The sequence below is a fragment of the Apibacter sp. B2912 genome (assembly GCF_009827835.1).
Lineage (GTDB): Bacteria > Bacteroidota > Bacteroidia > Flavobacteriales > Weeksellaceae > Apibacter.
Map to the genome: position 1 here is coordinate 1 of NZ_WINV01000005.1, position 57,671 is coordinate 57,671.

52 protein-coding genes (1 of these 52 running past the window's edge) are annotated in these 57,671 nt (G+C 29.7%); 24 read left to right on the forward strand and 28 right to left on the reverse strand.

Annotation, left to right across the window (positions count from 1 at the left end; genetic code table 11):
• Positions 1-196 precede the first annotated feature (196 nt).
• The 3 genes from radA to GFV01_RS08345 all read left to right on the forward strand — a co-directional run bounded on the left by radA (position 197) and on the right by GFV01_RS08345 (position 3,133).
• Positions 197-1,552, forward strand: a complete 1,356-nt coding sequence (radA, locus tag GFV01_RS08335; protein WP_160542591.1) for a DNA repair protein RadA — start codon at positions 197-199, stop codon at positions 1,550-1,552.
• A gap of 266 nt (positions 1,553-1,818) precedes the next feature.
• A complete protein-coding gene (locus tag GFV01_RS10255; RefSeq protein ID WP_160566427.1) occupies positions 1,819-2,685 on the forward strand; it encodes a M23 family metallopeptidase in 867 nt (288 codons plus the stop codon).
• Positions 2,686-2,725: 40 nt separating this feature from the next.
• Positions 2,726-3,133, forward strand: coding sequence for a polymer-forming cytoskeletal protein (locus tag GFV01_RS08345; protein ID WP_160557314.1), 408 nt, complete (start codon positions 2,726-2,728; stop codon positions 3,131-3,133).
• Positions 3,134-3,169: 36 nt separating this feature from the next.
• Here GFV01_RS08345 and GFV01_RS08350 read toward each other — a convergent pair whose 3' ends face one another.
• Positions 3,170-4,438: an NAD(P)/FAD-dependent oxidoreductase gene (locus tag GFV01_RS08350; RefSeq protein ID WP_160566430.1), complete on the reverse strand. Its 1,269-nt coding sequence runs from the start codon at positions 4,436-4,438 to the stop codon at positions 3,170-3,172.
• A 165-nt stretch (positions 4,439-4,603) separates the two neighbouring features.
• Here GFV01_RS08350 and GFV01_RS08355 point away from each other — a divergent pair, with 165 nt between their 5' ends.
• Positions 4,604-5,179 carry a DUF3109 family protein gene (locus GFV01_RS08355; RefSeq protein ID WP_160542595.1) on the forward strand — a complete coding sequence of 192 codons (576 nt, stop codon included), beginning with the start codon at positions 4,604-4,606 and terminating at the stop codon, positions 5,177-5,179.
• 7 nt (positions 5,180-5,186) lie between these two features.
• On the opposite strand, the gene GFV01_RS08360 is transcribed toward GFV01_RS08355, so the two are convergent.
• Genes GFV01_RS08360 through GFV01_RS08380 form a run of 5 tightly spaced genes read right to left on the reverse strand, consistent with a single transcriptional unit; the run spans position 5,187 to position 10,563 of the window.
• Positions 5,187-5,480 carry a thioredoxin-like domain-containing protein gene (locus GFV01_RS08360; RefSeq protein WP_255448969.1) on the reverse strand — a complete coding sequence of 98 codons (294 nt, stop codon included), beginning with the start codon at positions 5,478-5,480 and terminating at the stop codon, positions 5,187-5,189.
• A 38-nt stretch (positions 5,481-5,518) separates the two neighbouring features.
• Entirely contained in the window at positions 5,519-5,710 is a 192-nt protein-coding gene (locus GFV01_RS08365; protein ID WP_160566433.1) for a hypothetical protein, read from the reverse strand.
• 2 nt (positions 5,711-5,712) lie between these two features.
• Positions 5,713-6,441 (reverse strand): LPS export ABC transporter ATP-binding protein, encoded by a 729-nt coding sequence (gene lptB / locus GFV01_RS08370; protein ID WP_105297198.1) that lies wholly within the window; start codon positions 6,439-6,441, stop codon positions 5,713-5,715.
• A 60-nt stretch (positions 6,442-6,501) separates the two neighbouring features.
• The gene (locus GFV01_RS08375) at positions 6,502-7,650 is read right to left on the reverse strand and encodes a PAS domain-containing sensor histidine kinase (RefSeq protein ID WP_160566436.1); all 1,149 of its coding nucleotides are present in this window, start codon (positions 7,648-7,650) and stop codon (positions 6,502-6,504) included.
• Positions 7,651-7,707: 57 nt separating this feature from the next.
• Positions 7,708-10,563 (reverse strand): BamA/TamA family outer membrane protein, encoded by a 2,856-nt coding sequence (locus GFV01_RS08380; protein WP_160566440.1) that lies wholly within the window; start codon positions 10,561-10,563, stop codon positions 7,708-7,710.
• Positions 10,564-10,566: 3 nt separating this feature from the next.
• Here GFV01_RS08380 and GFV01_RS08385 point away from each other — a divergent pair, with 3 nt between their 5' ends.
• From GFV01_RS08385 to GFV01_RS08400, 4 genes are all read left to right on the forward strand, one after another.
• Positions 10,567-11,316: an RNA methyltransferase gene (locus GFV01_RS08385; protein ID WP_160566443.1), complete on the forward strand. Its 750-nt coding sequence runs from the start codon at positions 10,567-10,569 to the stop codon at positions 11,314-11,316.
• Positions 11,313-12,083, forward strand: coding sequence for a Kdo domain containing protein (locus GFV01_RS08390; protein ID WP_160566446.1), 771 nt, complete (start codon positions 11,313-11,315; stop codon positions 12,081-12,083). Before GFV01_RS08385 ends, GFV01_RS08390 begins: the two co-directional genes overlap by 4 nt.
• A 104-nt stretch (positions 12,084-12,187) precedes the next feature.
• Positions 12,188-12,754, forward strand: a complete 567-nt coding sequence (locus tag GFV01_RS08395) for a cob(I)yrinic acid a,c-diamide adenosyltransferase (RefSeq protein ID WP_160566450.1) — start codon at positions 12,188-12,190, stop codon at positions 12,752-12,754.
• The gene (locus GFV01_RS08400; protein ID WP_160566727.1) at positions 12,747-13,358 is read left to right on the forward strand and encodes a thiamine diphosphokinase; all 612 of its coding nucleotides are present in this window, start codon (positions 12,747-12,749) and stop codon (positions 13,356-13,358) included. The genes GFV01_RS08395 and GFV01_RS08400 overlap by 8 nt, the downstream gene beginning before the upstream one ends.
• Positions 13,359-13,528: 170 nt before the next feature.
• Here the strand turns inward: GFV01_RS08400 and ffh are convergent, their stop codons facing one another.
• Complete coding sequence (gene ffh / locus GFV01_RS08405) at positions 13,529-14,875, reverse strand: signal recognition particle protein (RefSeq protein WP_160566453.1); 1,347 nt, start codon at positions 14,873-14,875, stop codon at positions 13,529-13,531.
• Between the two features lie 208 nt (positions 14,876-15,083).
• Here ffh and GFV01_RS08410 point away from each other — a divergent pair, with 208 nt between their 5' ends.
• A complete protein-coding gene (locus tag GFV01_RS08410; RefSeq protein ID WP_160566456.1) occupies positions 15,084-16,010 on the forward strand; it encodes a manganese-dependent inorganic pyrophosphatase in 927 nt (308 codons plus the stop codon).
• A gap of 111 nt (positions 16,011-16,121) precedes the next feature.
• Here the strand turns inward: GFV01_RS08410 and GFV01_RS08415 are convergent, their stop codons facing one another.
• Together GFV01_RS08415 and GFV01_RS08420 are read right to left on the reverse strand one after the other, a co-directional pair.
• Positions 16,122-16,577, reverse strand: a complete 456-nt coding sequence (locus GFV01_RS08415) for a DinB family protein (protein ID WP_160566459.1) — start codon at positions 16,575-16,577, stop codon at positions 16,122-16,124.
• A gap of 31 nt (positions 16,578-16,608) precedes the next feature.
• Entirely contained in the window at positions 16,609-17,274 is a 666-nt protein-coding gene (locus tag GFV01_RS08420) for an HAD family phosphatase (RefSeq protein ID WP_160566462.1), read from the reverse strand.
• 298 nt (positions 17,275-17,572) lie between these two features.
• On the opposite strand from GFV01_RS08420, the gene GFV01_RS08425 reads away from it, so the two are divergent.
• The 10 genes from GFV01_RS08425 (at position 17,573) to GFV01_RS08470 (ending at position 27,597) form a co-directional block, all read left to right on the forward strand.
• The gene (locus GFV01_RS08425) at positions 17,573-18,823 is read left to right on the forward strand and encodes a CinA family nicotinamide mononucleotide deamidase-related protein (protein ID WP_160566465.1); all 1,251 of its coding nucleotides are present in this window, start codon (positions 17,573-17,575) and stop codon (positions 18,821-18,823) included.
• Between the two features lie 62 nt (positions 18,824-18,885).
• Complete coding sequence (locus GFV01_RS08430; RefSeq protein ID WP_160566468.1) at positions 18,886-19,839, forward strand: aldo/keto reductase; 954 nt, start codon at positions 18,886-18,888, stop codon at positions 19,837-19,839.
• Positions 19,840-20,040: 201 nt separating this feature from the next.
• Positions 20,041-21,303 carry a sodium:proton antiporter gene (locus GFV01_RS08435; RefSeq protein WP_105297211.1) on the forward strand — a complete coding sequence of 421 codons (1,263 nt, stop codon included), beginning with the start codon at positions 20,041-20,043 and terminating at the stop codon, positions 21,301-21,303.
• 329 nt (positions 21,304-21,632) lie between these two features.
• Positions 21,633-21,893, forward strand: a complete 261-nt coding sequence (locus tag GFV01_RS08440; RefSeq protein ID WP_220234011.1) for a GlsB/YeaQ/YmgE family stress response membrane protein — start codon at positions 21,633-21,635, stop codon at positions 21,891-21,893.
• 13 nt (positions 21,894-21,906) lie between these two features.
• Complete coding sequence (locus GFV01_RS08445) at positions 21,907-22,140, forward strand: hypothetical protein (RefSeq protein WP_105297212.1); 234 nt, start codon at positions 21,907-21,909, stop codon at positions 22,138-22,140.
• Between the two features lie 196 nt (positions 22,141-22,336).
• On the forward strand, positions 22,337-23,695 hold the full coding sequence (locus tag GFV01_RS08450; RefSeq protein ID WP_160542610.1) for an MATE family efflux transporter: 1,359 nt from the start codon (positions 22,337-22,339) through the stop codon (positions 23,693-23,695).
• Between the two features lie 12 nt (positions 23,696-23,707).
• On the forward strand, positions 23,708-24,310 hold the full coding sequence (locus GFV01_RS08455; RefSeq protein WP_160542611.1) for an AAA family ATPase: 603 nt from the start codon (positions 23,708-23,710) through the stop codon (positions 24,308-24,310).
• Positions 24,311-24,546: 236 nt separating this feature from the next.
• Positions 24,547-25,293 carry a 3-oxoacyl-[acyl-carrier-protein] reductase gene (gene fabG, locus GFV01_RS08460; protein WP_160557330.1) on the forward strand — a complete coding sequence of 249 codons (747 nt, stop codon included), beginning with the start codon at positions 24,547-24,549 and terminating at the stop codon, positions 25,291-25,293.
• A gap of 74 nt (positions 25,294-25,367) precedes the next feature.
• Positions 25,368-27,035, forward strand: coding sequence for a 2-succinyl-5-enolpyruvyl-6-hydroxy-3-cyclohexene-1-carboxylic-acid synthase (menD, locus tag GFV01_RS08465; RefSeq protein WP_160566471.1), 1,668 nt, complete (start codon positions 25,368-25,370; stop codon positions 27,033-27,035).
• Between the two features lie 4 nt (positions 27,036-27,039).
• Positions 27,040-27,597, forward strand: coding sequence for a hypothetical protein (locus GFV01_RS08470; RefSeq protein ID WP_255448970.1), 558 nt, complete (start codon positions 27,040-27,042; stop codon positions 27,595-27,597).
• A gap of 7 nt (positions 27,598-27,604) precedes the next feature.
• On the opposite strand, the gene GFV01_RS08475 is transcribed toward GFV01_RS08470, so the two are convergent.
• From GFV01_RS08475 to GFV01_RS08515, 9 genes are all read right to left on the reverse strand, one after another.
• Positions 27,605-29,812, reverse strand: coding sequence for a peptidase domain-containing ABC transporter (locus tag GFV01_RS08475; protein WP_160566474.1), 2,208 nt, complete (start codon positions 29,810-29,812; stop codon positions 27,605-27,607).
• A 12-nt stretch (positions 29,813-29,824) separates the two neighbouring features.
• Entirely contained in the window at positions 29,825-30,817 is a 993-nt protein-coding gene (locus GFV01_RS08480; protein WP_160566477.1) for a hypothetical protein, read from the reverse strand.
• On the reverse strand, positions 30,792-32,159 hold the full coding sequence (locus tag GFV01_RS08485) for a radical SAM/SPASM domain-containing protein (RefSeq protein WP_160566480.1): 1,368 nt from the start codon (positions 32,157-32,159) through the stop codon (positions 30,792-30,794). The genes GFV01_RS08480 and GFV01_RS08485 overlap by 26 nt, the downstream gene beginning before the upstream one ends.
• A gap of 58 nt (positions 32,160-32,217) precedes the next feature.
• Positions 32,218-32,367, reverse strand: a complete 150-nt coding sequence (locus GFV01_RS08490; RefSeq protein WP_160566483.1) for a hypothetical protein — start codon at positions 32,365-32,367, stop codon at positions 32,218-32,220.
• 82 nt (positions 32,368-32,449) lie between these two features.
• Positions 32,450-34,840 carry an outer membrane beta-barrel family protein gene (locus tag GFV01_RS08495; protein WP_160566486.1) on the reverse strand — a complete coding sequence of 797 codons (2,391 nt, stop codon included), beginning with the start codon at positions 34,838-34,840 and terminating at the stop codon, positions 32,450-32,452.
• Positions 34,841-35,254: 414 nt separating this feature from the next.
• Complete coding sequence (locus GFV01_RS08500; RefSeq protein WP_160566489.1) at positions 35,255-37,471, reverse strand: peptidase domain-containing ABC transporter; 2,217 nt, start codon at positions 37,469-37,471, stop codon at positions 35,255-35,257.
• Entirely contained in the window at positions 37,458-38,783 is a 1,326-nt protein-coding gene (locus GFV01_RS08505) for a radical SAM/SPASM domain-containing protein (protein WP_160566492.1), read from the reverse strand. The genes GFV01_RS08500 and GFV01_RS08505 overlap by 14 nt, the downstream gene beginning before the upstream one ends.
• A gap of 428 nt (positions 38,784-39,211) precedes the next feature.
• Positions 39,212-39,394: a hypothetical protein gene (locus GFV01_RS08510; protein ID WP_160557336.1), complete on the reverse strand. Its 183-nt coding sequence runs from the start codon at positions 39,392-39,394 to the stop codon at positions 39,212-39,214.
• An 81-nt stretch (positions 39,395-39,475) separates the two neighbouring features.
• Entirely contained in the window at positions 39,476-41,857 is a 2,382-nt protein-coding gene (locus GFV01_RS08515) for an outer membrane beta-barrel family protein (RefSeq protein ID WP_160566496.1), read from the reverse strand.
• Between the two features lie 479 nt (positions 41,858-42,336).
• Here GFV01_RS08515 and GFV01_RS08520 point away from each other — a divergent pair, with 479 nt between their 5' ends.
• From GFV01_RS08520 to dtd, 3 genes are read left to right on the forward strand one after another with little or no spacing between them, the layout of a single operon-like run.
• On the forward strand, positions 42,337-43,122 hold the full coding sequence (locus GFV01_RS08520) for an exodeoxyribonuclease III (protein ID WP_160566499.1): 786 nt from the start codon (positions 42,337-42,339) through the stop codon (positions 43,120-43,122).
• 15 nt (positions 43,123-43,137) lie between these two features.
• Positions 43,138-44,058, forward strand: a complete 921-nt coding sequence (locus tag GFV01_RS08525) for an OmpA family protein (protein WP_160557339.1) — start codon at positions 43,138-43,140, stop codon at positions 44,056-44,058.
• A gap of 17 nt (positions 44,059-44,075) precedes the next feature.
• A complete protein-coding gene (gene dtd, locus GFV01_RS08530) occupies positions 44,076-44,528 on the forward strand; it encodes a D-aminoacyl-tRNA deacylase (RefSeq protein ID WP_105297229.1) in 453 nt (150 codons plus the stop codon).
• A gap of 158 nt (positions 44,529-44,686) precedes the next feature.
• On the opposite strand, the gene GFV01_RS08535 is transcribed toward dtd, so the two are convergent.
• The 6 genes from GFV01_RS08535 to GFV01_RS08560 all read right to left on the reverse strand — a co-directional run bounded on the left by GFV01_RS08535 (position 44,687) and on the right by GFV01_RS08560 (position 54,894).
• Positions 44,687-45,937 (reverse strand): pyridoxal phosphate-dependent aminotransferase family protein, encoded by a 1,251-nt coding sequence (locus GFV01_RS08535; RefSeq protein WP_105297230.1) that lies wholly within the window; start codon positions 45,935-45,937, stop codon positions 44,687-44,689.
• A 23-nt stretch (positions 45,938-45,960) separates the two neighbouring features.
• Complete coding sequence (locus GFV01_RS08540; protein WP_160566502.1) at positions 45,961-46,989, reverse strand: PLP-dependent cysteine synthase family protein; 1,029 nt, start codon at positions 46,987-46,989, stop codon at positions 45,961-45,963.
• Positions 46,990-47,133: 144 nt separating this feature from the next.
• The gene (locus GFV01_RS08545; RefSeq protein WP_160566505.1) at positions 47,134-48,297 is read right to left on the reverse strand and encodes a GlmU family protein; all 1,164 of its coding nucleotides are present in this window, start codon (positions 48,295-48,297) and stop codon (positions 47,134-47,136) included.
• Positions 48,298-48,441: 144 nt separating this feature from the next.
• Positions 48,442-49,131, reverse strand: a complete 690-nt coding sequence (locus tag GFV01_RS08550; RefSeq protein WP_160566507.1) for a Sir2 family NAD-dependent protein deacetylase — start codon at positions 49,129-49,131, stop codon at positions 48,442-48,444.
• Positions 49,132-49,194: 63 nt separating this feature from the next.
• Positions 49,195-51,258 (reverse strand): cytochrome c biogenesis protein CcdA, encoded by a 2,064-nt coding sequence (locus GFV01_RS08555; protein WP_160566510.1) that lies wholly within the window; start codon positions 51,256-51,258, stop codon positions 49,195-49,197.
• 273 nt (positions 51,259-51,531) lie between these two features.
• Entirely contained in the window at positions 51,532-54,894 is a 3,363-nt protein-coding gene (locus GFV01_RS08560; RefSeq protein ID WP_160566513.1) for a hypothetical protein, read from the reverse strand.
• Positions 54,895-55,184: 290 nt separating this feature from the next.
• Here GFV01_RS08560 and trxA point away from each other — a divergent pair, with 290 nt between their 5' ends.
• The gene (gene trxA / locus GFV01_RS08565) at positions 55,185-55,481 is read left to right on the forward strand and encodes a thioredoxin (protein ID WP_160566516.1); all 297 of its coding nucleotides are present in this window, start codon (positions 55,185-55,187) and stop codon (positions 55,479-55,481) included.
• On the opposite strand, the gene GFV01_RS08570 is transcribed toward trxA, so the two are convergent.
• Positions 55,478-55,933 (reverse strand): regulatory protein RecX, encoded by a 456-nt coding sequence (locus tag GFV01_RS08570; protein ID WP_370513740.1) that lies wholly within the window; start codon positions 55,931-55,933, stop codon positions 55,478-55,480. The genes trxA and GFV01_RS08570 overlap by 4 nt on opposite strands.
• A gap of 104 nt (positions 55,934-56,037) precedes the next feature.
• Here GFV01_RS08570 and GFV01_RS08575 point away from each other — a divergent pair, with 104 nt between their 5' ends.
• Positions 56,038-56,427, forward strand: a complete 390-nt coding sequence (locus GFV01_RS08575) for a hypothetical protein (protein ID WP_160566519.1) — start codon at positions 56,038-56,040, stop codon at positions 56,425-56,427.
• Positions 56,428-56,593: 166 nt separating this feature from the next.
• Here GFV01_RS08575 and tssD (GFV01_RS08580) read toward each other — a convergent pair whose 3' ends face one another.
• The 3 genes from tssD (GFV01_RS08580) to tssO all read right to left on the reverse strand — a co-directional run.
• Positions 56,594-56,989 carry a type VI secretion system tube protein TssD gene (gene tssD, locus GFV01_RS08580; protein WP_160566522.1) on the reverse strand — a complete coding sequence of 132 codons (396 nt, stop codon included), beginning with the start codon at positions 56,987-56,989 and terminating at the stop codon, positions 56,594-56,596.
• A gap of 105 nt (positions 56,990-57,094) precedes the next feature.
• Positions 57,095-57,481: a type VI secretion system tube protein TssD gene (gene tssD / locus GFV01_RS08585; RefSeq protein WP_160557349.1), complete on the reverse strand. Its 387-nt coding sequence runs from the start codon at positions 57,479-57,481 to the stop codon at positions 57,095-57,097.
• 109 nt (positions 57,482-57,590) lie between these two features.
• On the reverse strand, positions 57,591-57,671 hold the 3' portion of the coding sequence (gene tssO, locus GFV01_RS08590; RefSeq protein ID WP_160557350.1) for a type VI secretion system TssO. 435 nt of this gene lie beyond the right edge of the window; only the last 81 of its 516 coding nucleotides appear in the window; its start codon lies off the right edge, out of view; it ends in the stop codon at positions 57,591-57,593.

Genomic DNA, 57,671 nt, shown 5'->3' on the forward strand with positions numbered 1-57,671 from the left:
TCTTTTTTTAATCTTTTTTGCTAATTTATTACTAATATACTGAATACGAACCACTTAACCTCAAAAAAAATTTTTAATTTTTTTTAATTCTTTTTTAATCCTCCAGATACTTGTTATTATATAGTCATTAACAAAGATTATTATAGACTATCTTTGTACTAACTAATAAATGTAAATAACTATATATATATTAAATATGGCTAAGGCTAAAACTACTTTTTTTTGTCAAAATTGCGGAACTCAATATTCTCAATGGCTGGGTCAATGCAAAGTATGCGGAGAATGGAACACTATTGTTGAAGAAGTTATTGAAAAAAGTTCTGCAAATTCTATTTCTTCCCTTAATTCCTCTTCTTCTAGAAATAAAATATATAAGATTCACGAAATTGAAACTACGGATGAATATCGTATTCTTTCTAATGACTCTGAACTGGATCATTTATTAGGTGGCGGTATTGTTCCCGGTAGTGTTATTTTGATTGGAGGCGAACCCGGCATCGGTAAATCTACTTTGTTGTTGCAAATTTCTTTACAAATACCCAGAAAAGTATTATATGTTTCGGGAGAGGAAAGCAGTAATCAAATTAAAATGAGATCTGACCGTTTGGATATTTCTAATTCTGAATGCTATATTTTAACGGAAACTTCAACTCAAAAGATTTTGAAGAAAGCTCATGAACTTCAACCGGAGTTGTTAGTGATTGATTCCATTCAAACTCTACATTCTTCTTATATAGAATCTTCTCCGGGAAGTATATCTCAAATTAGAGAATGCGCTTCCGAATTAATTAAATATGCTAAGGAAACTTCTACTCCTGTATTTTTAATTGGACATATTACTAAGGAGGGTTCTATAGCCGGTCCTAAAATTTTGGAGCATATGGTAGATGTCGTTCTTCAGTTTGAAGGGGACAGAAATTATGTTTACCGACTTTTACGTGCAAATAAAAATAGATATGGATCTACTTCCGAACTTGGAATTTATGAAATGTTCTCTTCCGGATTGAAACAGGTAAAAAATCCGTCTGAAATTTTAGTATCTAAAAAAGATGAAAGTTTATCGGGAAATGCTATTGCGGTTACTTTGGAAGGATTACGCCCTATGTTGGTTGAAATTCAAGCATTGGTATCAACGGCTGTTTATGGAACACCTCAACGGGTGACAACGGGTTTTGACGTCAAACGATTAAATATGTTATTAGCTGTTTTGGAAAAGCGTGCGGGTTTTCATTTGGGAACTAAGGATGTGTTTTTAAATGTTACCGGAGGTATTCGTGTTGATGATCCTGCTATTGACTTAGCTGTTATTTGTGCTATTTTGTCTTCTAATGAGGATATTTCTTTACCGGATAATTGTTTATTCGCCGGTGAAATTGGTTTAAGTGGTGAAATCAGGCCTGTAAATCGTATTGAACAGCGAATCATTGAGGCTGAAAAATTAGGTTATGATGTCATTTTCATTTCTAAGTATAATAAAATTGATCGCAAGAAATATAATATAAGGGTTGAAATGGTTTCTAAGGTTGAAGATGTCTATAAGTTATTATTCTAATTAATTGTATGTAAATTTCTCTTTCTTCGTATGATGTAAACTTTTGCAGTCAATATATTTTTATTATACTAATAAGTGATATTTGGCATTTACTATTTATTACACATTGTATTTTTATTTTTTTATATTAACGAAAATTGTGGACAGTTTTGTGCTTACAAATAATGTCTAAATTTTTGCTAATTTATTGTTAAACGTAATGTTTAAATTATACTTTTAGTTTTAATTTTTTTATATTTGTTCCACTACCTTCAGAATATTATACTATGAAAAATAACAAATCTAAATATTCCACTATAATTATTACTGATAAAAATTCACTGGAAACAAAAATTTTTTCTGTTAAGAATAAGCATATAAGAAATATTTTTCTGTACAAAAAGATTTTACTTTTATCATTTTTTACTATATTTTGTTTAGTTGCGGGATTGCTTAGTTATATAAGTTATGTGTATTACCAAAAACAAGATTTACATGTTAAGATTGCCGATCTTGAAAGCAAGTTGGATACTAAAAAATTAAATGATATGATTATCAATCTTAATGAAGCTGAAAAATCTTTATTAAAGATTGAGAGATACCTTAAAGATCGTCAAGTTAAAACCCTCCCTACTAACTCCACTAATTATAATGTTGATAATGTGGGGGGAGAGTATTATCCTGTTAATGATTCTAACTTAAATTTAATTGAAAATAAAAAAAAGAGAATTTCCGATATATATAAAAAGATTCAATTCATTCCTATCGGCTTACCTCACGTTGGAAGGATTACTTCTAATTTTGGTGTGAGAGGAAATCCGATGAAAAAAGGTAAAGGATCCGAGTTTCATCCGGGTTTGGATATAGCGGGAACTATAGGTGATCCTATTCATGCAACTGCGAATGGTGTTGTTACCTTTGCCAGTGTTAGAGGTGGATATGGCAATTGTGTAATGATAAAGCACCATTTCGGTTATGAAACATTATACGGTCACATGTCTAAAATATTGGTTAAAGAAGGACAGGTTGTCAATGCCGGAGATGTTATTGGTGAATTAGGAAGTACCGGCCGTTCTACCGGACCTCATGTTCATTATGAAATTATTTTAAATAAAGAAAAAGAAAATCCAAATAATTATTTGCATGTAAACTAAATATGAAATAAATTTAACTACTATATAAAATAAACTAACTATGTTCAATAAAAAAAAAGGAGCTGCTCTTAATTTATCTACAGAAAACATTACTACTATTATTGCGGAGGATTGTAAAATCGAAGGAAATATAGAATGTAAAGAATTTATTAGAATTGATGGTCAAACATTAGGAAATGTCAATAGCACTTGTGGGCTTGTTGTTGGTCAGAAAGGAAGTGTTAAAGGAGATATAAGGACTAAAGAACTTATTGTATATGGCCAAATTGACGGCGATATTTTTGTTGATAATCTTAGTTTGAAAAACTCGGGGTCTATTATAGGAAATATGCAGGTAAAAAGTTTTCAAGTTGAAAATGGTGCCTTATATAAAGGCACCGTTAGTATGGATCAAAATAATTCTACTCCTGTTAATAAAAAAGAAAATAATTCTCAAATTGTAGTGTAAATTCTATTACTGAAATTTATACAATATTTTAGATATTCAGGGTCTTGGATCTCCAATTTTATAAGCACTTCCTAAGGAAGAATTTTTAGATATGTATATGGTTAACCAACGATATAAAGTATTTAATCTATTACCTATGGAAACTAAAGAAATTAAGTGGATGGACGACCAAATAATCCATGCCGGTAATCCTTTTAAAAATAAGGTAGGATGAATCAGATCGGCTACGGCTTTATTTCTTCCGATAACTGCCATAGACCCTCTATCTTTATAACTGAATGGTACAGGTTGATAGTTGTCTTGGGTAAGTTGTTTTTTTAAATTATTTGCCAAATTTTTTCCTTGTTGTATTGCTACTTGGGCTAATTGCGGATGTCCTGCAGGAAAATTAGGATCGGTAGTCATTATACAGGTATCTCCTATTGCATATATATTTGAAAATCCTTGAATTTTATTATACGCGTCAACTTGCATACGTCTACCTCTTCCATACACTTCTTTGGGTATTCCTTCAAAAATTCTTGAAGTAACTCCCGCTGTCCAGATTATAGTTTTTGTTTCAATTTTATCTCCGTTTGAAAAATATATGGTGTTTTCATCACAATCTTTTACTTGTGTATTTACGAGTATTTTAACTCCTAATTTATCTAAGGCGTGATAAGCTTCTTTGTGAGATTTTTCGCTCATAGGTCCCAATAATACAGGGCTTCCTTCTACCAAATAGACTTGAATTTGGTCTTTTAAATCTTTATAATCAACATTTTCAATATAATTGATAATTTCGCGAATAACTCCGGCTATTTCAACTCCGGCAGGTCCTCCTCCGGTGATGACGATGGATAATAATCTTTTCTTTTCTACTAAATCAGTTTCTCTACTGGCGGCTTCTAACCTTTCTAAAAGTATATTTCTAAGTAACAAAGCATCATTTAAGGTTTTCATTGGAAAGGCATATTTCTCTAAATTTTCCATTCCGAAATAGTTACTTTGCGTTCCCGTTGCTAAAATCAAAATATCATAATCTAATTCTCCATTAGATAAGACTACTTTGTTTTCATCGGATTTGATTTCAATTAATTCTCCTAATCTGAATTTAACATTTTTTTTATGTCTTATAAATCTACGGAAAGGATAGCTGATAGCTGCGGGATCTAAAATACTTGAACTTACTTGATATATTAATGGTGGAAAAAAATTATAGTTGTTTTTGTCGACTAAGGTAATTTCAAAATTAGGATCATTGGACAATCTGGTGATTATATTAATCCCAGCAAAACCTCCACCTATTAATACGATTTTTTTCATAATTTGCACTAAAAAATTAATTTAACATATTGATGCAAACACATTTATTTCTTAAGAACACAAAAATGTATAGCATACATTTTATCAAAGTTACTGTTTTTTTGTAAAGTTATATAAACTTTTAATAAAAATTTAATGCTATCTTTGAATTTATTTTCAAAAATCATGATTCAAATAGAAGATACAATAATTTCTTTAGATGTATTACAGAAACAATTTGTTTGTAATCTTAGTAAATGCAAAGGGATATGTTGTGTGGAAGGAGATTCGGGAGCTCCACTCGATGAAGAAGAATTACCGATTCTTGAAGACATATATGAGCAGGTATCGCCTTATCTTAGAGAGGAAGGAAGAAGGGCTATTGAATTGGAAGGTAAATATACAACCGACCTTGATGATGATTATGTTACTCCGTTAATAGAGGGTAGAGAATGTGCTTATGTAATCTATGATGAAAATCAAGCTGCGAAATGCGCCATTGAAAAGGCTTACGAAGACGGTAAAATTGATTTTAAAAAACCTATTTCCTGTCATCTGTATCCGGTTCGTCTTCAAAAATTACGAAAATATGTTGCGGTAAATTATGATGAATGGTATATATGCAAGGATGCGTGTACTTTAGGTAAAGAACTTAATGTTAAAGTTTTCGAATTTTTAAAAGAACCTTTAATTAGAAAATTCGGTGAAAATTGGTACCATCAGCTGATAGAAGCTGAGAAACTTTTAGAAATAAGTAAATAATTTAGCTTTATTTTTCCTGCAATGCATCTATGGTTTTTTGTATTTCTGTGTCATTTGCCGTAATTGCATAATAGTAAGCAATTTTTCCTTGTTGATCTATTACCATATAGCGTGGAATCCAATTTAATTCAATATATTCTGTAAAAGGATTTTTCCAACCAGTTGAAATCCAATAATTATCACCCGTATTTAATTCATACTTAGTGATACCGTTTTTCCAAGAATCGTAATTTTTGTCTAATGACAGATAGATAAAATCTACATTGTTATTTTTTTGCTTAAGAGCCCGTGAATCGGACATTCCCACTATGCAATCTTTACACCAAGATGCCCAAAATTTCAGGATGGTAACTTTACCTTTGTGTTTTTATTTAGTACGGATTGCATCGTTGTTTCTTTATTATCCGTATCAACTACAAGTTGCTTTAAGGCTTCTTCGGAAAATTCAGTTTTGGAAATTAATGGAACTTGTTGACTATAACTTAATGTAGCTATTAAAGTGATATATAGTCCTGTTAAAATTTTTTTCATTATTATATTTTTTCAAATCTGAAATTTTCTCCTAAATATACTTGACGAACTATCGGATCATTTGCTAATTCTTCGGGATATCCTTCCTTTAATATATTTCCTTCGAACATAACATAAGTTCTATGAGTGATAGCCAGAGTTTGCTGAACGTTATGGTCTGTTATTAAAATTCCTATGTTTTTATTTACCAAAGAACGCACGACTTTTTGAATATCTTCAACGGCAATAGGGTCAACTCCTGCAAAGGGTTCATCCAGTAAAATAAATTTAGGATCGGTAGCCAGACATCGGGCAATTTCGCAACGACGTCTTTCTCCTCCCGACAATAAATCTCCTCGGTTCTTACGAACGTGTTCTAAACCAAATTCTTCTATTAAAGAATCTGCTTTTATTTTTCTTTCTTTCTTCGAAAGTTTAGTCATCTCCAACACTCCCACAATATTATCCTCAACTGATAATTTCCTGAATATGGAAGCTTCTTGAGCCAAATACCCGATTCCTTTTTGTGCTCTTTTATACATAGCATCTTTGGTTATGTTAATCTTATCCAAAAATACATTTCCTTGAGTAGGCTTGATTAAGCCTACAATCATATAAAAAGAAGTGGTTTTTCCGGCTCCATTAGGCCCTAACAATCCTACTATTTCTCCTTGTTTTACATTTAATGAAACATCTTTAACTACTCGTTTGTTTCCGTATGTTTTTATTAAATGTTCTCCTCGTAATATCATAATATCAAAAGTAATTAAATTACTACGTTTTTTTCTATTACTCAATAAAATTTTTACAAATTATTTTTTTAAAGTTATTCTAAAAGTAGTCCCTTTATTAATTTCGGTATTTTGAACGAAAATTTTACCGTAATGATAATCTTCAATAATTCGCCTGGCCAGAGACAAGCCTAGCCCCCATCCTCTTTTTTTAGTTGTAAATCCGGGTTTGAATATTTTTTTCACATTTTTTGATTCAATGCCTGATCCTTCATCGGAAATATCTATAAAAATATTTTTTTTGTTATCGTGGATTTGCAATTTTATTTTTCCTTCTCCTTTCATGGCATCTGCCGAATTTTTAATGAGATTTTCGATAACCCAACTATATAAGATGTTATTTAAGGAAACATATACAGGATACTCCGGTGCTTGAAATTCAAACCCGATTTGTTTGGACATTCTTCTTTTCAAATACATAAATGCTTGTTCCGATATTTCCACGATATCTTCTTTTTTTAGTGAAGGAGTTGATCCTATTTTAGAAAATCTGTCGGTAATATTTTGCAGTCTGTGTACATCTTTTTCAATATTTATTATCGGTTTCTGATCAATTTCTTCTGTTTTTAATATTTCCAGCCATCCCATGATGGATGAAAGCGGCGTACCGATTTGATGTGCGGTTTCCTTAGCCATTCCAGCCCATAGTAAACTTTGCTCTGTTTTTTTTACGGTTTTAAAATACCAATAGGTAAACCAGACAAACAATGTTACTAGTATAATTAGCACAAAGGGATAATAACCTAATTGTGTCAGTAGAACCGAGTTTTTATAATATACGTATTGATTTCCAAAAGGAAGTTTAATAAGAATGGGATAGTAGGATTCTGCCATTTCGTGCAATTCTTCCTTTAATTTTAAAGAATCTGAAATAATTTTTTTACTTACATTTTTAGAATCAATGTAATTTCCTTTTTCATCTACTAAAATTACGGGTATGGTAGTGTTTTGCTCGATAAGCTGCACTAAAAAAAATTGAGTTTTAGGAGGAATGTCTGTTTCCGTGTTTAATAATTCCAACGTTTTGGCATAATTTGAAATTTTTACGGATTCTTCTTCTTTTAATTCTTCAACTTTACTGTTAGAAAAGATTATAATAAAAAGAGCTACTATAAGCGCCAATATATACCCAAACCAATTCCGTAATCTAACATTTTTAAAAAAGCTCATTTTCCGAATTTTATGAATTCATATATCAACGTATTTATGCAAACAAAAATTATTTGATTAAAACGGATAGTCGATAGCAAAATTAACTTGAGGTTTCAACAGATTGATATATTTAAAATACCATCGGTCATTTTCATCTCTTCTTGGATCATGAAATCGATAAGCAAAATCAAAGCGAATGATAAAGTTACTTATATCCCAACGGATCCCCCATCCCCCTCCAATTCCCAGTTCTTTATAGAAGGAATTAAATTCAAATTTATTCAGTGAATTATTATTAATTCCCCAAACATTTCCTGCATCTACAAATAAAGCTCCTTCAAACCCTTTACTTGGTAAAGGAAACCTGTATTCTACCTGAGTCAACAATTTAAAATTATCGATCGCTATTAGTTCATAGCCGTCTTTTCCTCCTAATTTTGATGATCCCGGACCAAAACCAAAGGATTTCCAGGCTCGAACATCACTCGGTCCACCCACAGAGTAGCTTCGGTCAAAAGGCATACTAAAGGAATTTCCATAAGGTATTCCTATTCCGGTAAAAAGTCTCGCATTAAACGATTTTTTTCCGGAAAAAATCCAAAATTTCCTTAGATCTAAATCGAATTTCACATATTGTGAATAGGGAACTCCAAATATTTGTTTTATAGTTTTATTATTGGAAGTTGTAAAATCTTTGAGTGTTTTGTTAAATAAAGATTCCAGATTACCTGCTAATTCCACTTGTGCTTTTAAATAAAAAGGATGTTTACCCGGAAAATATCCTAATCGTTGATCGTAGGTAAAATCATATTTAAAAGAGGAGATTAATACATTCTGTGTGAAACGATAACGACGAAATTCCATTAAGTCGTAATCGTTAGCTAAACTTAAATGCGTAGTTCTTAAATAATCTTGAAAGTCTATATTATTCTGAATTTGAAACAGCAAATCATTATCGTTATGGTTTTTGTCGTACTCCTCTTTGGCGGAAGGATACTGTTGAAAATATAAATCGTAAACACTATTTCTTACTTTACTGTCTTGTGTATATATGTTGAAATAATTATTAGGATTTAAAAACTGCGTATATTGTAGATTCCATAATGTAATTTGGTGAACGGTAGTTCGGGTGGGATTGAAATTATAAAGTAATCCGGCATTATAACTTCTTTTATCCAAACCTATGTTATATTGTGCATTATATCCTAAAGAAATTGCCGATGAAGGCCCCCAGGCTTTAGGAATAATTCTTTTTGCGTTGAAAGGCAAAATAAGCTTAGGAAAGGATAAACTGGCCTGCGCTGATAGTTCCGATGCATTAAAAATTTTACTGTTATTTTTTTTGGTTTTAATATTTCCTAAGGATCCTCCAAAACTGACACTTAAATTTTCTGCTCCTCCAAAAAGATTTTTTACCGTAAAAGTAAGGTTGGGAGTTATTCCGAAATTGACAACACCTGAATTAAACGCTTCAAATCCTAATTCATAAGAATATTTATCCATGGGAGAAAGAATGATATTGGATATTAAGGTAGAATCTGAGTCTTTTTCAGGAACTGTATTAAACCCGAGGATGTTAAAATTATTTACTTTATATATATTCCTTCGAGTACGAGTCTCAGAGCTTAAATTATATGAATGCCCTTTTTCAATGGCTAACATATCTGCCAATACTCTGTTTTTATATTTATTTCCTAAATGGTTAACAATGAAAGCTATGGTATCGTTAACCATGATTTTTGTTTTCTTTCCGTCAACCCGTCTTACTATTTTTTTGGTAGTTACATAGAAACTTGAGTCTATAGTATTTTTACTTGTATCTCTATTTTCGTTATCTAAAAGTGAAATGTTTATTTTATTGTATTTAAATCTTTTGAATTTATGTACTAAAGTATCTTTCTTAAGAGTATCCGATCTAGTAGAATCGGTAACAGCTGCGGTAGTGGTAGAACCTCCTATTTGGCTTTTCTTGATTGATAATCTGACCGAAACATCATATACATTATTAGCCGTATCTACATAGTAAATAACTTCATCTTTAAGATCATTAAAACGATAATATCCCATATTTTTAAAACGGTTTTCCAAACGGGATATCTCATTCTCAATTACATAAGCATCTAATCGATCTCCTTTTTTAACATAGGAACCTCTACTGAATAGGTTGTATATAAATTCGTCTTTTGAAAGTTCATAAGTTTGAGACTTTTTTTTCTTCGCCTGTCTTGTTCGTTTTAAATAATGAGCATATAAATCATCTTTTATTTCATCGGCAATATCATACGTAATTGTATCCATAATCATAGGACGCCCTAATTTTATGGAATATTGCACATGAGCTTTTTTACCGGAAGTAATTACACTGTCTCTTACAATGGACTTACGCCACCCTCTATTTTTAAAATATTGTTGTATGTTTTTTGAAGAAGTTTTAGATAGTAAGGTATCAACTAATACAGGGGCTTCTCCATTATTATAAAAAAAGCGATCGAACCATCTGGATTTGCCAACATAATTTTTTAAGTTATATTTTACATATAGAGAATCCAGTAATTTTTGATTTCTTTGTTTTTGACTTACTGAATAGTATTCTGCGTAGACGGAATCGAATGTAGGATTTGAGAAATCATACAGCCACAACCCTAATGGAATTATGAATAGTATTTTTTTATTAGATTTTTGCTTTACATAACTGTCCAATTCATCCTCAAATGGTTTCTTGTATTCGTTGATAATTTCTTTGCCTTTTTTATTCAAAAAGGGATTACCGTATGCATCCAAATAGGGTTTTCCTTTTTTATCTACATATTTATATTTATTATCAATAAATAAATGTCCATTTTTAGGTACTTTATTTGTTCTACATGAAAAAATGAGAAACAGTTGAACAAAAATCAATATTTTTACTATAATATTGTATCCTAATTTCATTTTATGTTGTCTGCAAGTAAAATTAAACTTATTCAGTCGCTTTCAAAAAAAAAGTATAGACAAAAATATAACTTATTTGTTGTTGAGGGTATAAAAAGCATTAAAGAATTCAGCTTTTCGCAGTTTTCTGTAAAAAACATTTACAGTACGGTTCCCATTTCTTTTTTGGATGAAAATCAATATCAGATGATCAGTTCCGAAGAATTAAAAAAGATTAGTTTTTTAACCACCCCTCACGATGCATTAGCAGTATTGGAAATACCTCAAAACTCAAATAATTCATATAGTGGAATACAATTAGTATTGGATGAAATACAAGATCCGGGAAATCTGGGAACTATAATACGTCTTGCAGACTGGTATGGGATTAAACAGATTTTGTGCAGTAAAGGAACTACTGATGCCTATAATCCCAAAGCTGTTCAATCTGCAATGGGATCGTTAAGCAGAGTTAACGTTGTATATACAGACATCGCTGAAATATTGACAAATTCCAACATACCGGTTATGGGTACAGATATGAAAGGTGAAAATTTATATACAACGGATTTACCCGAAAATTTTTATGTGGTTATGGGTAATGAAGGAAATGGCGTTTCAGATGAAATAAAATCTCTGTGTACACATACTCTAACAATCCCCAGATTCGGCTTAGAACAAAAAACAGAAAGTTTAAATGTCGCCATGTCTACCGGAATAATTTTAAGTGAATTCTACTCGAGAGCTGCAAAATTAAAAGGGAATATAAAATGAAATGGAATTCGTATATATCTAAAAAATATCGTAACAATACGGACATATTAAATGAAATAATCGAAAATTTTGATTCTTTAGGTGAGATTATATTTCAAGAACGGAACACTTTACGTAAAATACCTCATCCTGTACTGGGAAACGTAGCGGTAAAATCTTTTAAAAAGCCTCATCTTCTCAATCAACTTGTTTATGCTAATTTTAGAAAATCTAAAGCCCATCGTTCTTATTTTCATGCTGAAATTTTAACTTCTAAGGGTATAAACACACCGGAACCGATTGGTTTTTTTGAAGAGATTCATAATTTTAAAATTAAAAGATCTTTTTATTTTTCAAAGTATTCTGAGTATGATTTTACTTTTAGGGAACTCATTGAAAAAAGAAATAGTTTTGATGATTGGGAATTAATACTGAAAGAATTTGTTTCATTTGTTTTTTCTATTCATGAAAATCATATCTTATTTAAAGACCTTTCACCGGGAAATGTACTCATAAAAAATGATCACGAAAAAAACGCATATTCTTTTTCATTAATCGATTTAAATCGGATGAGTTTTAAATCTTTATCTTTAGATCAAAGGCTTCAAAATTTTATTAGATTATCCTTAACGGATGAAATGATCCCTATCATTGCAAAAGAATATGCCAAATACAGCCATGAAAATGTTAATTTTATCAGGGAACAATTGCATAAAAAAAATAATAAATTCATAGAAAAGAAGGAAAGAAAGAAAAAGATAAAGAAACTGTTGGGTAAAAATGTTTAGCATCTTTTAGTCCCGTTTTTATTTAAATTAACTTTACTATTAAAAATTTCAAAGATTCAATTTTTAAATTTTTTCATATTTACAAGTAACAAAAAGATATTTTAATGAAAATATATACGAAAAGAGGTGATGACGGAACTACGGGTTTGTATGGCGGAAAACGTGTATCTAAGAATTCCATTCGCGTTCAATCCTATGGCGAAATAGATGAATTAAATTCTTATATCGGTTTGCTAAGAAGCTATGGTTCTCTTAAAAATATTGATGAACAATTAAAAATTATACAAAATTTACTATTTACTATCGGTGCTGAATTAGCTACTCCTTCAGATAAAATATATTCTCCAAATGGAAAACCTAAAATATCTTGTTTACTTTCTGAAGAAAAAATAATTTTATTGGAGCAATGGATTGATGAAATAAGCGAAACCCTCCCTCCTTTAAAGCAATTTATTCTTCCGGCAGGAAATGTATCTTCTTCTACTGCACATGTTGCAAGAACCGTATGCAGAAGATCAGAAAGAACTATAGTCACCTTAGGTGAAATTGAAGATATAAGACCCATTATTCAAAAATTTATAAATCGTTTGTCTGATTATTTGTTTGTTCTTGCGCGATATTTTGCACATTTAGCAAATGAAATTGAAGAACCTTGGAATCCCAATGAATAAAGCATTACTTTTTTTAAACGGAAAAAAACCTACAATTTTACCTGAAAATTTAGATTCATATTCCATTATTACGTGTACAGACGGAGCGTACAGCAGATATGTAAAAAATTTACCTTTTACAATTAATTATATTTCAGGAGATCTGGATAGTGTACAAGTATCGACTATCCCGACGTCTATTCCAATTATTGAAACACCGGATCAAAACAAAACTGATTTTCATAAGGCTTTAGAATTATTGCTGGATAAAGGTATACATAATGTGGATGTTTACGGTGGCAGCGGAAGAGAAAGCGATCATTTCATTGGAAACTTATCTACAGCACTATTTTTTAAAAATAAACTCCGCATTACATTTTACGATGATTATTCAAAATTCTTTTTCTCGGGTAAATCAACGAAAATTAATGACGCAAAAGGTAAAACCATTTCCTTAATCCCTTTTTATGAGGCAAAAAATATTTGTACGAAAGGTTTACAATATCCCTTATCTAATGAAAGTCTTATATTTCCGCAACGATTAGGTACGCGTAATGTGGCTGTAGAAAATGAAGTTGTTGTAACCTACGGTGAGGGCGAACTGTTGATCTATATCAGCCGATAAACTTTTTTTAGCTAATAGAATTAGTTAAGTCTTGAGGTTTTTAACGATATAGACGCTAGAAATAACATCTAATAACTAAATAGTTCACGATTAACTAGTTAACGATTATAATCGTTATTAATGATTCTTTAAAAAGTTTGCCTTTTATTTAAATAATAGGGATATCTAATTTAAAAAGGCTTTCCTCCCGACATTTGTTTTGCCATTGCTTGCATCATCATCCTTCCTTGCGGTGTTTGCATCATCTTCATCATTTTGCTCATCTGTTCAAATTGTTTTAACAGCTGATTGATATCCTGTATGGATCTACCGCTTCCTTTAGCTATTCTATTCTTTCGAGATGTAGTTATAATAGCCGGATTTCTTCTTTCTTCAGGAGTCATGGAATAAATTAAAGCTTCAATATGCTTGAAAGCATCGTCATCAATATTAATATCTTTTAATGCTTTACCTGCACCCGGTATCATTCCAAGCAAATCTTTCATATTTCCCATTTTCTTAATCTGCTTAATTTGATTAAGGAAATCGTCAAATCCGAACTGATTTTTCGCTATCTTTTTCTGTAATTTACGAGCTTCTTCTTCGTCAAATTGTTCTTGGGCTCTTTCTACTAGTGATACCACATCTCCCATTCCTAAGATACGATCAGCCATACGCGAAGGATAGAAAATATCCAGCGCTTCCATTTTTTCTCCGGTGGAAATAAATTTAATTGGTTTTTCAACCACAGTACGTATAGTTAAAGCAGCACCTCCTCGGGTATCGCCGTCTAATTTGGTTAATACTACCCCATCATAATTCAAAACATCATTAAAAGCTTTGGCTGTATTAACCGCATCTTGTCCGGTCATGGAATCCACTACAAACAAAGTTTCATTTGGACTGACTTTTTGATGAACGTTTCTGATTTCATTCATCATACTTACATCAATCGCCAAACGTCCTGCAGTATCAATTATAACAACATTAAATTTATTTTGTTTAGCATATTCTATGGCATGACTGGAAATATCAACCGGATTTTTACTTTCCGGTTCTGTGTATACTTCTACTCCAATTTGATCTCCTAAAACTTTTAATTGATCAATTGCTGCCGGACGATATACGTCACAGGCAACTAACAGAACTTTTTTTTGTTTTTTAGTTTTAAGATAATTAGCTAATTTTCCCGAAAAGGTAGTTTTACCGGAACCTTGTAAACCCGCAATTAAGATAACGGTAGGATTCCCCGATAAATTTACTCCGACATTTTCTCCTCCCATCAGATCGGCCAACTCATCATGTACAATCTTCACCATTAACTGACCCGGCGTAACGGAAGTAAGCACATTTTGACCTAAGGCTTTCTCCTGAATCCTTTTAGTCAAATCTTTGGCTACTTTATAACTAACGTCTGCATCCACTAAAGCTCTTCTAATTTCTTTAACGGTTTCAGCAACATTAATCTCCGTGATCTTTCCTCTCCCGCTGATGTTATGTAATGCCTTATCTAATTTATCTTGTAAATTCTGAAACATATTCGGTACTTATATACTATTATACTATTTATACTAACTGCAAAAATAGTAAAGTTTTACTTAATTTAAAAATATGTATTTCAGTAATTAGAAAGCGCCTTTCTTTGCTAAAAAAGTTTAAAAATGTATATTTGCTTTTATATTAAATTAAATAAAAAAGACATCGTGTTTTTATACATGATTAAAAAATTTTCAAATTTTAGCTAACATGAATAAAATTTTAATTACAGGGCATCAAAATCCTGATACGGATACCATTACCTCTGCTATTTCATTTTCTTACTTACAAAATGCCTTAGGTAAAAATACAGAGGCAGTCGCTTTAGGTACTCCTAATGAAGAAACCCAATTTGCCCTGAATTATTTTAAGATACAAGCGCCTAGAGTTATTTCTAGAGCTTCCGATGAAACGAAAGAAATTATTTTGGTAGATCACAATGAATTCCAACAATCGGTTGCAGATATTGAAGAATTGAATATTTTAGCTGTAATAGATCACCATCGTATCGCTAATTTTCATACTTCTGTTCCTCTCTATTATCGCGCTGAACCTGTGGGATGTACTCAAACTATTATTTCAAAAATTTATAAAGAAAATTCCATTGAAATCCCCGCTGCTATCGCAGGTCTTATGGTATCAGGGATTATTTCCGATACGTTATTATTTAAATCTCCTACTTGCACACAAGAAGATGTACATGCAGCTCATGAATTAGCAAAAATTGCTGGTATTGAGGTTGAAAAATACGGATTTGATCTTCTTAAAGCAGGAACCAATCTTTCCAACAAATCTGCCGAAGAATTACTATCTCTGGATGCCAAATCTTTCGAAGTAAACGGAAAAAAGGTACGGGTTGCTCAAGTTAACACAATTGATTATGATGATGTATTTTCTAATAAATCCAATATAGAGGCTGCTATAACCGACCAAATTAATAAAGAAGGTTATGATCTTTTTTTACTTGTAGTGACTAATGTGTTGGATAGTGATTCAAAAATTTTAGCTATGGGTAATGCTGCTCAAGCTTCAGAAAAGGCTTTTGGAATACGACTTGAAAACGGCGAAGCTTTCCTTAAAGGGGTGGTTTCCCGTAAAAAACAGATTATTCCCCAAATAACTGAAGCATTATCCTAGATTCATCCATATTCTTAATTTTTTAGAAACCAAGCACTTTATTTAAAAGTGCTTGGTTTTTTTATTTTACAATTAACACTAAAGGCTGTTAACTTATTTAAAAAAAATATTTTACACTAATTTTTTCATACTTGACACAATTCCGTAGTGTAATGCTTCATGGGTATTGTTAAAATTTATCGCATCTTCAACGGAAGAAATCACAATGCCCATTTTTGTTTCAAATTCAGTATAAGATTCAAATTTTTTTTCATTAAAATCTTCTTCCAATTGTTCAGCGGTGATAATTAGCTTACTTTTTAAGTAGTCAATTTCATCTTCTGTAATTACAAATCTGGGAAAAGTACCATTTTGATAGTTTTCAATCCAGTCATTAGTTATCAGCGGATTTAAACCTGACATTTTATAATGAAGAATTTGTTGAGAAACCAACGTATGGGCAACATTCCAAAAAATATTATTTTTAAATCCTTCAGGAATTTTCTGTAATTGCTCTATACTTAAATCGTCAATCTCTTGTACTAAGGATTTACGGTATATTTTAAAAATTTCAAATTGTTTTTTCACCTCAAAAAGAATTTTAACAAAAGTATTAAAGTTATTTAACTAAACCAATGGCCCTAATCGTATCGGAATCTAAATTAGAAAAATCATTTATTATTTGATCCGCTGTAGACAAATCTTGATCACCGGAGGCTTCACTTTTATAACCTATACAAAATATACCGGCCCTATTGGCGGCAATAACGCCATTAGTCGAATCTTCAATGACAATACAGTTTTCTTTTGGTTGTCCTGATAATTTTACAGCTTCTAAAAATATAGCAGGATTGGGTTTTGATTTTGGAAAATCTTCTCCACTCACAATATGTTTAAAATAAGGAAACAATCCAAAACGATCAAAAATTTTAGTTAAGGTTACACGAGCCGAAGAAGTAGCCAAAAGTAATTGAAAATTATCTTTATATAAGCTTTCGATAAGAGTTCTTACACCCGGCAATAAATCTAGATCTTCATCTTCTTGAAAAATTTTATTAAAAATATTTCTTTTTTGTTGAACCAATTCCTCAACCTCTTGTTTCAAACCATATTTTTGTTTCAAATTTTGATATAAATTACGGGTAGATAATCCTCTGAACGTATCATATTCTTCCTGAGATATATCCAATCCTATAGAATGAAAATGTTTTTTAAATGACAATTCATGAATAGGCTCAGTATCTACTATTACCCCATCCATATCAAAGATAACTGTGTTTATCATAAGTTTATTTTATCTACAATTGCAGTGTAGGTTTTAATTCTGATATTTTTTAATTATTCTCAATAAAATTTGATTTATTTAAAAAATTGTGAATTTAAAGGCTCAAATTTAAGAAATATTGTGTCTACTATGCAGCCGTTACTAATATTCTAAATTTGGGATGAGCATCTACTTTATATAAATTAATTGTAAAATTTTACACTATTTCTGAAATTTCATTTTTTTAAAATTTTTAACTCATGAAATTAACACAAATATCCTGTATAATTATCTAAATTTGATATTTAAATTTATATATATGAAAGCGTGTATTATCGTTATTGGAGATGAAATTCTTTCCGGAAGAACTCTGGATACCAATTCTAATTTCATTGCTAAAAAACTAGATCTTACAGGGGTTTCGGTCACAGAAATTTCGACAATCTCCGACAACCCCGATTCTATAGTGACTAAATTAAAAGAAGCCTTCGCATCTGACACTAATTTTATAATAACAACCGGGGGACTGGGACCTACTAAAGATGATAAAACCAAACAAACTTTAGCAGAATTCTTATCTGATCAATTAGTTATTAATCAACCTGCTTTGGATTACATCACTCAGTTGTACTGTACAAATGGTCGAACGATGAATGATTTAACCCGCAAACAAGCTCTTGTACCATCACATTCGGAAGTTATAATTAATAGATATGGTACAGCTCCTATCTTGTGGACAAAAAAATCAAATAAGATTTTAATCAACCTTCCGGGTGTTCCCTATGAGACCCAAGCTATGTTTGAAGAATTTATTATTCCGAAAATAAAAAAAGAATTTAACCTTCCCTTTATTGTAAGGCGTTCTGTTATTGTTGTAGATTATCTTGAAAGCGAGTTAGCCACAACGTTAACGGATTGGGAAAACAATCTTCCTGATTTTGTGTCTTTGTCTTACTTGCCTTCGGGGTCTAGGATTGAACTTAGATTGAGTGCAAAGGGAACTGATAAAAAACTACTTGAAGAAACAATTACTAAAGAAATAAAAAAACTATCTCAAATTTTACACGAGAAATTACTCTCAACTACTACTACCAATATAATTGAAATTATTGCCGATTTTTTCTCAAAAAATAAGCTCACTTTATCAATCGCTGAAAGTATTACCGGTGGAAACATATCTCATAAAATCACTTCCTTAGCGGGAAGTTCTGTTTATTATAAAGGAGGAATTACGGCTTATAGCTCATTAATTAAAGAGAGCGTTTTAAAAATACCCGAACCTTTTATTCATACTCATAAAGTTGTTAGTGAAGAAGTAGTTAAAGAAATGGCAATCCGGTGTGCAAAGTTATTTAATTCAGATGTTGCAATATCTACTACAGGCGTTGCCGGTCCAAGTTCTGATGAATTTAACGATCCGGTAGGTTTAGCTTATATAGGTTTATATGTTCATGGAAATACCTATGTAAAAAAATATTATTATCCTCATGTAACGAGAGATGAAATGATTACTCGAATAACCAATAAAGCATTGGAATTTATTTATTTTGAAATGATTGAAAACAAATAAAAGTTGACCCACGTATTTGGTATAATTTTAGATTTTACGTAGAGATAACAAATCATCAGATTATGAAAAAAAGAAAATTAGGTCCGACTGATCTTGAGGTTTATCCATTTGCTTTTGGGGGCAATGTATTTGGTTGGACTGCCAATGAAAACACTTCTTTTGAATTATTAGATCAATATACCGAATTAGGATTTAACTTTATTGATACTGCAGATGTATATTCTGCATGGGTTCCCGGCAATAAAGGCGGAGAATCAGAAACCATCATTGGAAAATGGATGCATCAAAAAGGATCTAGAGATAAACTTGTTATTGCAACTAAAGTAGGGGCAGAAATTGACAGTACACATAAAGGGTTGAAAAAATCATATATTCTTTCAGAAGTTGAGGAATCACTAAAACGTCTTCAAACCGATTATATAGATTTATATTTTACTCATTTTGATGATCCCGATACTCCCATAGAAGAAGTATTGGATGCTTATCAGCAATTAATAAAAGAGGGTAAAATACGTTACATAGGGGTTTCCAATATGTCTCCTGAGAGAATAGTAAAATCATTGGAAATAAGTAAATCTAATAATCTACCTTCTTATTCCGTCTTACAGCCTGAATATAATCTGTATGATCGACAACCGTATGAAAAGGATTACGAGCCGATTGCCGAAAAATACCAATTAGGTGTCATGACTTACTATTCTTTGGCAAGTGGTTTTCTAACCGGTAAATATCATTCGGAAGCGGATTTAAATAAAAGTAAAAGAGGTGACAGCTTAAAGAAATATTTAAACGACAGAGGCTTACGAATTATAAAAACTTTAGAGGATGTTGCCGCACGAAATACAGCTACCCCGGCTCAGGTTGCTATCGCATGGATCATTCAAAGACCGAGTATTACTACTCCTATAGCCAGTGCTTCTAAATTGGGACAATTGGATATATTAAAAGCGGTAGACCTAAATTTATCTCAAGATGATATTAATGATTTAGACAATGCCAGTAAGGTAACTTCATAACGACAAGCGCTCAAATAATATAAAAAAAAGTATTCATCACCTTGAATACTTTTTTTCCTTTTATAAGATAATTTAATTAATATAATCTGTTTTTATAATATAAATATAAAATTTTTCTGTCTTTTAAGCAGGTGATGAAATTTGATTTTATTTTTTCTCTGATATTATTTATTATCTTTGCAAAAAATTTTATTCAATTTCATGGAATTATACTACTCATTTTCAATCCTTATTATTTTAGCTGCTATTTTTTCATACATTAATGTAAGGTTTTTAAAATTCCCTTCTACCATCGGAATAATGATCATTGCGTTAATTATGTCAATTATTTTAGTTCTTTTAGGTAGTTTAACCTCTAAACCTTTAAATGATATTGCCTCATTAATTAAAGAATTTGATTTTACCGAAATTTTGATGGGGTGTATGTTGAATTTCCTGCTATTTGCCGGAGCTATACATATCAATATGTCGGATCTAAAGGAACAAAGGCTTCCCGTAATAATATTTTCTACTTTAGGAGTTATAATATCTGCCATCGTTGTGGGCGTAGGCCTTTATTATACATCCAATTATCTTCTTCCTCTAATAAATGTACATACTGAAATTCCTTTAATATATTGTTTACTTTTTGGTGCTTTAATTTCTCCGACAGATCCGATTGCGGTATTGAGTATATTAAAACAAGCCAATGTTTCTAAGTCTTTAGAAACAAAAATTGCCGGTGAATCTCTTCTTAATGACGGAGTAGCTGTGGTATTGTTTGCCGTATTAGCTAATCTTGCTTATAATCCCGTTGTAGTTGCCACCGGACGAATGGATTTATCATTTGCCCATATTTTTGATTTATTTCTTAGAGAAGCGGTAGGCGGACTGTTATTAGGGGCGGCTCTTGGATATCTTGCCGCTTATGCAATACGAACTTCACATGATTATAAAGTTTCGGTTTTAATTACCCTAGCGGTAGTTATGGGAGGATATCTTATTGCAAGTTCTTTGCATACGTCTGCTCCTCTTGCTATGGTGGGTGCGGGATTGATAATAGGGGAATCCAGACGAAGATTGGGTACTAGTAAAAAAAGCAGTGTGGGTACTTTCTGGGAATTAATCGATGAGGTTATGAATGCAATTTTATTCCTTTTTATGGGATTCCAACTTTTACTTATCGATGACCTAATTCATTACTGGCTACTAGGTATTATATGCATTATAATTGTTTTATTCGCCAGATTTATATCTATTAAAATTCCAACAATGATTATTCCTTTTAAGGAAAAATTCAGCAAAGGAACTATTGCCGTTTTAGTATGGGGTGGCTTACGCGGCGGGGTCTCCATCGCATTGGCTCTTTCAGTTCCTGAAAGTGACTATAAAGAAACTATTATAGCCGTTACTTATGTGGTGGTGGTTTTTTCAATCTTAGTTCAAGGATTGACTGTTGGAAAAGTAGCAAAAGACATTCAGTAAATTACTGCATCGTAACTATTTTCAAATAGTATTAAAAATAATGATAGTATCTGCAATAATCAATACATGCAGATACTATTTTCGTTTTAATACCGATTTAATTTCTATTGGTACTTCAATTTTGTTCAATTTATAAATTGCTGCAACTTCACTGTTTATACTTATTTTTAACATACGCCAATTTAAATGGAGTATATTAAAATACAACTATGGTTTACTTATTAAATGATAAGGTAATGGCATATTTATTGTTTAAAACATAAAGAACTACAAGATTATTACACTTCCTTCGAAATTGAAATAATAGTAAACTCTAAAAAATTTTATAAATGGAAGGAATGGGTATTTTATGGTCTATAATTATTGGAATTATAGCCGGTTTTATTGCAGGTAGAATTATGCGAGGCAGTGGATTTGGAATGTTAGTTAATTTGCTTGTTGGATTAGTAGGAAGTATATTGGGGGGTTGGATCTATAGTTTGTTGGGCTTTTCCAGTGGAGGTAAATTAGGAATGTTACTAATGTCTGTAATTGGTTCTGTGGTCCTTCTATGGATAATATCATTATTTAGAACAAAAAAACCTTATTAAATTATAATATGTTATGAAAAAAGTATTATTGGGTACAATCTTGGGTGCTGCTCTAGGTTATGTTGCCAGAAAAATGCAAGAAGATGGATTTCTAGATCAAGTTTCTGATGAGATAAGTAAATTTACATCCAAAACCAAAAAAAATTTTAGCAATATAGTGGATGTTGGTAAAAATGAGGCTGAGTATTTAAAAGATCGAGCGAAAAAATACGGAGAAAAAGGAGAAAGCTTTATACACGAAGAGTAATAAGAGTAAGCATTAATAAGTAAGTAATAAATTGAATACATGTAAATAGCAGCTAATTAGCTGCTATTTTGTTTACCTGTCGAAATATTCTATATTTACATTTTAAATAGTATACTATTAATTTTACTACCTTTATATTGTATGCTTTTTTACTTCATTTTAGATTTAAAATATTCTTAATTAAGATAAATAAAATATGAAAGTAACAGGTACACCTATTGAATTAGGTACTGAAAATATTGGAAAACTTTTAAAACAATATGCTATTCCTGCTATTATAGCCATGATCGCATCCTCTCTCTATAATATTACGGACAGCATTTTTATAGGACATGGTGTAGGACCTTTAGCTATTTCCGGATTAGCCATTACTTTTCCGCTTATGAACCTCGCTGCAGCTTTTGGCTCGTTAGTTGGTGCGGGTGCTGCCACCTTACTTTCCGTTCGTTTAGGACAAAAAGATTATACCACAGCCAACAGCATTTTAGGAAATGTGTTCATCATGAACTTATTTATTGGTATTTCGTTTACCATTATTTCCTTATTGTTTTTAGATCCGATATTATATTTTTTCGGTGCGAGTGAAAAAACCCTTCCTTATGCTCATGATTTTATGGTTATTATACTTTCAGGTAATGTAATCACTCATATGTATCTTGGATTAAACTCCATGTTACGTTCTTCCGGAAAACCAAGACAGTCCATGTATGCGACCATATTTACCGTACTTATAAATTTAGTTTTAAATCCTTTATTCATTTTCGTTTTTAATTGGGGTATTCGTGGGAGCGCCATTGCTACGGTAATTTCTCAAACTTCAGTATTAATTTGGCAGATTTATCTCTTTTGCGACAAAAATAATTTTATCCATATACAGAAAGGAATTTTTAAATTAAACAAATATATCGTTAAAGATTCTCTATCTATTGGTATGTCGCCGTTTTTAATGAACGCAGCTGCCTCGGTGATTGTTATAATTATTAACCAGGGACTTTTAAAATATGGTGGAGATCTTGCCGTAGGTGCTTACGGAATTGTAAATAGGATTGCGTTTTTATTTGTAACCATAGTATTGGGATTAAATCAAGGTATGCAACCTATAGCCGGTTATAATTTCGGAGCAAAACTTTATCCCAGAGTAACACAGGTTTTGAAAAAAACAATTTTAGGAGCTACTCTGGTCATGTGTACCGGCTTCCTTGTGGTTGAATCTGTGCCTCATGCGGTTGCTTCTATTTTTACAACCGATAAAGAGTTAATTGATATTGCATCCTTAGGATTGCGCATGGTATTTATTTGTTATCCGATTGTAGGTTTTCAAATTGTTACTTCTACCTTTTTCCAAAGTATCGGAATGGCTCAAAAAGCTATAATTTTATCTCTCACTCGTCAAATACTATTTTTAATTCCTTTTTTACTAATTCTACCTAAATTTTTCGGCATTGCAGGAATATGGTTGAGTATGCCTTTAGCTGATTTTTTTGCTACTATTTTGGCTGCCATTATGCTTTATAAGCAATACAAAGAATTTAATAGATATAATCCTGAAAACTAATATAAGTACGTTATGAAAGATAAATATTTTATTACCATTGGTCGACAGTTAGGAAGCGGTGGCAGACAAATCGGGAGAAAATTGGCTGATTTATTGGACATTTCATATTATGACAAAGAGATTATTAATCTAGCTTCTATTGAGAGCGGTTTAAATGCTGATATTTTTGAGCAAGCGGATGAAAAAAATTGTTATAGTTTTTTTGATAATTTTTTTGGTATGCAATTATCTAAAAACTATTTAGGAAACGAAAATTTATTTGAAATACAAAGTAAAATAATTAAAGAAGAAGCCCTTAAAGGTTCTGCTCTTTTTGTGGGTCGTTGCTCCGATTATATTTTGCGTGAATATGAGAGACGGATAGACATATTTATTACAGCTAATAAAGAAGATCGAATTCGGAGAACATCTCAAAGAAAAAATATTTCTTTAAAAGAAGCAGAAGAATTAAACGTAAAAATAGATAAAAAGAGAAAAGAGTATTATAACTTTTTTAATAAGAAAAGTTGGGGGCATGCCAGTTCTTATCATCTTTGCATCAATTCATCCGTTTTAGGGATTGATAAAAGTGTACTTCTTATTAAAAGTTTTGTAGAGCAAAAATTTGCACTTTAGTTGTTTTTTATAAAGAATACACAAGCTAAAAATCTTACTTATTTTTTAAAATAATAAGGAACAATTATTGTTATAAATCTTGTGTATCTTTTTTACTTTTTAAACTTTACTGCCCGAGAATTTACGAAAAAAATATCGTGGTTGTATTTTCCACTATTAAAAGACAGTAGAGAATAATGAAAAATTATCTTGATTATGACAAAAGTATTATATTTGAAAAAAAATAAGATTACTATATGAAATTGCTTGAAGGAAAAACCGCGATTATTACCGGAGCAACCCGAGGTATTGGAAAAGGAATTGCTGAAGTATTTGCTCAAAACGGAGCAAATATAGCTTTTACTTATGCATCTTCAGTAGCTAAAGCAGAAGAGCTGGAAAAAGAATTAGGTTCTTTAACTAAAATAAAAGGATTTCAATCAGACGCTTCAGATTTTGATTCTGCTCAGAAACTTGCCGATGATGTTATAAAAGAATTCGGGCAAATTGACATTGTGGTTAATAATGCAGGTATCACTAAAGATAACCTTATATTAAGAATGAGTAAAGAGGATTGGGATGAAGTAATTCGCATCAATTTGGATTCGGTATTCAATCTTACCAAAGCAATCATAAAACCGATGATGAAGCAAAAAAAGGGTTCGATTATCAATATGAGTTCTGTAGTTGGAGTAAAAGGTAATGCAGGTCAAGCAAATTATGCTGCTTCTAAAGCAGGAATTATTGGATTTTCTAAATCCATAGCATTGGAATTAGGATCAAGAAATATTCGATGCAATGTAGTTGCTCCCGGATTTATTGAAACTGAAATGACTGAAGCTTTGGATGAAAAAACCATTCAAGAATGGAGAAATAATATTCCTTTGAAAAGAGGAGGAACCCCTGAAGATATTGCTAATGCATGTTTATATCTTGCCAGTGATTTATCAAGCTATGTAACCGGCCATGTACTCAATGTCAACGGTGGAATGCTTACTTATTAAAAAATATGGATTAAAGCACGATAAACAAGAGATTAAATTTTTTTAATCTCTTTCTTTTTTTAACTTAAAAAACTATGTATAGTAATAAATTATCAGTTCAACTAATTGGAGAAGTTTTATATCGATATGGAATTACGGATATCATATTATCTCCGGGATCTAGAAATGCACCTTTAACCATACATTTTACTAATCATCAAGAATATACTTGTTACAGCATAGTGGATGAGCGATCAGCAGCATTTTTTGCGTTAGGAATGGCTCAATCAAAGAAAAAACCGGTGGCCATCTGTTGCACCAGCGGCACAGCATCCGCTAATTATTATCCGGCAATTATAGAAGCTTTTTACCAAAATATACCTATAGTCGTACTTACTGCTGATCGACCGGAAAATTATGTAGATATTTTTGACGGCCAGACTATAAGACAAAAAAATATGTATAGCAATCATATTTATGGATCTTATCAATTGTCTGAATCAGAAAGTGAAGAATCAATTACACAAAATTTTCTAGATTTAAAAAAAGCTTTGAATACTTGTGTTTTAAAATCAGGACCGATTCATATCAATATTCCCTTTTCAGAACCTTTATATGAGCAAACAGATCAAATTGAAATTTCATTTGAAAAACTAACTCTTCCTGAAAAAAATTACAATTCAGATAAATACAAACCCTTGTTTTCTACTTGGAACAACTTTTCTAAAAAAATGATTCTTGTTGGGATGCAACAACCCAATTCGGAATTAAATAAATTACTCGAAAAATTAGCTGAGAGGGAAGATACGATTATTCTTACTGAAGTTACTTCAAATCTAAATTCTTCAAAATTTTATCCCAATATTGACCGCTATATGTTTCCTTTTGGTGAAGAAGCGCTGGATGATTATAAACCGGAATTACTTCTTACCATTGGTCAAAATATAGTTTCAAAAAAAATTAAAGATTTTTTACGAAAATCTAAGTTGAAGGCCCATTGGCATTTAGATGAATATTGGCATCCTGATACTTATTTTTCTTTAACTGAAAAAATTGAAGAAAATCCGGTCATTTTTTTAAAAGAATTAGTGAAAGTTCCTCCCGTTGCTTCTTCGTATTCTTTACTATGGAAACAACTTAAAGATGAGCGACAACTTAGGCATAATGATTTTATTAAAAACTTACCATTTTCCGATTTACGAGTTATAAATACTTTGGATGAAAAAATACCTGATTCATATAATCTGCAAATTTCTAACAGTTCTATGATCAGATATGCTCAGTTATTCAATTTTAACTCTAAAAATAAGATATTTTGCAATCGAGGTGCCAGCGGCATTGACGGGGCAACTTCAACGGCCGTTGGTTTCGCTGTTGCAGATACTCACCCTACTCTTTTGATTACCGGTGATATTGGTTTTTTTTATGATTCTAATGCTCTATGGAATAAATATATCCCTAATACATTTAGGATTATACTTGTAAATAATGGTGGTGGCGATATTTTTAAAATTATTCCCGGTCCCGATTCTTCCAATTCTTTAGAGGAATATTTTGTTACCCGACATAATCGTACTGCTCGACTAATGGCTCAAGAATATAATTTTGAATATATTCAAGCTCATAATCAAGAAGAACTGTTAAAACAGTTAGATTCTTTTTTTCTTTGCTCGGAAAAACCTAAATTATTGGAAATTAATACTGTTAATCATCCTAATTCACAAATTTTACGTGAATATTTCAATTATTTAAATCAGGAATAAAAACATGAGAATTAATTTATTCACCCCTATGAGGGAAGAAAATCAAAAAATTTTAGATGCTTTAAAAGTTTTTTCTAAATTAAAACATTCTTATGAGGTTATTATAACCGGAATAGGTCGTGAAAAAATTGCTAAATCCATGATTACTAAACCAAAGTCTGATTTAGATGTTTTAGTAGGATTTACAGCTATAACCGGAATTGAGAAAACGATGCCTAAAGAACTACAAAAAGGAAGTTTAGTTGAAGTGGTGGCTTCTTCGTTATATGGATATTCAGGAGAAATATTTGAAAACGGAAAAATAATACTTTCTTCGTCTCATACACATTTTCCTAAACTAAGTTCCCTTACCTCCGATAAGTTTGTTACGACTTCCAATATTCCGATCGGAACATTGATTAATATGGAAGACTATACTTTTATGTATTTAAAAAGGCCACAGGATTTTATCCTGCGTATTATCTCTGATTTTTTACCTCATCAGGAAGAAATTGATTTTTTTAAAATTATTGAAGAAATTAGTTTTTCTTCGGTAATTGAGTTTTTGGAAGGATTGAATTAATTTAGGATTATGTGCCCAATTCCAATTGATTTTTAACCAAATTATAGTAATTTGACCTTAATTTTACTAATTGGCTATGATTTCCTGTTTCTACTATTTGACCGTTTTTTAAAACTACTATCTGATCTGCATTTTTAACTGTTGATAATCGATGGGCTATTATTATCACGGTTTTACCTTTAAAAAATTCTTGTAAATTGGCATGAATAATCCTTTCATTTTCAGAATCTAAAGCAGAAGTAGCTTCATCAAAAAATAAGTATTCAGGATTTTTATAAACAGCCCTCGCTATAAGAATTCTTTGTTTTTGCCCACCTGAAAGTTCAACACCTGAAGCACCAATTTTTGTATTATATTTTAATGGAAAACTGCTTATAAAACCATCGATATTAGCTATTCTTGTTGCTTGTTCGAATTTATTTATGTCAATTATTTCGTCTTTCGTAATTATATTTCTTTCAATGGTATCTGAAAAAATAAAACCTTCTTGCATTACTACTCCACATTTTTCTCTCAAACTTCCCGGGGATAATTGCACTAAATCTTGTTCGTTTAAAAATATTTTCCCACTAGTAGGATTATAAAACTTTAAAAGAATTTTCATCAATGTTGTTTTGCCACTTCCGCTAGCTCCTACTATTGCAGTTATTTTTCCTTCCGGAATAAGTACATTCAAATTTTGTAAGATGTATGGTGAGTGAGGACCTTCATATTGAAAAGACAAAGATTTTAATTCAAATCCTCTTTTTAATACATTTATATTAATATTTGTAGTCGAAAATTTATTATACTCTTCTTGCTCTTCTTCAGGATGATTTTGTACTTCATTTAACCGTTCCAAACTTAAACGAGCATCTTGTAGAGAACGAAAAAAATTAACTAATTGATTAACGGGAGCATTCATCTGTCCTATAATATAAGAAATACTTAACATGGTCCCTAAACTGATATTCCCTTTAATCACTAAAATTGCTGCTAAGAAAGTAACTATAATGTTCTTAAGCTGATTGATAAACTCAAAACCGGAAAGTTGTATCTGATCTACTTTTAAAATTCTAATATTCAATTTAAATAACTTTTGTTGAATATTTTCCCATTTTTTTCTTTTATATTCATCAAATTGATTGAGTTTCATCTCGGTTACTCCATTTAGAATTTCATAAATAGATTCCTGACTGTTACTCCGTTCCTGAAACCTATAATAATCCAAAATTTTGCGTTTTTTGAACCAGAAAAACGACCAGCCTACAGAAAAAAAAGTCATGAGTAAATAAACCCAAAGTATAGTGAAATTGTAATACCATAATACCCCAAAAAAAACGGAAAAAGTAATTATTGAAAAAAAAGTTAATAAACTTTGTGAGGTTAAGAAATTCTCGATTCGTTCATTATCCTGTATTCGTTGAGTAAAGTCTCCCATCATTTTAGTATCAAAAAATTTAATAGGAAGTTTTAACATTTTTTTCAAAAAATCCGAAATAATGGTTATACTTATTTGAGTTCCAACATAGAGCATAAGCCAATTACGAATGATTTCAATAGTAATGGAACCAAAAAATAAGGCCAGTTGTGCTAAAAGTATGATGGAAACCATATTTAAATTTTGAACATTAACCCCTTTATCTATTAGGTTTTGGGCTAAGAACGGAAATATAAGGGTTATACCGCTGCCTAGTAATAACATAAAAAACAAAAAAACGAGCTGTTTTTTAAAGGGAGTAAGATATTTAAACAAATATTTTACTGTTAATCGGGACTGTTCGGGAGGAATTAGTTCATAAAATTTTTCCGTAGGTTGAAGAAATAAGGCAACTCCCCCCATATCTTCTCCTGACAACCATGATTTTTTTACTTGTTCTTCTTGTAATGTAATGATCCCATGTGCGGGATCGGCTATTTTATATCGAATGGTATTGGTCAGAAAATTTTTAGTTATTTTAATAAGAACTACAAAATGATTTTGGTTCCAATAGAGAATAACCGGTAAAGAATCTTTATTTTCCTTTAATTTTTCCAAAGTAAGTCTTGCAGGGAAAGTTTCAAATCCAATTGTATGAGCAGCTTCGGTTATTCCCAACATAGAAACTCCCTCTTTGGTTAAAAAAGAGTTTTCTCGTAAGTATTCTATAGGGTAATTTTTTCCATAATAACTACTTACCATACCTAAAGAAGCCGGCCCACAATCCATCTGGTCTTTTTGGGGAATGAAATTCATTTATTAGGCAATTTATAATGAAATAATTTGTTCTGCAGTAAAAAAATGTTTTAATCTTGTTTCAATTAAATCATTATATAATTTACTAAATGTTTGTAATTCTTCTTCATTTTTTTCGCTATTCTTAGAATTAAATATCAACTTTTTTATATTTTTTAAATTTAGATATAATAAAATTTCACAATATTGATCATAAAACTTTATACTTTCTCTAAAGTATAGTATTGATTTATCGTATTCTTTTCTGTAAAAATAATACATACATTGAATAGCATTTTTAAAGTAGTTATCAATGTTATTATTACTATGAAATGTCTTCGAAATTTTATTAATAATTTCTTTTATAATATTCTTTTTGTTTGTTACAATAAGCTTTCTAAAAATGGAATTAGTAATATATATTCTCCAATATTTAACCTCTTCAATGTCAATCGATTCATAATCAAATGAAACAAATTTAATTCTATTATTTAAAGGTAAGACGTTATAATAACAAAACTGCATAAGCTCGAATCCCCTTTGAATAACTTCTTTTTCATTATTATTTTCAACATAAATACTAAATAAATTTAAATATTGTTCCGCATTAGCATAGATAAATACATTCTTATTTTTTAATAAAACTTCATTTGATTTTTTAAAAAATAGATCTATTTGTTCTATAGCTTCTGTAAAATTTTTCAAATTGTAATATTCAAGCGCTTTCATAGGGTGATAACTTATTCCCATATATTTTTTTAAAGATTCATTGAGATCATTATATAATTTATCTGCTTTGATTATTTGTACGTTTGAAAATTCCGATTTATTTTTTAATAATGAAACGCACTTTTCAATTTCACTAAATATGAAAATTATTTTTAATCTTGTAGAATCTTTAAATTCATTTTTTAAGATTTCTAAAACTTCATAAAAAATATGATCACGATTAAATTTTTTTCTTCTATACGTATTAATTAAAAATGAATTTAATTCTTCATTAATTTGACAAATATCTTTCTCCATTTAACATTTCTTTATTATTAATATATTCAAGAACCATTAAATCTTTTATATTGTACTTAAAGGAAGGACAAGAAGCGAAACCTTTATACCAATTTATAGGACAATCTCCCAAACACACCGGTAAAAATTTGCAATTCTTACAAGTCGTTTTATATTCTACTTGATTTATACTTTCATACCAATTACCTAAAGGTAAATTATTTCTATCCTTATATTCCCTTTTGAGAATATGACCATGAAACATCTCACTGTTTTCATAATCAAATTCAGGTGTATAAGGTATTTCCCAACAATAGGACAATCTGCCTTTAGCATCAATTAATTCTGAATCTAAATTTGTTACCATACAAGTACTGTATTTTTTTTCTGGTAGAAGAGATTTAGAGTGCCTAAATCCATATTCTTTCATTTTAAGTAGCCATTCTATTTCTAACTCTCCAAAATATTCCGGAGCAAGTCCTACATTCTCTTTTGCATAATTTTTCCCCCAGTCATGTACCGGAGCAAAATTCATCGATATTTTTTTTGAAATTCCTAATTCATATAAATGATCAATTAAATTGTCAATAGATTTGTAATTATCTTTATGAACATTACATCTTATAAATATCTTACATTTCTTTTCATCATATATAGGATTAGCAACAGCTTTCACAATATTTGACAATATAGCATCAAATGTTCTTCCTTTCTTTTTCGTAAATCTACTATTATCATGTGAAATTTTATCACCATCTAATGTTATTTGGTATTTTAATATATTAAAATGTACTAAATCAGAAAATATATTTTCTTTCAATCCTAATCCATTAGTAATCATCATTGCTGAATAATCAACATTTATTTTACTACAAAGTAGAATTAACTTTTCACTTAAAATTTTTATTGAACTAAAACCCAAAAGTGGCTCACCACCATACCAGGTAATATTTAAATTTTTATAATTACCTAACTCTAACTTATATTTTATATAGTTATATACCTCTGTAACCAAAGATTCTGACATATTCAGTTTTTCATGAATTTGACCGCAATAGTTACACCCTAATTGACAATTTGCCGTAGGTTGGATAGTTAAATTCAAGAACTTATTTTTTATAGATGATAAATTCAATAGATCATTGATTATTAATTCTTGTTCATTTTCATCTTCTGATATAATAATTTGAAAATAGAATAATTTATATAGAATTTTATCATTAATTTTATTATATTTCTTATTGACTATTAGTTTATATATTTCCTCACTAAGGCAAATTAATTTACCAGTTTTGGTTGAATAAAGAAGTATTTCTCCATTTTCTAAATCAACATCTATTAAATATTTAGATAATTTATACATATATATTTTATTATTTAATGCTAAAAATGAGGGCTAATAAATAGCACCTCATTTAAATTTAATTTACACCGCAATTATAGAGGCAAATAACACGTTCACTACTTCCTCCTTTAATTACTTTAATCTCTTCCACAGTTAATTCTTTAACAGAACTATTTTTTTTGGAATTCATAGTTACTAAAGCTGATTTTAATTTTGAATTTTTCATTTTTTAATTATATTTAATTATTAAACATTAATATTCGGTAATTAATCGTACCGATACGATTACTTGCAAGTATTTTTATTGTCTATTTAGCTCTGATTTGTTCTTCCTCATTACCTATTTTGATAGACTTTGATTTTATTAAATTATTCCCAAAATTATATTTTATCGAAAACCGTAGATTTTGTGAAAATTCATAATCAGTAATTTTATTCTTATTTTGATTGTATACACTATATACTTTATATTTAAATGTTTTAAAAATATCATTGGCATATAAGGAAAGCACTAATTTTTTATCAAGAAACAGACATTTCAATCCTGCTCCAAAATTTGAAAAGGATTTCAATTTATCCGTCCCATCATACTGAGGAAAATTATATTGATATACTATGGTAAAATATGCAGTTTTATTTCTATTTAGAAATAAATTATTATTTGTCTCTAAGCTTGAACTTATAGTATTATTTGAATTAAAACCTTCAATTTTAGATTTATTTTCTTTATAAAATAAATTTATTGTAAAAGTACTTTCCCAAAATTTAAATGTATTGAATACATAATTTTGATTTAGACCTACGGAATACTCGTTGACACTGTTTTCAAATTTATAATGCACAAAATTAGTTTCGTCCTCTTTTAAATAATTTACCATGTTTATCACATTTTCCGCTTTATAAAAATAGATTCCACTGGTCCACTTATTGTCCCAGGTAAAATTTAATTCTAAATTATCTGAATTTGAAGAATGTAGATATGGATTACCTGCTTGTGTAGTATTTTTGTTTATATGAAGAACAAAGGGATTTAATGCCCTATACCAAGGTCTATTTATACGTCTTGTATAGGCAAATGTAAAAGTATTTTTTTCATTTAACACATATGATAAATAAAAACTCGGAAATAATTCAATTGAATTAGACTTGTATTCTTCTTTTGATACTATGGAATTAATTTTGCTTTGAAAACTTTCCAATCGTAAACCGATTTGTATTTCCCATTTATCCAAAATTTTTCTTTTCCCTGAAAAATAAATTGCTTGAATGTTTTCTTTATATTCCAAAAGATCTTTGTATTTTTCTTGAAAATCATTTTTTCCTTCTTTATTTTCACTATAGCCTATATTATTAGTTATTTTACTATGCGATATTTTAATTCCATAATCTATTCCCAAATTTTTTAATTTTTGCTCTACATCTAAATTTCCGGAATAATTTGAAATTTTTTGATTATTTGTATCCAGAGAGGCAAAATCGTTTGTAGGTAAATACGAATCAAAATCTATATAATCTTTTGAATTTAAAATTGCATTTTCTTTTCTCGTATTTTTAAAATAATTCAAATTAAATTTAATCTTACTTCCCAGACTATCCAATTTATAGTGTGTGTAAAAATTCGAATAAAAGTTTTCTCTTTCTTCGTTTTCTTTTGACACACTATTCGTCAGAATATCTGGATTTAATAAATTATATTGATATTGTTTATTATACAGATTTAAAGAACCTTCTGTTTTCTTATACAATAAGTGAACACCTAAATTTAATTTCTCTATTATTTGATAATCCAAATCAAGGTTTCCATTAAAGTATTTTTTTAGCTTAAAATTACTATTAATATAATTATTGATATTTCTATCAGTAAATTCACTATATTTATTGATCAATTGTGAAAAATTTTTACCATTATAAAAATCTATAGCAGTATTGAATGTAAGTTTTTTATAATTAAATATAAATCCTAAATTTTCATTAAATAACGCATATTTAGCCTGTTTATAAGTCCCACCAATATAACTGTTCCAATTATTCTTTTTACTTGTTTTTAAAACAATATTTATTAATCCCGAATTTCCTTCAGCATCGTATTTCGCGGAAGGTGCGGTGATCACTTCAATTTTCTTAATATTATCAGATGAAATGGATTTTAAATAATTAATTAAATCATCATCAGATAGTGGAATGATCTTATCATTAACTAATACTTTCAAGCTACTTTTACCGACCATGGATATTTGATCATTTTTAACTTGTATTCCCGGGGTTAATTTCAATACATCCAAACCATCTCCTCCTAAGGTTGCAGCTGAATTTTCAACATTAAATATAGTTCGATCTATTTTTCGTTCTATTAATTTTTTATTTCCTGTAACAACTATCTGCTGTAATTTTATACCGGTAGACAGATTAATTATTCCTAAATCTGTATTTTCTTTTATTATTAATGGGTTGGAATATAATTCTTCACTATCTTCTTTAATTTTTAACTCGTATAAACCTTCGTGTAAATTTTTAAAAATAAAGTTTTTATGATTATCTAACTCTGAAGTAATGATAATAGAATCTTGCTTAATTAAATATACTTCCAATTTGTTTTCAAATATATTTTCACCAAATTCAATTGCTCCTTTAATAGAGATTTCTTGGGAATAGGAATAAATATATACTAATGCAATAACAAATAATAAGCAAATTTTCATAGTTTTTGTTATAAAGAAAAAAGCAAATTTATACTAATAAAATATTATATAAAAATTTGTTATATCATTTAAACACATTATCAAGTTATGTTTAATTTATTCTCAAATAAATTAAGATAAAATTTAAAGAGAACTTAGTATATTTTTATCCAATACCGATATAAAACAGACATTTTATCCCTTTTGTTTGTATTTTATTTTTTTATGATTTTTATCATTTAAAATATGTTGATTTTTTTATAATTTTAATTTATTATAAACTTAATGTTTATTTTTTTAGTCGATTGATATAATTTTTTGAATTATCTATGATATTTATATAGTATAAAAGAACTAGACCTCTTTATAAAATTATTGAAGAAATTAGTTTTTCATCGGTAATTGAGAATTTGGAAGGATTGAATTAATTTAGGATTATGTGCCCAATTCCAATTGATTTTTAACCAAATTATAGTAATTTGACCTTAATTTTACTAATTGGCTATGATTTCCTGTTTCTACTATTTGACCGTTTTTTAAAACTATTATCTGATCTGCATTTTTAACTGTTGATAATCGATGGGCAATAATTATCACGGTTTTACCTTTAAAAAATTCTTGTAAATTGGCATGAATAATCCTTTCATTTTCAGAATCTAAAGCAGAAGTAGCTTCATCAAAAAATAAGTATTCAGGATTTTTATAAACAGCCCTCGCTATAAGGATTCTTTGTTTTTGTCCGCCCGATAATTCTATCCCTGCATTCCCGACACGAGTGAAATAATGCATCGGTAAGTTTTCTATAAAATCTTGTATTCCCGCTATTTTTGCTGCTTTTCTAAGTTTGTCTACATCATAGCTTTTTCCGGACATGGAAATATTACTTGCAATGGTATCACTAAAGATGGTTCCATTTTGAAGCACTGTTCCACATCGCTCTCTCCATTCTTCGGCATTTATATCATTCATGGAACAGGTATCTAAATATATTCCTCCTTTTTTTATAGGATAGTACGACAATAATAATTTCAACAGAGTTGTTTTACCACTTCCACTAGCGCCGACAATGGCCGTTATGGAGTTTTTAGGTATTACCATATGTATATCCTTTAGTATAAAGGGATTATGGGTTCCCGGATATTTAAAGGACACATGATCAATATAAATATTATGAATAACGCAATTTTTTATGTGCTTTTTATTTTGAGAATCTTCATCAGGTATTTCATAGATTAGTTCAATTCTTTTATTGGCAATAATGGTATCTTGTGTATCACGAAGAAACATAATTAAATTTTGTAATGGTGTTGAAAGTTGTCCTATGACATAGGATATTCCCATTAAAGTTCCCAAAGACATTTGGTCCTCTATGATAAATGTTGCACAAAATGCTATGGCAATAATTTCTTTTAATTTGGAAAGTGTATCTACTCCAAAAAGCTGATAGGTATTTAAAAGTAACGATTTAATTTCCAATCGGTTTAATTTATCTTGAGTAGAAATAATTCGATCAATAATTTTTTCCTGAGCATTATTAATTTTTATCTCAGGCATATTCATTATGAATTCGTATATATTATTGCTGTTTTCTGATCTTTTTAAAAATGATGCATATTCAATTATATTTCGTTTATTAAAAAAAATAGAAAACCACAATACTGAAATTATTGACAACACCAGATATACACAAAATATGGTTATGCTAAAATATGCCAATACACAGCTAAAAACAACCACATTTAAAAAACTCAATAGTAAAGTAACCCCTTTCCAAGTAAAAAACCGTTGAATGGTTTGCTGATCTTCCAATCGTTGTAGAATTTCCGTATTTATTTGAGTGTCAAAGAAAACTATGGGTAAACGTAATATTTTTAAAAGTAATGTTTTCCGTAATTCAATACTTAATATGAAGTTTAGCTTAGTTAGCACAATTTGACTAAAAAAGTCTGAGGCAAAATTAGAGATGAACAAAATAAATTGCGCTAATAAAAGATAATAAACTACTCGTAATGATTTTGAAGAAATTCCTAAATCAATAATGTTCTGAAAAGTAAAAGGAATGAACCAATTCGTCACTAATCCTATGAAAACTAAAAATATAGCAAGGAAATAGTTACGTTTATGATTTTTTAAAAATTCATATGTATATTTTATTATACTGGATTGAAACAAACTTTTATTTTTTACACTATCAATTTTTATAGAGCAAAAATTTTCAGAAGGTTCTAAAAATAAAACGATCCCCTTAGTATTGTTTTCTTTCCACTCAGTTATAAAAGATTCTCTATCTAGTACTACCTTACCATAACCGGGATCTGCTAAATGATAATAAACTTGATTTTTCTTTTTAACTATTTTTTCTAAAACTACAAAATGACTTTGTTTCCAATATAAAATATAAGGCGTGGGAATTTCATCTAATTCTTCAACAGTTAATTTTAACGCATGGGCTGTTAATCCTAATTTTTCGGAGACATCCACGAGATCTTTTACAGATACTCCAATACGAGTAAATTCAAAAAAAGATTTAATATAATTAAGTGAAGTTTTTTTGCCAAAATAGCTCATGATCATGGCTAGACAGGCTGCTCCGCAATCGCTGCTTTCGAGTTGATTATAAAATTGTAAACGATGCCTTTTATTTATTCGCATTCTCTAAAATTTCACTTATTTTATTTCTTATAACCTTTTCTTTTTCTGTCTCATCCCATGAATACACACAATACTCTCTATTAGCGGCCAGACTTTCCAAGGCAGTTTGAGAACATCCCCCATTACATAAAGGTAAAATTTTACATTCTAAGCATGGGCGATTCTTAAACTTTGAATTCATTCGTTTATTTAACGAGTCATTTTCCCAAAATAATTCTCCGTTTTCCGTTAAATATCCTTCCCTATTTTTAGTTGAGAAATCACGGGCCGTGCATTTAAATATATCTCCATTATAATTGATAACAACACTATTTTTTTTATCTGCATAGCATGAATTTCGAAGGGTATCCGGGCTATATTCATGGCACGAGGTTTTCCCCCCTTTGCTATTTATTTGATTCATTTCTTTATCAGCAATATCTTGTGTCTGATCTATTTTTTTATTTTGCCATACTCTATGAAAATCGAATTTTAAAAATTGAGTTTTAATATCTTCTTCGACGTCTTCAAAATCGTCATAAATTTTGTTTGCATTAAAAATATTTGAATCAGTGAAATTTATTCTAACATTCACATAGAATTTATTCTTTATCAAGTTTTTTATATTTGAAACAATTTTATCATAAGAACCCTTATTTTGACTTATATAGCGCACTTTATTATGTTCTTCTTTATGACCATCTAAGGTGATTTGTAAATTGCATCGGACGTTTTTATCCAAGAAAAAATTTATAAATTCTTGATTTGCTAAATATCCATTAGTAGTGAAAGATGTATATGCATTTATATTTTTCTCTGCACATCTTTCTAAATAATAATTAATTATAGGAATTACATTTTTATTAAAATATAATAAAGGTTCTCCTCCAAAAAATGAGATATTCATATTTTTTAAATCCTTATTATTGGTAATGGTATCTATCAACCTTTTGATTTTAGAAAGTCCATTTTCATCTAACCTTGAACTTCTTACCAGATTTTCATAACAATACCAACATTTAAAATTGCAATTCATAGTTGGATTGATAGTTAATAAAAACAATGAATTATCTTCATCAATGCCTTTACTTATTTTTTTTATTTCATCCAGCTCATCTATTTCATCATTAATAATAAATTTTTCTTCTACCATATAATTGAAAAACTCCGGATGGATCTCTTTTAGCTCTGATGTTTTATTCATTTCCATTAATTCTTTAAGTTCAGATTGTATAAAAAGTAATCGTTGCTCAAGGGTATTATATAAAACATATTGCTCTCCATATGGTAAGCATACATTATAATGACTATATTTCATAGAATGTATTTCCATTATATTTATTTAATTTATTAAGTTCTCTTCTATTAAATTTTAAAAAATAAAATCCATTTATTTGCTTTATACTTATTTTATACTTATATTATATTGTATTTACATTTAGATGATCGTTATAGTAAATCTTATTATTCGTTATATATTTATAAAAAATGATTGATAGATTAATATTTTAATAAGACATAAGAAGTCATGATAATTCATTTGAATATAAACCAAGTGCTCATAGGCAAAAATTAGTTTTGTTTAACTTTGACTCTAATATTTTAATATAACTATGCGATTATTAACAATACATCTGTTTTACTCACCCAAACATATCAATAAAGCTTTATAAAATACACCTAACAATTTTTTAGACTTATTTTATAGTCCATAACAGAGTATTGCTGCTAACAATACTCTGTAAGGCTAAAGCAAGATTGTTAACATTTCCATCTACCCGGACCCGTACATTTATTTATACAAATTCCTACATTCATACATCCACCCATTACATCCTTAGCATCAACTGCAGTTAATGATTTTGAAAAACCTCCTTTTAAAACTTCTCCTGACGTTTGTAATGTTTCAAATTTTTTAACGTCAACTTTTTTTGTTGTTTTCATATTTGAATAATTATTATAAATTTTAGAGTAACCTTTTTGTGTCTTGACTCATTTATGGACAACGATTGCAATCTGTATTTTTTATTTAATTCTATTCTGATCTTCTGTATTACTTCCCTCAATATTTTTTTCTTTTACTGTTGAACTTCCTAATTTATAGCTTAGTGATATTCGTATTGAAGGAGATTCATAATACCCTCTATATTTAGCATTTATACCGTTATTGGTGCTTTTATTTCTAAATTGATCTGCATTAAATAGATTAGTAACCTGTAAGGATAATTGCATTTTTTTATCCAACAATTGAGCTTTAAAAAACATATCCATTTGTGTTAATGAATAATTGGTACTTAAAGCTCCTTGACTGCGCGGGTAATAAGAAATTATCAAGTCTGCTGACAGTGTCTTACTTTTATTAAGGATAAATGTATTATTAGCTTGTATTCTACCCATAAATCCTTCTTGAGATTTATCCGTGATCGGATATATTTTAGATTTTAAATATAGATATCCCCCGACTAACATTAGATTACTTTGCAACCAATTCAATTTAGTATAGGTAAAAGATTGAATGATGCCTACTCCGTAATTATCAAAATAATTCTCCACTTTTGTTGCTTGTATATAACTATCTTTATCCAAATAGGTAACATCGTTAAAGTTATCTTTTTGAATCATAAATTGTAAAATGGTTTGTATAATGTCTTTATAATAATAAGATAACTCAATACTGTTATTAATTACAGGTTTTAGAAAAGGATTCCCTTCAGAATATTGATAGGGATTAGAATAATTCCTGAACGGATTAACGGAATTGTAATCCGGCCGGTCAATTCTTCTGGAATAGGTAAAAGAATAAGAATTATTCTCGTTTGCTTTATAAAGTATATATAAGGTTGGAAAAAATTTCAAATAATTATTTTTATTATGTTCATTAAGTGAAATGGAATTTCCACGAGTTTGCGTATTTTCCATTCTAATCCCTAGTTGAATATCCCATTTTTTCATTTCTTTACTGGCTGAGACATAAAGAGCTTGCGAATTTTCTTTATATATAAAGTCATCTTGATGCGTTTTTTCAATTACACTCTCACCTTTTGTCAGATAATTCCTTAAACTGCTTTTCGTTTTCGTAAAAGATATTTTAGCCCCGTATTGTAAGTTTATAAAAGAAAGGGGGTAATCAATATCAACCCGGCCGCTATAATTATTAATATCTAGCGATCCCTTATTTTCAATTGGAAAATAACGCGTAATTAGATCGTTGTGAACTCCATATGATTGGGTTAAATAATTGTATTTTTTCTCAGTATTGTAGTTAAAATAATCAAAATTCAATTTTATTATTTTACCTAAACTATCAATGGTAAAATGTGAATACCAATTAAGTGAATTCAATCTTTTTGTAGAATTTTCATAGCTTTTAGTCCTGAGTAATGAATCCAATTTATTTTCATATGTATGGAAATTTGTTATATCCTTATATCGAGAATGCGGTTCTGAATAATTGAGCAAATATTGTATTCCTGAATTCCATTTAGAAGTTAATTGATAATCTAACAAAAATTTTGAACTGAGTGTATTTTGATAATTTTTACCTGTTTCCTTTTCATCCCATAATTGCTCGGGATAATACACCTTACTTTTTTTTAAATTTTTGTATTTGCCGTTCGAGTAATTAGATGATAGCCCTAAGTTTATTTTATTTTTACTGTAAGTAAAGTTTGCCCCAAAATTACCTGATGCGTAATACCCTTGTTTATATGAAGACGTAAGGTTAGAAGCCCAAAAATCTTTTTTGATTTTTTTTAAATTTATATTTATGAGACCTGAGTTACCTTCTGCATCATATTGTGAGGGAGGCGTAGTTATAACTTCAATAGTCTTTACCTGGTCAGAAGGAATACTTTTTAAATAATTAAATAAATCATCACCATTCAAGTAAAGGATTTTATCATCAATCATCACTTTTACCGAACTTTTACCTGTAAGAAATAATTGATTATTTCGTACCTCTATTCCCGGCATAAGGTGTAAAATATCTAAAACATCTGTTCCGGCGGATCCTATTGAATTTTCAATATTATAAATCGTTCGGTCAACTTTCTTTTCAATTAACCTTTTTTTTCCGGTAACTAATATCTCCTGTAATTCGTTAGGCGTTCGTATAGATAGTATACCTAAATCAGTATCTTCTTTAAGTTCCAAGCTTTGAGCATATAAAACTTCCCCCGACTCTTTAATGATCAAGTTATAATTTCCTAAAGACAAATGATCAAAACAAAATCTACCTTCTTCTTTGACTATAACTTTTCCTACCATCGAATCTCGATTTGCCAGAATTACTTCAGCTAAATGACCGGAATTACCTTTTTCAAATTTTATTTCTCCTTTAATATGAACTTTTTGAGAAAAACTTAGGAAGAACTGAAAGAATAAAACTAATAAAATATTAATCTTCATACAAGCACATTTATATCGTTATCCTTAGTTTTATAAATACATTTCATAAATGATTACTAATTAAATTACTCTCATTAATAGAAATTTTTAAATTTAAATTTCCTGATCAGATACAACCTATAAAAACAGAGAACTTATAAAATTTAATACAGATAAATATAAAGAATTCATAGTAATTTTATTTTATATAAAATACAAATTTATATTATAATACTATTTAAATAAAGCTGAATTATATCATATTTTATTATTACTCAATGAGTACTTAGTCTTGAATACATCATTTTAAAATAAAATATCAAATTTTAAAATATTTTTCTATCTCTACTTATTAGCCATTTGTAAACTTCTAACTTGTTATGTAGTTACTTTATACTATAAACTAGTGATTTAAAAAACATTTCTTTTTTAATTTATTATTAACAAGTAAAACGTTTTTTTATAAAAATCTGAAATATAAAAAACAGTACTTTTGTAAAATGAAACTATTGAGTTACAACGTTAACGGAATAAGAGCCGCATTAAATAAAGGCTTACTTGATTGGTTGAAATCTGCCAATCCTGATATACTTTGCTTGCAAGAAATAAAAGCACACACTGATCAATTCGACTCAACAGTATTTGAAAGTTTGGGTTATCATTCCTACTGGTTTCCGGCAGAAAAAAAGGGATATAGCGGAGTAGCAATTTTATCTAAAGAAAAACCGGTTTCAGTGAAATATGGTTGTGATGAGCAAGAATACGATCAAGAAGGAAGAGTATTACAAGCAAATTTTGAAAACTTTTCAGTTTTAAGTGTTTATGTTCCCTCTGCAACCAATATTTCTCGTTTAGGTTTTAAAATGAAATTTTGCGAATATTTATTAAATTATATTAAAAAATTAGAAAAAGAGTTTAAAAACCTTATTATAAATGGCGATATAAATATTTGTCATAAAGCCATTGACATCAATGATCCGGTTCGAAATGCTAAAGTTTCCGGTTTTCTTCCTGAAGAAAGAGAATGGATGGATCGTTTCTTTGAACAATGTAATTTGGTAGATACTTTACGGGTTTTTAATCATGAACCCAATCAATATTCGTGGTGGACATACCGTGTAAAAACAGCCAGAAGCAATAATAAAGGATGGCGCATCGATTACACTTTGGTTACCAAGCCTTTGGTAAAACATTTGCAAAGAGCTTATATTTTAACTCAAGCAGTACACTCCGACCACGCTCCGGTAGGTATTGATTTCGACCTAAATCAAACACAAAATCTTTAATTAAATTATCTAATTATGAAAAAAGCAACTTGTATTATTTCTCTTGTAATTCTCGCCGCATCGTGTGTACCTCAATCCAGATACGATGAATTGGAAAAAAAATATTATGCTTCATTGCAAGGAGAAAGAAAAAGTCAAAAAGCAATTCAAGAAAAAGAAAACGAATTAAAATCTTTATCCGACCAATATTCATCATTACAAGAACAACAAGACGCCCTAGCTAAAAAGAAAGCACAGCTGGATGCTGAATATTCAGATCTTCAAATTGAATATGCTACACGACTTAAAGATATGGAAGATCTTAAAGCCAAAAACGCACAAATAGCTGATCAAGTTCAAACTACGGAACAATCCAGAAAAAAAATATTAAATGAATTAGAGCAAACCCAAGGTCAGCTACAAGAAAAAATTAAAAGAATTAATGAGTTGGAAAACTTAATTTCTCAACAAAAAGAATCGGTTTCCAAATTAAAAAACAAACTTCAAATCGCTTTAAAAAATTATTCAGGAAAAGGAATAACTGTTGAAGAAAAAGATGGAAATATTTACGTTTCCATGGAGAATAAACTTCTGTTTCCATCAGCAAGTTGGACGGTGGAAACGGAAGGTATAAAAGCGCTTCACGACCTTTCCGAAGTTTTATCTAAAGATAAAAATTTAAATATAATTATTCAAGGACATACAGATTCCGATAAATATGCCGGTAGCGGAAGCATTAAAGACAATTGGGATTTATCCGTAATGCGTGCAACCGCCATAACTAAAATTCTTCAATCCGAAGGAGTTTCGCCTAAGCAAATGACCGCTTCCGGTAAAAGTGAATATGCTCCTCTAGCCAGTAATTCCACAGCTACCGGAAAAGCAGCTAATAGAAGGGTTGACATTATTATAGCTCCTAATTTGAGTGAAATTACTAAAATTTTAAATGATTTATAATTTTAAGATTTAATTTTATGCGAGTGGTTATCCAAAGAGTTTTAGAATCTTCCGTGAAAGTTGATAATAAAATAGTTGGCCAAATTGATCATGGTTTGTTGATACTTTTAGGTATTGAGGAAGCAGACAACCGGGAAGATATAGATTGGTTATCTAATAAAATTTGTAACCTTCGAATATTTAATGATGAAAATGAAATAATGAATAAATCAATTTTGGATATTGGAGGGGATATTTTATTAGTAAGCCAATTTACCCTTCATGCTTCCACAAAAAAAGGTAATAGGCCGAGTTATATAAAAGCCGCAAAACAAGAATTTGCCAATACTATGTATGAAAAATTTAAAGATCAATTATCCAATATATTATCAAAGCCTGTCCAATCCGGGATATTCGGTGCAGATATGAAAGTTTCTTTACTCAATGATGGTCCGGTAACCATTCTCATAGATTCTAAAAATAAAGAATAATTAAAATAGATAGTTATTCAAATTAAAAGAGTTTTTTTTAAACTTTCACCTTTTGATTAATAATTTGAATACTTAAAAATAAATTGAAAACTTATCGCATAAAAAAACCTGATTATTTTAAATAATCAGGTTTTTATTTTTTTATTTAGACAAAAAGATTAAATATTTAAATTTAAATCTGTCATTTGTTGTTTATAAACACCTCCAACCAGCTTGTCTCTAACAGCTTCGAAAGCATCCAAGGTTTTATCAATTTCTTCATCTGTATGTGAAGCCGTTGGTATTAAACGTAAAAGTATCATTCCTTTAGGAATAACCGGATATACTACAACACTGGTAAAAATTTTATAATTTTCACGAATATCTTTAATTAATAAAGTAGCCTCAATAGGATCTCCCTGCATATATACAGGAGTTACACAAGTATTGGTTTTACCGATATCAAATCCTCTGGCTTTTAATCCTTCTTGAAGTTTCTTTACATTATGCCATAGTTTATCTTTAAGTTCGGGTTTGCTTCGTAACAATTCCAATCTTTTTAACGCACCAATCACCATAGGCATCGGCAAAGATTTAGCGAAAATTTGAGATCTTAAATTGTATTTTAAATATCTGATTATTTCTTTATTAGAAGCTACAAATGCACCAATTCCGGCCATAGATTTTGCAAATGTTGAAAAATAAACATCTATACCGTCCTGGCAGCCCTGCTCTTCTCCTGCTCCTGCTCCTGTTTTACCAAGTGTACCGAATCCGTGAGCGTCATCAACTAATAATCTAAAATTGTATTTCTTTTTCAGTTCTACAATTTCTTTTAATTTACCTTGCTCTCCTCTCATTCCGAAAACTCCCTCGGTGATAACTAAAACACCACCTCCTGATTCTGCTGCATTTTTTTCCGCTCTTTTCAGATTTTTTTCCAAGCTTTCTATATCGTTGTGCTGATAGGTAAATCTTTTTCCAAAATGAAGTCTTACTCCATCAACTATACAAGCATGGCTATCTACATCGTAAACGATTACATCATTTTTGGAAACCAATGTATCTATAATCGATAACATTCCCTGGTATCCAAAATTTAATAAATAAGCTGATTCTTTATTTGCAAAATTAGCCAATTGTTTTTCCAATTCTTCGTGGTAATGAGTCTGACCCGACATGGCTCTCGCTCCCATTGGATAAGCCATACCATATTGAGCTGCTGCATCTGCATCTGCTTTTCGTACTTCAGGATGATTAGCCAATCCTAAATAATCATTAATGCTCCAGATGATCATGTCATTACCCTTAAATTTCATTCTTGGGCTGATTTCTCCTTCTAGAACAGGAAATATATATTCTCCTTCCCCATAGTCCGCATATTTAGCAAGTGGACCGGGATTATTTTTTATTCTTTCAAAAATATCCATTGTTACAATTTAACCAAAGTTAGTTATATTTTTTCTACAGTAGCGTGAGATTCTAACCCATTCAATTTGCTGTTAACAAAACCTTGAGATGACATCCATTCATCACTGAAAACTTTAGTCATATATCTGGAACCGTGATCCGGAAAAATTAAAACAGCCAATGAGTTATCACTAAAAGTATCTGCTATTGTACGTGCTGCTGTTAAGCTTGCTCCACTGGTATATCCTACCATCATTCCTTCTTTTAGAGCTAATTCTCTGGTAGCATAGGCACTGGGCTCATCTGATACTTTAACGTATTGATCGATAACAGAAAAATCTAAAGCACCCGGGATTAAATTTTTACCTAAACCTTCAATTTGATAAGGTTTGATCTCGTTACGGTCTAATTCTCCTGTTTCAAAATATTTTTTTAATACCGAACCTACTGCATCCACTCCTATTACTTTAATATCAGGATTTTTTTCTTTGAGAAACTGTGCAGCTCCCGTAAGTGTTCCTCCGGTTCCTGTACATCCAATAAGATGGGTAATTTTCCCTTGCGTTTGCTCCCAAATTTCAGGTCCTGTACTTAAATAATGAGATTTTGTGTTTTCTTTATTAAAATATTGATTAATATATAAGGAATTAGGGGTATTTGCTGCTATTCTTTTGGCAACTTCATAATAGGATCTGGGATCATCTGCCGGAACATTAGCCGGACATAAATAAACTTTAGCTCCCATTGCTCTAAGAAAAGAGATTTTTTCAGGTTTTGTTTTATCGCTAACTGCTACTATACATTTATAGCCTTTTACGATACTTACCATAGCTATGGAAAAACCTGTATTTCCTGAAGTTGTTTCAACTATAGTTGCTCCTGGCTTTAATAAACCTTGTTTTTCAGCATTTTCAATAATATGAAGCGCAATTCTGTCTTTAGTTGAGTGTCCGGGATTATAGCATTCTAATTTTGCAAAAAAAGAACCTTTCATTCCTTCTGTTACTCTGTTTAAGCGAACTAACGGCGTATTGTTAATTAACTCAAGAACATTATTATAAGTTCCAGCCATCCTATCTTATTATTAATTTATATAATTAATTCAAGGGGCAAATTTATAATTTTTTTTTCTTACAAAAAATTTAACTGAATGAAATTTAACATATACAAATTGATTAAAAATTTATACCATACTTTATTAGAAAATCCGTATAAATTATTTGTAATTGTTATAGATATATTCTATAATTTTCTTATCCTGTTCAGATAATTCAATTCCTCTTCTTTTCATAGTCTTTTCTGCAACTTCAAATGCTTGTTCCAATTTAAAATTAGGACTTTCTGACTTACCGCCCCATGAAAAAGATTTTATAATATTAGGTGGAAAACCGGAAGTAAATATATTGGCCGAAACCCCTACTACCGTGCCGGTATTAAATTGTGTATTAATAGCTGATTTAGAATGATCCCCCATGATCATCCCTGCAAATTGTAATCCTGACTTAATAAACTTTTGTTTTGTATAATTCCAAAGCTTAACTTCTGCATAATTATTTTTTAAGTTTGAGGAGTTGGTATCAGCTCCCAAATTACACCATTCACCTATTACCGAATTTCCTACAAATCCGTCATGTCCTTTATTTGAATATCCTAAGATTATAATATTATTTACTTCTCCTCCTACTTTGGAATACGGTCCGACTGTTGTTCCGCCATAAACTTTGGCTCCCATATTTATTTTAGAACCCGTACCTAAGGCAAAGGAACCTCGAATCATTGCTCCTTCCATAATTTCAGAATTTTTACCTAAATAAATAGGTCCTTCTTTAGTATTGAGTATTGCATATTCGGCTACAGCACCTTCTTCAACAAACAGTTGTGAAGGATCTCCTATGATTCTAACGGTATTTGATAAGGTACATGATTTTCTGCCTTGTGTAATTAATTGGAAATCATAAGTAATGGCATCTGAATTATAAGTAAACAAATCCCAAGGATATTGTATATGAAAGCTTTCAAATGTTATATCCAATTTTTTGACAAATTTATTTAATTGAAAATTTTCAAGAGTAGTTTTTGCTGCTACCAGCTCTTCCTGATAATAAAAAGCTTCTCCGAATTTTAAATTTTTTAATTGGAAAATAAAATCTTGATTTGGAAAATAGGCGGGATTTATAAATACATTTTCTTCTTCATTTTGAAGAGTATATTTTTCTGAAAGATATCCTTGAGTTAGATAAGAGATTTTTTCCGTTTGGAAAATAAGTTTCCATCTTTCCGCAAATGTTAATATTCCCATCCTTAATTCTGCTACCGGTCGCGTAAACGTTAAGGGTAAAAGATCGGAATACTCTTTCCCATCAAAAAGAATAATATTCATAGTATATACTTTATTATTTTTTCAAATATAAAAAATTATATCATAGTTTTTATTCTTTTATTTCCGTTAAAAGTTTTAATTAGTTTTGTATAATATAGTTAAAATACTGATTCTCTATTTTTTTATAATGCCTTATTATTTATTTTATAAAGCGTTCGCATAATGCTCTTTAAAATATTCCAATCCTTCGGATGCTCCTTTTTGTATGAATATGATATCCTTGCGTAATGAGGTTCGGAACGGTTTAGGATCTATGACAAATATTTTTGAGGTAACCGGAACAAAATCAAGTAAAGATGCAGCCGGATATACTTGAAGAGAACTTCCAATGACTAAAAAAATATCGGCATTTTGAGTTATTTCAATGGCATTTTCCATTTCAGGAACCATTTCTCCAAACCATACTATATGAGGACGTAATTGCCCACCATCTTCTGCTAAGTCCCCCATATGAACATCTTGTAACGTATCATAAATAAGTGATTCATTAGTTTCGCTTCTTACTTTTGTCAGTTCACCGTGTAAATGAAGTATATGTGTTGATTGAGCTCTTTCGTGAAAGTTGTCAACATTTTGAGTTATAATTGAAATATCAAAAATGGATTCCAATTCTTTCAGCAAATGATGCCCCCGATTCGGGTCATGTTTTTGCAACTCGGCTCTGCGCATATTATAAAAATTCTGCACTAATTCCGGGTTTTTATACCATCCCTCAATAGAAGCAACTTCTTGCACATTATAATTTTCCCATAATCCTCCAGAATCTCTGAATGTGCTTAATCCACTTTCTACGCTCATCCCAGCTCCTGTTAAAACAACTAATTTTTTTTTCATAATTTATGCATTCAATTAGTTAACTAATTATATTTTAAATAAAAATTTTTCCTTTTTGAATTCTTAATTTAGCTCATAATAAGTAGTATATCCACATAGTAGAAAATTTTTGAATTCTTCTTTATCCATATAACCTGCAACCGGAAAATTCAAAATTCTATTATCCGGCGTCACTAATACATAGAATGGTTGAGAATTGGAATTAAAGTTCTCTCTTTGAAAAGTAGACCATTTATTTCCTATTGTTTTAATTTTTCTTTTTCTTCCATCTTTTAAATGAAGGGTTTGTTGCTCATTATTAGGCAATTCTTCAGAATCATCAACGTATAAAGATGAAATTATGAATTTATCGTGTAAGATGTTCCAAATATCCGGTTCACTCCACACATATTCTTCCATTTTTCGGCAATTTTCACATCCATAACCAGTAAAATCAATGAGTATGGGTTTATTTTCCTTTTTTGCTATTTCCCTTGCTTTCTCATAGTCATGAAAGATGTTCAATCCTAAAACACCATTTTTTTGGTTGTTTGGATATATGCTAATTTGCATAGGTGGAGTAAGTCCACTAAGCAATTTTAGATTAGGCTTTTCTGAAGGAAACAATCCGGGGATCATATAACCCCCAATCAAGCCAAAGAGACAAGCCCAGATTATTCTTCCTACATTGAATTTTACTTTTTTATTATCGTGAGGAAATTTAATTACACCTAATAAGTATAATACAATTGAAATACAAATAAGGATCCAGATCGCGATAAAAATTTCTCTTTTTAACAAGAAAGTTTTAGCTACTAAATCTGCTTTTGATAAAAACTTGAACGCTAATGCCAATTCTAAAAAACCTAAAACAACTTTAACGGTATTCATCCATCCTCCTGATTTAGGTATCGTATGTAAAAATTGAGGAAACAATGCAAATATTCCAAACACTAGTGCCCAAGCTAATCCACATCCTCCAAATGCTACGGTCAACTGATTCGGGTTTTGAATTGCATTCGCCAGTATGCTTCCTAAAACAGGACCGGTGCATGAGAATGAAACGATTACCAGGGTTAAAGCCATGAAAAAAAGACCTATTATACCTCCCGATTCGGAAGCTTTATCAGATTTATTAGCCATCCATCCGGGTAACGTTATATCGTAATATCCAAAAAAACTAAAAGCAAACAGTATAAAAATCACAAAAAAGATTAAATTCAACCAAACATTGGTGGCAATCTGATTAAAAATATCCGGATTTATGCCACTTATAAGATGAAAGGGCAGTGTGAATAATACGAAAATTAACACTATGAAAAAAGCGTAAATCAAGGCATCTTTCTTGCCTTCTTTTTTACTTTTAGCATGTTTGGTAAAATAGGATATGGTTAATGGAATCATAGGATATACACATGGGGTTAGCAAAGCTACCAATCCTCCTAAAAAACCAAATGTAAAAATCCATATATAACCTTCTTTTTTAATTATCCTATCTCCGCAATCTTTATTTATGGGTTCAGCTATATTAAAGCCGGGTATAATGATCTGATTTTTATTGCTTTCTGTAATTGTTTTTATGGGTTGAACGGAATCTTTTATTGGAGTTGAAGGAACAGAATCTATTTTTGGATTCGGTTGAGTCAATTGCTTAATCGTGTCTTTAAGTAAGACCGTTGACTTATCTTGATTTATTGACTTAGGAATCAATTTGAAAGAAAAGGTTTCTTCATCAGGTGCTAAACATACTTTATCATTGCATATCTGATATTCAACATCTGCTTCAAATACAACCGGTTTAGAACCTAAAACCTCAACTCGTTGCCTATATTCAACTTTATTGGAATAATAAATCAAAGTTCCTTCAAATACATCGGAATATTCTTCAATTTTTTTACCAATTTCTTTAGTTGGACCAATTAGTTTTATAGAAGAATTTTCGGGGTATGAAAATGAAGTTGGAATTGCATTTTCAACCTTTATATCTTTGGAATATACATGCCACCCCGATTCTAAAATTGCAGTGAATACGGCTTCATAGATATTATCTTTTTCATGTTTTATTTCCGATTTCCACTGGATAGGATTCTTAACTTGAGCATTGGCTACTAGGGCAAGAACAAAAAAAATCCAAATCAGTTTTTTCATGATAAGCTTTATGTTAGAATTATTTAGTTTATGAACCAAATGTAATAAATTTCACAGATATAATTGATTGATTTTATCTTAATTTTAGTTTTTTATAAAATTCATTTTTTTTAAAAATGTTTGATCTATTTAATCGTTTTGATATAGTGATAATTAAATTTATAAGTAATTAATATTTTTTATAAGAAACATCATTAATTATAAATCATAACCATTTTTTAAATTATTTGGTAACTGTTAATATTTTTTACTCCTCAAATTAAGATTTAATTATTAAAATGAAGCTTTTATCTGAACACTTCCCGTATGTATGGTTTTTGAATCTTCACTTTTGCGACCATCATATATAATATTCAATGTAAAAACAGAGCTAAGCTCCCGTTGAAGATATGCTTTCCATATCATATTTTTTCCACTTAGTAGTCCTTCCATCATCTGACTGGATACCAAGGAAAAATTATTTCCTTTTAATTCATTTTTTATATATGAAAAAGTGCCGGTAAGAGAGGTTCTTTTCTCATCATTCCAATGGCATTCAAATCCGGCTTGTTTCCATTCTAACCTTTCATTTCCTAATTTGTTTTTTTTATGTTGATACTTTAGTAGGGCTTTAAGGCTGATATTTTTTTGAATTTCATAGGTTAATGAAGGATGAAAAGCTGTTGTTTCAATGGTAAATCGTTTGGTAACAAAAAGTTGAGATCTACTTTTATCTGTGATAAAATTATTTTGAAGAGAAAAAACCCATAAATCCCATGGTTTATAATTTACTAAAGCTTGAAAATTGACACTATTTCTTTTGTCTTTTCCGGTAAATATAAATTGTGTAGAGTTATTTTCCATGAATTGAAAAGCTCCCGTCCATTTGTGTACACTGATTCGATTAAATGATAAATTTGTAGTCATATTCTGTGTCTGAGTCAAGAGATTTTTATTGGAAAACGGATCAAGTTCAACGGTTTTATTATTTTTCTTGTAAGATGAAATCGATTGAAAAGCAGATTGTAAGGTTATTCTTTTCCACCAGTCGGAATTAAGAAACCGAGAGGGATGTACATGTATGGTAAACAGTAATTTATTATTATTTGATTTTAAATAGTTTACATTGTCTGTATAAACTCGTATATATTGTGCTTGATCACTGAATTCTGCCACTTCAAACTCATCAATTTCCTCTATTCCGTTCCCATTATAATCCGTCCATTTATAAATGCCTTTTCCATCCGTCACTTTTACATATTTAAATTCTCTTTGAGCTTCCTGACCACTCGACAACTCATATTCAGAATTTAAGACTAATCCGCTTTTAAGTAAAATTTTATTCCAATGAATAGATCCTAATAAGTAATTTTCATCTTTTTGATTTGTATATATAGCTTTACTGTAATGCACTTTACGATAATGCAAATCAATTTTTAAATTATGATTTTGAGTTTGTATCAATTGATTGTTTATGATCGTTCCATAGGAAGTGGTAAAATTTTTCAGTATACCAATACGTACGGAATCATCTGTTCTGGCATAAATTTTTAATTGAGTAAAAATTTTTGCGCTATCTGTGAGTAAGGTTGCATATATTTCATTCCAGTTAAAACTGGATGAGGTATATTTTGACAGTAAATTGTTTTTAACTTTATTGGTTTCTCCTTTTAAACCGATTCCTACTTTCACCTTTCCTATTTGTTGATTAACTTCCGAAATATGCTTTATAAAATTAGAATGAATACTATCTTGTTGTTTGGAATATAAATAACTAACCTTTGTAGATATGGCTGTATTATTAGTAGCATATCCCAGGTGTATATCATTTTTGTATCCTTTATAAAAATTTTCTTCGTCTAAATAATTCAAGGTGTAATTTAACTTCCATTTTTCATATAGTCTGTTTTGCCAACCCAGACTTAATTGATTCTGATTTATGCCATTGAATTCTTGTGAAATATTAAAATCCCTATCGAATTCAACTTGATTAATTCTTTCTAAGATGTGAAAGTTTTTATGAATAAAAGTATGGGATAAATTAAAATTACTTTTCCAATATTTTTTATCCATATTTTTATATAAGTATATTTTACTTGCAAAACCTTTATTTTTGCCATTTCCAATACACGAAAACGTATTTTCATCATGATCGCTTAGTGCCAAATTAACACCCAAATTACCTTTATTAAACCTATATTCTGCATGAGTTGAAACTATTTGTGTTTTTTGAGGTGGAATCAATTGGGTTACGGGTTCATATTCCCCTTGTAATATGCCGTCAATTGGAGGAATATACTCATATACACGACCATTTACAGGAAGTGATACAATTTTATAATTTCCTTTATTAGCCCCCATATAGGTAAATGAAAGTGTATATAATTCTTCTGAGCTATCGGTTGAATATTGATAAATTGATTCTTGTCCTGTATTTATTTTTTTATATAAGATTTTGTTTGGATCATATTCGGTTAATACTGCATTCGGCGCATACATTCGGTCTATATCGTTTCCTGCTTCACGTAAAACTTCTTTTTGTCTATCTGTCAATTCTTGATTACTAGCTTTGGTATCATTTTCAGAAAATATATTGGCACTAAAAGTAAATTTTTCAGATTGATATTTTCCACCCGTATATAATAAAAAGCGTGTATAAGTTGTTGTATTATAAATATATTCTACTACTATACGACTATTGGAAGAAATATAGGTTTTAGAGGTAAAAGTAAGTTCTCCCGTATTATAATTGATCGTATAATCTTGATCTTCGCCCCTTTTTAGTAACGCACCGTTCATATAAACTTTTTCTGACCCTGATAATACAATTATAAAAAGTTCTCCATGTTTTCCTTTTAATTTATAAGGCCCTTGATTTCCTTCTATTCCGGTAAATTTCATTCGATTAAATTCTCCTCTGGAAAGTGAACCTAAAGCATATAAATCGGTAAATGAATTTGTACGTTTTATTCGTGTTCCAATTTGCATACCTGTAATCTTTCTCGTAAAATTGGCAAAATAATCTTGGTCTTGAATCAAATCTAAATGTCCCGCTCTTAAGTAAGAATTTTTATTAGACAGCTCAATATAGATTTTATCAAATTCATCCAATCGTTGGGTATATCCGTCGGCTTGTATAGGTATATTATGATCTGATATAGCTGCTTTTATCATAACATCTTTACTTAAATGACCGGAGAGCTCTAAATCCAATGAAGACTGAACGGAAGCACTTTGATTGGTTCCAAAAGTGATTCCTCTAATTAAGGTCCCTGAACTTTTCAAATTTTGAAAAAATTCATTATTTTTCTTTACTTTTTCAGTTATTTCATAAAGTTTTACAGGCTTATTAATTCTCACTATAAGTGACGTATCTTTAGAATAAATTAATTTTTCTTTTTTTTCAGGAAATAGATAATAGCAAATTTTTAATTCCTGACCTATCAATAAAGGATCAATTTTTATCGCATTTAGTAGCGAATGGTATAAGTATAATTTGGAGTTTATTTCTTCATTATTTTTATTCTTTATGGAAATCGGCTCAGGTATAATCTTTAGAGAATCAAGTACTACTAAGGTGTCCTTTATTACAATTTTTTTACACTTGAAATTTGGATTTTTCCAATCAATATCCTGAGCCTGGATAAATAATCCCAAGCATATAGTAATTAGTATGAATATTGATCTACTTAGCAATTTTATAAATTAACGAATTTATACTTTTTTTTGATATACCCATTAATTGATAAAACTTTATTTTATTCAATAAATTTTACTCACTACAATTTAGTTTACTACTTTTAATAACATTATCTTAATCTTCAACTAAAAAAATCAAAATGACTTTTCAATAATTAAATTGTATTAAATAAATAACGATAAAAAATCGTAATAATCTACCCAACGGTTTAATTTTTGTAATACTATAAGTAATAAATGGAATATTTATGTCAAATTTTACCGAAATAATTCAAGGAGATAAAACTGTATTAATTGATTTTTCCGCGGAGTGGTGTCAACCCTGTAAAATGTTAGCACCAATATTGAAAGAGGTTAAAGAAAAAATTGGTGATAAAGCAACAATTATTAAAATTGATATAGATAAAAATCAAAAATTGGCAAGTGCATATCATATTCAGTCAGTACCCACCCTAATAATTATAAGAAGAGGTGAAATAAAATGGAGAGAAAGCGGGGTAAGAACTGCTCAAGAGATTATAGATTTAATAAATCAATACTACTAATAATTCTTAAGTATTTCGTTGATTAAATTGTATTCATACCCTTTTTGTAATAGATAATTATATATTTTTTTCTTTTTTAAATATACTTCAGATTCCCTAAGAATATTCCATTTTTTTTCAGTCAACTCCATGAGAGTTGATTTATAATCTTCCTCGTTAATTTCTTCAATCCCTTTATCTATTAAATTAGTTGGAATTCTCTTTTGCTTTAATCCTTGCATAATTTTAATCTTACCCCATTTTTTTTGATAAAATTTTCCTCTTGCATACGATTTGGAAAATCTTTCCTCATTCAAAAAATTATTTTGTATCAACCATATGAGTATTTCCCCCCTCTCATCCTCATTCAAAGTTCTTAATTCTTTCAATTTTTGTTCAACCTCATAATGACTGCGATCCTGATAGACGCAATAATCTGCTAATCTTTTTTTTATTTGGAACAAATCAAGCACAATATCTTATTTAAGTACTAAAATATAAAAAAGTTTCAAAATTTTTTGTATTAAGTTAATTAACCTGATTTTTTAAGTATTTTTATAACAATAATTTTTAAAACATGAAATCATTTAAGAGCTATTTACATATATTTTTAGCTGTAGCTACTTTTTCAATTTCCTATGCGCAAAATAATAATTCTTTTAAGCCAGAAGAAATTACTGAAAAGCAAATCACAACGTTAGATAAAGACCTTATTCTTGACGATTTTCAAAAATTAGAGCTTAAAGAATTCATATTAGAAAAAACCACATATCTAAAAAATGTAATGGATACCGGTATTGACAATCAAGAGATACGTTTTTTGATTGAAAACAACAACAGGGAAATAGATTTTAAATTAAAAGAAGTATTATCAACTGAGCAGTTTGATAAATATTTAAAATTAAAACGGGAAAGAGCGATTAATCCGGATCAGAAAAAAAAGAAAAAAAGAAAAACATTTAATTAAATTTTTGAAATTTATCACATTTTTAAGTAAAGTTAAGCAATGATCTCTATACGATATTATTTTATGTTTTAAACAAGAAAGGCGATAAAATCGCCTTATTTGTAACCTTAATTCAGTTACATAAAATTTAAAATTTTTAATTATGATTTTATATAGATATACTTAATTATCCAATTTTCCAAACATTTTCATAAGCCACATTGCTTATAGAAAGTGATTTTGCTACTATTATAAGGTTAATTTTCATTGGTTCATTATTTACAGAATCAAACTCCTCTGAAAATTCAATGCAATATCCTTTTTCAAATTTTACCTCTTGTAGTTTACTCATGGCATCCCTACGATAAAATATAATTTTTGCATCTTTTGTTTTTTCTGTGGATAACATCCAATCAACAAAATAGGGTGCTCCTGTACTTTCTATCGTTAAATAGATTTGTCCCCCACGGATAGTTGCCTGTGGTTTACCTGTACTATCTACCCCTTGATTAAAACTATATTTACATTTAAGAACATTATGAGTATTACCATCCATTTCCAATTTAGCTAAGAATGATGACATAATATTATATTTTTAATAATGAATTAAATTTATCATAAATTAGACAGAAATAAAAGGGAATTTAAAATTCCCTTTTTTTGTAAGAAAGTTATTAATGTATGGATTTTAAACCCATTCATTAATATGTTCTCCTGTTCCCATTTTAATAGCTTTCGCTGAAATAGTAAACGTTTCGGTTAATGGATTAGTACCAGATGCATCAAAGTTTTCTCTATACTTAACCACATAACCATCAGTAAATGTCAACTCTTTCAAAGTGGCATCAGAATCTCTTTTTACAAAGATTACCTTACCATCTTTTCTTTCAAAACTATTGGTCATCCATTCAAAGATATCAGATTCACCTGTTGATTCAACAGTTACTTCAATTCTTCCTCCTCTTGTTTGAGATGAAGGGCGACCAGTTGGGTCTGTTTCTTGTGCTAAAGAATAATTAACATTTAAAATGTTATATTTCTTTCCAGCAACTTCTAATTTTGCTTTAAAAGACATAATAAAAAAATTTAATGATTAATATTTAATAAAATATATTTATACCACAAAGATAATTATATAAGGTAATCTTATCCTGATACAATATGTTAAATTATTGTTAAAATATCTATTTGTTATTGTATAATTGCCTACATACTTCTAAATCTCTAGTAATAATTTGTATCTGTCTTCTATAAGTTTCCACCTT

What these genes read in the sequence shown, in the direction of transcription:
- radA (WP_160542591.1), top strand. Translation starts at nt 197, where the DNA reads ATGGCTAAGGCTAAAACTACTTTTTTTTGTCAAAATTGCGGAACTCAA.
- GFV01_RS10255 (WP_160566427.1), top strand. Translation starts at nt 1,819, where the DNA reads ATGAAAAATAACAAATCTAAATATTCCACTATAATTATTACTGATAAA.
- GFV01_RS08345 (WP_160557314.1), top strand. Translation starts at nt 2,726, where the DNA reads ATGTTCAATAAAAAAAAAGGAGCTGCTCTTAATTTATCTACAGAAAAC.
- GFV01_RS08350 (WP_160566430.1), bottom strand. Translation starts at nt 4,438, where the DNA reads ATGAAAAAAATCGTATTAATAGGTGGAGGTTTTGCTGGGATTAATATA.
- GFV01_RS08355 (WP_160542595.1), top strand. Translation starts at nt 4,604, where the DNA reads ATGATTCAAATAGAAGATACAATAATTTCTTTAGATGTATTACAGAAA.
- GFV01_RS08360 (WP_255448969.1), bottom strand. Translation starts at nt 5,480, where the DNA reads ATGTCCGATTCACGGGCTCTTAAGCAAAAAAATAACAATGTAGATTTT.
- GFV01_RS08365 (WP_160566433.1), bottom strand. Translation starts at nt 5,710, where the DNA reads ATGAAAAAAATTTTAACAGGACTATATATCACTTTAATAGCTACATTA.
- lptB (WP_105297198.1), bottom strand. Translation starts at nt 6,441, where the DNA reads ATGATATTACGAGGAGAACATTTAATAAAAACATACGGAAACAAACGA.
- GFV01_RS08375 (WP_160566436.1), bottom strand. Translation starts at nt 7,650, where the DNA reads ATGAGCTTTTTTAAAAATGTTAGATTACGGAATTGGTTTGGGTATATA.
- GFV01_RS08380 (WP_160566440.1), bottom strand. Translation starts at nt 10,563, where the DNA reads ATGAAATTAGGATACAATATTATAGTAAAAATATTGATTTTTGTTCAA.
- GFV01_RS08385 (WP_160566443.1), top strand. Translation starts at nt 10,567, where the DNA reads ATGTTGTCTGCAAGTAAAATTAAACTTATTCAGTCGCTTTCAAAAAAA.
- GFV01_RS08390 (WP_160566446.1), top strand. Translation starts at nt 11,313, where the DNA reads ATGAAATGGAATTCGTATATATCTAAAAAATATCGTAACAATACGGAC.
- GFV01_RS08395 (WP_160566450.1), top strand. Translation starts at nt 12,188, where the DNA reads ATGAAAATATATACGAAAAGAGGTGATGACGGAACTACGGGTTTGTAT.
- GFV01_RS08400 (WP_160566727.1), top strand. Translation starts at nt 12,747, where the DNA reads ATGAATAAAGCATTACTTTTTTTAAACGGAAAAAAACCTACAATTTTA.
- ffh (WP_160566453.1), bottom strand. Translation starts at nt 14,875, where the DNA reads ATGTTTCAGAATTTACAAGATAAATTAGATAAGGCATTACATAACATC.
- GFV01_RS08410 (WP_160566456.1), top strand. Translation starts at nt 15,084, where the DNA reads ATGAATAAAATTTTAATTACAGGGCATCAAAATCCTGATACGGATACC.
- GFV01_RS08420 (WP_160566462.1), bottom strand. Translation starts at nt 17,274, where the DNA reads ATGATAAACACAGTTATCTTTGATATGGATGGGGTAATAGTAGATACT.
- GFV01_RS08425 (WP_160566465.1), top strand. Translation starts at nt 17,573, where the DNA reads ATGAAAGCGTGTATTATCGTTATTGGAGATGAAATTCTTTCCGGAAGA.
- GFV01_RS08430 (WP_160566468.1), top strand. Translation starts at nt 18,886, where the DNA reads ATGAAAAAAAGAAAATTAGGTCCGACTGATCTTGAGGTTTATCCATTT.
- GFV01_RS08435 (WP_105297211.1), top strand. Translation starts at nt 20,041, where the DNA reads ATGGAATTATACTACTCATTTTCAATCCTTATTATTTTAGCTGCTATT.
- GFV01_RS08440 (WP_220234011.1), top strand. Translation starts at nt 21,633, where the DNA reads ATGGAAGGAATGGGTATTTTATGGTCTATAATTATTGGAATTATAGCC.
- GFV01_RS08445 (WP_105297212.1), top strand. Translation starts at nt 21,907, where the DNA reads ATGAAAAAAGTATTATTGGGTACAATCTTGGGTGCTGCTCTAGGTTAT.
- GFV01_RS08450 (WP_160542610.1), top strand. Translation starts at nt 22,337, where the DNA reads ATGAAAGTAACAGGTACACCTATTGAATTAGGTACTGAAAATATTGGA.
- GFV01_RS08455 (WP_160542611.1), top strand. Translation starts at nt 23,708, where the DNA reads ATGAAAGATAAATATTTTATTACCATTGGTCGACAGTTAGGAAGCGGT.
- fabG (WP_160557330.1), top strand. Translation starts at nt 24,547, where the DNA reads ATGAAATTGCTTGAAGGAAAAACCGCGATTATTACCGGAGCAACCCGA.
- menD (WP_160566471.1), top strand. Translation starts at nt 25,368, where the DNA reads ATGTATAGTAATAAATTATCAGTTCAACTAATTGGAGAAGTTTTATAT.
- GFV01_RS08470 (WP_255448970.1), top strand. Translation starts at nt 27,040, where the DNA reads ATGAGAATTAATTTATTCACCCCTATGAGGGAAGAAAATCAAAAAATT.
- GFV01_RS08475 (WP_160566474.1), bottom strand. Translation starts at nt 29,812, where the DNA reads ATGAATTTCATTCCCCAAAAAGACCAGATGGATTGTGGGCCGGCTTCT.
- GFV01_RS08480 (WP_160566477.1), bottom strand. Translation starts at nt 30,817, where the DNA reads ATGGAGAAAGATATTTGTCAAATTAATGAAGAATTAAATTCATTTTTA.
- GFV01_RS08485 (WP_160566480.1), bottom strand. Translation starts at nt 32,159, where the DNA reads ATGTATAAATTATCTAAATATTTAATAGATGTTGATTTAGAAAATGGA.
- GFV01_RS08490 (WP_160566483.1), bottom strand. Translation starts at nt 32,367, where the DNA reads ATGAAAAATTCAAAATTAAAATCAGCTTTAGTAACTATGAATTCCAAA.
- GFV01_RS08495 (WP_160566486.1), bottom strand. Translation starts at nt 34,840, where the DNA reads ATGAAAATTTGCTTATTATTTGTTATTGCATTAGTATATATTTATTCC.
- GFV01_RS08500 (WP_160566489.1), bottom strand. Translation starts at nt 37,471, where the DNA reads ATGCGAATAAATAAAAGGCATCGTTTACAATTTTATAATCAACTCGAA.
- GFV01_RS08505 (WP_160566492.1), bottom strand. Translation starts at nt 38,783, where the DNA reads ATGGAAATACATTCTATGAAATATAGTCATTATAATGTATGCTTACCA.
- GFV01_RS08510 (WP_160557336.1), bottom strand. Translation starts at nt 39,394, where the DNA reads ATGAAAACAACAAAAAAAGTTGACGTTAAAAAATTTGAAACATTACAA.
- GFV01_RS08515 (WP_160566496.1), bottom strand. Translation starts at nt 41,857, where the DNA reads ATGAAGATTAATATTTTATTAGTTTTATTCTTTCAGTTCTTCCTAAGT.
- GFV01_RS08520 (WP_160566499.1), top strand. Translation starts at nt 42,337, where the DNA reads ATGAAACTATTGAGTTACAACGTTAACGGAATAAGAGCCGCATTAAAT.
- GFV01_RS08525 (WP_160557339.1), top strand. Translation starts at nt 43,138, where the DNA reads ATGAAAAAAGCAACTTGTATTATTTCTCTTGTAATTCTCGCCGCATCG.
- dtd (WP_105297229.1), top strand. Translation starts at nt 44,076, where the DNA reads ATGCGAGTGGTTATCCAAAGAGTTTTAGAATCTTCCGTGAAAGTTGAT.
- GFV01_RS08535 (WP_105297230.1), bottom strand. Translation starts at nt 45,937, where the DNA reads ATGGATATTTTTGAAAGAATAAAAAATAATCCCGGTCCACTTGCTAAA.
- GFV01_RS08540 (WP_160566502.1), bottom strand. Translation starts at nt 46,989, where the DNA reads ATGGCTGGAACTTATAATAATGTTCTTGAGTTAATTAACAATACGCCG.
- GFV01_RS08545 (WP_160566505.1), bottom strand. Translation starts at nt 48,297, where the DNA reads ATGAATATTATTCTTTTTGATGGGAAAGAGTATTCCGATCTTTTACCC.
- GFV01_RS08550 (WP_160566507.1), bottom strand. Translation starts at nt 49,131, where the DNA reads ATGAAAAAAAAATTAGTTGTTTTAACAGGAGCTGGGATGAGCGTAGAA.
- GFV01_RS08555 (WP_160566510.1), bottom strand. Translation starts at nt 51,258, where the DNA reads ATGAAAAAACTGATTTGGATTTTTTTTGTTCTTGCCCTAGTAGCCAAT.
- trxA (WP_160566516.1), top strand. Translation starts at nt 55,185, where the DNA reads ATGTCAAATTTTACCGAAATAATTCAAGGAGATAAAACTGTATTAATT.
- GFV01_RS08575 (WP_160566519.1), top strand. Translation starts at nt 56,038, where the DNA reads ATGAAATCATTTAAGAGCTATTTACATATATTTTTAGCTGTAGCTACT.
- tssD (WP_160566522.1), bottom strand. Translation starts at nt 56,989, where the DNA reads ATGTCATCATTCTTAGCTAAATTGGAAATGGATGGTAATACTCATAAT.
- tssD (WP_160557349.1), bottom strand. Translation starts at nt 57,481, where the DNA reads ATGTCTTTTAAAGCAAAATTAGAAGTTGCTGGAAAGAAATATAACATT.